Here is a 56,298-nt window from a genome sequence, read left to right as displayed (position 1 = left end):
ACCTGACGCTGGCGTCCGCGCGCGGACGCGACGGCACGATGCTGTTCCATGCGCGCCGGCGCAAGGCGCCGCTGCTGACGATGTTCGGCGGCGACGTCACCACCTCGCGCCTGCGCGCTGAATGGGCGGTGACGAAGCTGACGCCGTTCTATCCGATGTCGCCGCCCTGGACTGCCGGCGCCGCGCTGCCCGGCGGAGATTTTGCATGGGACCGTTTCGACACCGAGATCGACCTCGCGCGCGACCGCTGGCGCTTTCTGTCGGAGCCGGAGGCGCAGCGTCTGGTCGCGGCTTACGGGTCGCGGTTGTCGGCCGTGCTCGGCGAGGCGAAGACCCGCGACGAACTTGGTCCGGGCTTCGGCCCTGAGTTGACGGGTGCCGAGATCCGCTACCTGATGGCTTGTGAATGGGCGCGCTTTCCGGACGATATCCTCTGGCGCCGATCCAAGCTGGGCCTGACCATGCCTGCGGCGGACCGCGACGCAGTTGCCACGTTCATGGCGAATGTGATGTGAACGATCTTTCCCGACGCGGTTGAGCTAGGGAGGATCGGCGGCTAGCGTGCGGCGGAATCGGGGTTGGCAGGAACATGACGGACGAGTTGCCCAGAACAGACGGCGTGGCCAATACGGGCGGCGGAGATGCGCTTCCTGCGGCGGGCCAGCCGCTGCTGCGCATCGAGGGCGTAGTCAAAACCTTTGGCACCTTCCGCGCCGTGGACGGGGTCTCGCTCGATATCAGGGCCGGCGAATTCTTCGCGCTGCTCGGTCCCAGCGGTTGCGGCAAGACCACCCTGCTGCGCATGCTTGCCGGCTTCGAGGCGCCGGATGAAGGGCGGATCCTGCTCGGGAATAAGGATATCGCGCAGGCGCTGCCGCATGAGCGGCCGATCAACATGATGTTCCAGAACTACGCGCTGTTTCCGCATCTCTCCGTGCGCGACAACATTGCCTTCGGCCTCAAGCGCGCTGGCATGGCGCGCGCCGAGATCGCCATCCGTGTGACCGAGATGGTCGCGCTGGTGAAGCTCGAAGGGCTGGAGAAGCGCAAGCCGGATCAGCTCTCCGGCGGCCAGCGCCAGCGCGTCGCGCTCGCCCGTGCACTGGCGCGACGCCCGCAATTGCTGCTGCTCGACGAGCCGCTTGCCGCGCTCGACAAGAAGCTGCGTCAGAGCACGCAGGGCGAGTTGATGGAGCTGCAGCGCCGGCTCGGCATGACCTTCATCATCGTCACCCACGATCAGGAGGAGGCGATGACGATGGCTGATAGAATCGGCGTGATGAACGCCGGCAGGCTTGCTCAGGTCGCGAGCCCCCGCGAACTCTATGAAGCACCGCGCTCGCGGTGGATCGCGGAGTTCGTCGGCGACATCAACCTGTTCGACGGCGAGACCAAATTGCGCGACGGTCATCGTCTGGTCATTGGCACGCGTGATGCGGGTACGCTGGTGGTGGCCGAGCCGCGCGAACCGGTCGGTGCGGGAAAATTCTCCATCGCGATTCGCCCCGAGAAGATCAAGTTGTCCCGCCGCGCCCCGGTGAGCGAAGCCGGCCGTGAAACCACGATCAACAGCCTGGACGGCGTGATCGCGGACATCTGCTATCTCGGCGGCACCACCACCTACAAAGTGAAGCTCGATACCGGCGGGATCGTACGGGCCTCCGTCGCCAATAGCGCGCGCCTGGATGTCGACGCCTATAGCGTGGGCCAGCAAATCGTCGCCTGGTTCACGCCCGATGATTGCGTGGTGCTGCCGTCATGAGCGCCCGCCGCATCTTCGCGCGGCCGGCGCGCTTTGCCGCGATCGCGCCCTATGTCTGGATGGTGCTGTTCTTCCTGGTGCCCTTTGCCTTCGTGCTGAAGATCAGCCTGTCGCAGACGGCGATCGCGCAGCCGCCTTACGAGCCGGTATTCGACCTGACGGCGGGGTGGGACGCGCTGAAGGCGGCCTTTGCCGCACTCTCGATCGACAATTTCAGGCTGCTCGTCTCTGACGACCTCTATGTATTCGCCTATCTGCGCAGCCTTACGGTCGCCGTGACCTCAACGGTGCTGTTGCTGCTCGTCGGCTATCCCATCGCCTATGGCATGGCGCGGCTGCCGAGGCGTTGGCAGGCGGTGGCGATGGTGCTGGTGATCGTACCGTTCTGGACCTCGTTCCTGATCCGCATCTATGCCTGGATCAACATCCTCCAGCACGACGGGCTGCTGAACCAGATCCTGCTGGCGCTGCACCTGGTCAGCCAGCCGGTGGTCTGGCTCTCCACCGACAGCGCGATGTATATCGGCATCGTCTATTCCTATCTGCCGTTCATGATCCTGCCGCTCTACGCCACGCTCGCGAAGATGGAGCCGGTGCTGGAGGAGGCAGCCTCCGATCTCGGCGCGCCGCCGTGGCAGGTGTTCTGGCTCCTCACCTTTCCGCTGTCGCTGCCCGGTGTCGGCGCCGGCGTGCTGCTGTGCTTCATTCCCATCGTCGGCGAATTCGTCATCCCCGATCTTCTGGCCGGCTCCAATTCGCTGATGATCGGCCAGACCCTGTGGCTCGAATTCTTCACCAACAAGGACTGGCCGGTCGCCTCTGCCGCCGCCATTGTGCTGCTCGTGGTGCTGCTGTTGCCTCTGTTGCTGTACGAACGGCTGCAGAAACGGCAGCTGGAACAGGGGCGCTGACGCCATGCGCAAGGTCTCCCGCCTGTCCCGTTTCAACATCGCCTCGCTCGCGCTGGGGCTGGCCTTCCTCTATCTGCCGATCCTCATCCTCGTCATCTATTCCTTCAACGCCTCGCGGCTGGTGACGGTGTGGGGCGGCTGGTCGCTGCGCTGGTATCATGAATTCTTCAACGACCGCGCCATGATCGAGGCGGCCTGGATGAGCTTTCGCGTAGCGGTCTCCTCCGCGACCATCGCCACGCTGCTCGGCACGCTCGCCGCGGTCGCGTTGTCGCGCGGCGAGCGCTTCCGCGGCCGCACATTGTTCTCCGGCATGCTCTATGCGCCACTGGTGATGCCCGAGGTGATCACGGGGCTGTCGCTGCTGCTGTTGTTCGTCGCGCTGAACGCCGAGCGCGGCTTCTGGACGGTGACGATCGCCCATACCACGCTGACGATGTGTTTCGTCGCCGTGGTCGTGCAGTCCCGCCTCGGCTCGCTCGACCGTTCGCTGGAAGAGGCGGCGATGGATCTCGGCTGCGATCCGGTGCGCGCTTTTCTTTCGGTGACGCTGCCGCTGATCGCGCCCGCGATCGTCGCCGGCTGGATGCTGGCCTTCACGCTGTCGCTCGACGACCTCGTGATCGCGAGCTTCACCACCGGTCCCGGCTCGGCGACGTTGCCGATCCGGATCTATTCGGAGGTGCGGCTCGGCGTGAAGCCGGAGATCAACGCGATCTGCACGCTGGTGATCGCCCTGATCGCGGTGGTGATCGTCATCGCCTCGCTGGCCTCGAAGCTGTCGAGTTCGCAGGGCGAGAGCGCGGCGCCGCTTTAGATTCCGGGCTACGCTCTGACCAAAACGACTACGACTTCACCGCACCCGCCGTGAGCCCGCCCACCATGTAGCGGCGGAAGGCGTAGTAGACCGCGGCCGGCGGCAGTGCGTAGATGAAGCCGGTGGTCATCAGCAGCTCCCAGGGCGAGTCGTCGGCGGCGAGGAAGTTGCCGAGTGCGACGGGCAGCGTGAGCTCGCGGTCGTTCGACAGCAGCAGGAACGCGTAGAGATATTCGTTCCAGGCCAGCAGCACCGCATAAGTGCCGATCGCGACCAGCGACGGCATCATCAGCGGCAGATAGACCAGCCGGAAGATCTGCAGCGTCGTGGCGCCGTCCATCACCGCGGCCTCGTCCAGTTCGACCGGCAGCTTGTCGGAGGCCTGCTTGAGCACCCAGATCGCGTAAGGGCTGGCGATCGTCACCATGGCCAGGATCAGCGACCAGTGATTGTTGAGCAAGCCGTAATTGCCCATGGTGCGGTACATCGGCACGGCCAGGAACGCCGCGGGGATGAAATAGGTGAACAGCGCCAGGTTCATCACGATGCGTCCGCCCGGCACCCGCAGCCGGGAGATCGAGAACGCCGCCGCGGTGGCGATGACCAGGGTCAGCACGCCGACGGCTGTCGCGATAACGAGGGAATTCCAGAACTGGATGTAGAAGTCGCGCAGGAAGTAATGCTGTTGCTTGAACACGATTTCGAAGTTGTGCAGCGTCGGATGATCCGGCCACAGCTTGCCCGAGAACGCGTCCTCCTTCGGCGAGATCGCGAACAGGAACATGTGGTAGATCGGGATCATCGTCCAGATGAAAACGGGAATACCGATCAGCAGCAACCGCGCTTCGGTTGCAACGTCGCGCCAGGAAAATTCGCTTACGCCAGGAAGCTTCATCGGGATAGCCGTTTCATCATGAAGTACATCAGCGGCAGGACGAACGGTATCGCGCAGACGATGGAGGCCATCGCGAGCGAAAGCTGGTCGAGCCGGAGATAGCGGATGCCGAGCGTCGACAACACGTGCGTGAGGTCTGCAGGGCCGCCGCCGGTGAGCAGGTAGACGCTGTTGAAGTCGCCGAGCGTCCAGATCATCGAGAGCAGCGTGCAGGTGATGTAGAGCGTCTGCATCGACGGCCAGGTGATGAAGCGGAATTTCTGCCACCAGCTCGCGCCGTCGACCTCGGCCGCCTCGAACAGGTCTTGCGCGATCGCCAGCCGGCCGGTCATCAGGATCAGCGTCCAGAACGGTAGCGACTTCCAGATGTGCACGGCGATCGCCATGGTCAGCGCCACGGTCGGATCGTTCAGCCAGTTCGGGCCGTCATCGCCGGTCAAGGAGAAGATGTAGTGGTTGATCATGCCCCATTCGGGATTGAGCATGAAGCGCACTGACAGGATGGTCGGGATCGACGGCACCGCCCAGGGCAGGATGAAGATCACCGAGAGCCATCTGATCCAGGTGCGCTGCTGGGCGAAGAAGCCGGACAGGAACAGCGCGATCAGCATCTTGATGTTGATGCCGATGACCAGGAAGATCAGCGTGTTGACCGCGGCGCGCGCGAAGATCGGGTCGTTGTAGAGCGCCACATAGTTCGACGGAGCGCGCGCCAGCCACAGCCCGTAGCAGACGGGATAGACAACGAAGGCCAGGAAAACGAGCAGATAGGGCGCGAGCAGCGCGATGCCCCATATCTGTGCCGGGGTCAGTCGCGACGACAGGGGCGGGCCGGGGAGTGCCTGATCGCCAGAGAGCGTGATCGCCATTCTTTTCGGACTCTTCAAAGAGAAGCCGGCCGCGAAACGCGGCCGGTGGTTGTTCTAGCACCTCTCCCCGCGAGGCGGGGAGAGGGAGAGGATGATTTAACCCGCGACCTGCTTGATGCGGGCGATCAGTTCGTCGACGGCCTTGTCGACGGGAACCTTCTCGCTGACGACGCGGTTCATCGCCTTCGCCCACACGTTCTCGTTGTTGAGAATCGTGAACTTCCAGTTCTTGGTGAAGTCGAACGCCGCGGTGCCGCCCTTGAACTGCGCATAGACGGCCTTGCGGTGCTTGTCAGCCTGCCAGAACGGGCTTTCCTGACTTTCCTTCGTCACCGGGAACCAGCGGCCGAGCGCGCCCTCGATATAGGGACGGACGTTCTCTTCCTGGAGCAGGAAGCTGATGAACTGCTTGGCCTCGGCCTTGTTCTTGGCGGCGGTGAAAACCAGTCCGGTCTTGACGTCGGAGCGGTACTTGATGGTCGAACCATCGGGCGCCTTGGGGAAGGATGCCGTGATGATGTCCTGCTCATAGGCCTTCTTGCCGGCCTCGCGCTGCTCGGGTGTGAGAGCCTGATTCTGCGAGTCTTCGTACCACTTCGCCGCGATGGAGATCGTGAAGTTGTGGGTCATCACGATCGTCTTGTTGTGGAAGGCGACGTTGTTGTCGGGATCCTTCCAGGTCGTGGAGGAGGGCGGCGTGCAGCCCTTGATGTAGGTGTCGGTATAGTCCTTCAGCGCGTGGATCAGGTTCTCGCGAACCTTGGGATCGTCGACCGTGAGCTTGCCGTCATCGTCGACCAGCTTGACGTGGTAGGCGTCCATGAAGGTGTAGAACGACTGGAACGCGTCGGTGGATTCCACGCCCATCGGCTGGCCGACGGCGTAAACGCGCTGTCCGGTCGCCTTGCGGATCCCGGGCTGCACCTTGTCGCACCAGAACGTCCAGTAGCCGGCCCAGTCGTTCGGGATATCGGCCTGCTTGAAGCCGGCTTTCTCCAGCATGTCGTTCCAGATCTGGACGTGCATGCTCTGCTGCTTCAGCGGGAAGCCGTAATAGGCCTTCTTCTTGGTGACGTCGTTGTAGAGGATCGACGCATCCAGCGTGTTCTGCACGAAACGGCCCTTGATCGGCTCCATCACGTCGGAGAGATCCTCGAGCTTGCCCTCATAGGCCCACTTGCCCTGCGCCTGCACGTCATAAGAGTCGGAATAGGCGACATCGGGCACGGTGCCGGCATCGAGCGCGGCGACCGTCTTCGGAATCATGTCCTGGATCGCGTATTGCGACAATTCGACCTTGATGCCGGTCTTGGCTTCGAACTTCTTGATCGTCTCGAGAAGCGCGTCGTCTTCGGAACGATAGAAGCCCTTGCCCCACCAGACCGTGATCGTCTTCTGCTGCGCAAATGCGGGTGCAGCGGCTGCAAACAGCCCGGCCGCAGCGACCGCCAGTGATACTGCGCCAATAACCTTGGATTTCACGTTTTTCTCCCTCAAACGGCCGGTGTTTTTAACCGGTCGTATAAAACACTAGCGCAGGATGGTAGCGCAATCAACGCATCTTGTCAGACCTGGGTCGTGGGGGGCGGGCCAGAGCGGATGCTCAACGCGTGCATCGATCCAATCGTCGCATCAATTCGGCCGGATCAATTCGCGATGGTCGCGCCGGAGAGTCGCCGTCCTCAGCTGAAACTCACCTGGGTCACACGTCAGCTGAGTTGGACCTGTCAGTTGGACTTGGCGTTCTCTTTGGAATTTTCCGCCGTCGGCGCTTCCGCCGGCGCGGGACGCTTTCTGCTTCCCGTGATGCGTTCGATCGCGGAGCGCACGGCGTCGCCCCCCTTACGGTCCTTCAGCATGTCGAGCAGCGGCGCGGAGGCCGGCGAACGGCGGATCAGGCTTTCCGGATCGGGGAAGATCAGGGGATCGTCCCACGGGCCCTGCACCACGAATGGGAGTTCGAAGCCCGACGTGCTGTTGAGGCTCGCCACGCCCTTCATGTCGTATTCGCGCGTCGGCACCGAGGCGGTGCCGGTGAGCGTGATCTTCGCCGCCGGCCCTTCGACACGGATGTCCTCGGCGGTGGCGACCCCATCGGAGAATTTCACGGCGATGGTGAGATTGTTGTAAGGCGTCGAACCGTTACGGAAATTGCCGCCGCCCGACAGCGGCCGCCGCTCCAGGCGCTTCAGCAATTGCTCTGCATTGAAACCCGCGATCGCGCCGTCATGACCGGTGACGGTGGCGCTGCCGTCGAGCGATTGCACGAGACCGAACGGGCTCGATCCCGAAGCGAAGAGCGACACGTTGATATTGCCGCGGCCGGACAGCTTGTTGAGGCCGAAAAGTTCGGCGGCGCAGGCCTGGAGATCGACGTCGGTGAACTGGAATTGCGCCTTGATGTCGGCGATGGTGTCGGAGCGCGCGATGCCGAACGAGCCCTTGGCGATGCCGCCATAGACCTGTGCCTCGCCGACCGAGAGCGCCAGCGTGCCGTTGCGCAAATTGGCGCCGATCGCAGTGCGGCCGAGCTTGGTCGGTCCGACCGTCAGCTTTGCCGCCGACAGGCGCATGTCGAGGTCGGTCGTCGACAATCCGTTGAGATCGAACAGCTGCCTGTTCCAGTCCCGCGCGCCGCTCGCGAGCAGGCGGAAGGTCGAGATATAAGGTGTGAAGTCGAGTGCGTCGGCGGCAAGCGTCGCCTGCAGCGTCTGCCGGCCGTTATTGGCGTAAGTCATGACGCCCTCGGCGGCGTTGCCGTCGAGCTCGACATTGACGTTGGTGAGCGCGATCGAGGCGCCCACGACGTTGGCGCGCGCTTTCAGCACGAAGCGGCCGAAGCCGCCGCTGGCGGGCTGCGGCTGCCCGGTCCAGCGCAGCGCATTTCGCAAGGAGGGGCTGTCGACCGTCAGCATACCTTCCATCATCGGGCTGGTGCGGTTGGCCACGCTGCCGTCGAAGGCGAGCTTGAGCGGCGCGCTGGCGATCCGCGCCTTCAACCCCGAGCGCTCCCCGGAGAGGGCGGCGACGAAATCGGAAAAACTGATCGAGCCGTCGACACGCTCGCCGCGCCAGTCGAACTGTCCGGTCGCAGCGAAGGATCGCGAGATCGAGGGCCAGGCCAGCGACAGGTCGATGTCCTCGAACTTCTCGGTGCCGTGGGTGGCGTCCTCGTAATCGAGCACGCCGTCCTGGATCCGGATTTCGGAGAACGAGACCTGATTCTCGGCACCGGGCTTCATGGTGCGCGCGATGGTCTGGATGAACGGCGTCCAGTTGCTCTGGCCGTCCGGCTTCAGGCTGACATGGATGCGCGGCCGCAGCAATGTCAGGTCGGCGATCTCGAACCGTTGCAGCAGCAACGGCAGCAGCCGCAGATTGGCGGTGAGCACGTCGACCTGGAGCGCGGGATCGCTGGTGCCGCCGCCCTTGAGGCGGACGTCACGGAAGGAAATGTAGCTCGCCGGCAGCACCGAGATGTCGATCGCGCCTGCGACACTGAGTTCGAGCCCGGTGACGTCGCGGATCTGCGCTTCGACCGCCTTGCGCAGCGCGTCGCGGTTGATGAGCCATGAGGTCGCGATCAGGGCGATCAGCGCAACGCCGAGCAGCGCCGCGATCGGCGTCCCGAGGCGCTTCATTCCTTGGGCCATGGTCAATGGCATGTCCTGATCGGGTTGGTCGTGGGAGCCAGAAGGGCGGGTCGGGAAACCTGCGTGCCCACGCCCAACCCCCGCAACTTGATGGGTTTTCTTGTCGCTTTCAAGGCCGCGGACGGTTCTGCCCACGGTGTGGGCAGCTTCTATCACCCGGGCGCGGTGTGGAGAACCCCGTATCATTGACGGCTTTGGAGGATTTCGCCTAATAATCGCCGCCAATAGGGCGCGACGCCTCCAAGCCGAAGGTTCAGTCGAAGGTTATTTGCATGAACAAGGTCTATCCCGACGCCAAGTCGGCTCTGTCAGGCATTTTGAAAGACAACATGATGATCATGTCGGGAGGCTTTGGCCTCTGCGGCATCGCCGAGGAGCTGTCGGACGCGATCCGCGAGGCCGGCGTCAAGGGCCTGACGGTCGTCTCCAACAATGCCGGCGTCGACGGCATCGGCCTCAGCCGTCTCCTGGAGACCCGGCAGATCAAGAAGATGATCTCGTCCTATGTCGGCGAGAACAAGCTGTTCGCCCAGCAATTCCTCGCTGGCGAGCTGGAACTCGAATTCAATCCGCAGGGCACGCTGGCCGAGCGCATCCGCGCCGGCGGCGCCGGCATTCCGGCCTTCTACACCAAGACCGGCGTCGGCACGCTGATTGCCGAAGGCAAGGAAGTGAAGGAGTTCGACGGCGAGAAGTATCTGATGGAACGCGGCCTGTTCGCCGACCTCGCCATCGTGCACGCCTGGAAGGGCGACACCGCCGGCAATCTCATCTATCGCAAGACTGCGCGCAACTTCAACCCGATGATGGCGACCGCCGCCAAGGTCACGGTGGCCGAGGTCGAGCATCTGGTTCCGGCCGGCGAACTCAATCCCGACCATATCCACACGCCCGGCATCTTCGTGAAGCGCATCGTCGAGGTCGGCACGGCCAAAAAGCGCATCGAATTCCGCAACACCCGCCCGCGTCCGACCAAGGCGCCGGCCGCCGGCACTGGAGTTGAAATCTGATGGCCTGGACCCGTGAACAGATGGCCGCACGCGCCGCAAAGGAACTGCGCGACGGCTATTACGTCAATCTCGGCATCGGCATCCCGACGCTGGTCTCGAACTACATCCCCGACGGGGTCGATGTCAGCCTGCAGAGCGAGAACGGCATGCTCGGCATGGGTCCGTTCCCCTATGAGGGCGAGGAAGATGCCGACCTCATCAACGCCGGCAAGCAGACCGTGAGCGAGCTGCCCTCGACCTCGTATTTCTCCAGCGCGGATTCGTTTGGCATGATCCGCGGCGGCCACATGGACCTGTCGATCCTCGGTGCCATGCAGGTGGCTCAGAACGGCGACCTCGCCAACTGGATGATCCCCGGCAAGATGGTCAAGGGCATGGGCGGCGCGATGGATCTCGTCGCCGGCGTCAAGCGCGTCGTCGTGGTGATGGAGCATTCGGCCAAGGACGGCTCCAAGCTCCTGAAGCAGTGCAACCTGCCGCTGACCGGCGAGCGCGTGGTCGATATGGTCGTCACGGATCTGGCCGTCTTCACCATCGACAAGCACGGCGACGGCGGCATGGCCCTGATCGAGCTCGCCGACGGCGTCTCGCTCGACGAGGTCAAGGCCAAGACCGAAGCCGAATTTCGCGTCGCGCTGAAGAACACGTAAGGTCTTCGCAACGGGGACGCGCATGACGATACGGTCAGCGCGTCCCGAAGACGCTGCTTTCATCGCAAGAACCATCCTGTACTCGATGCGCGGCTACCGGCCGCGCGGCTGGTTCGACGTTGCGCTCGGCTGGCCCGAAGCGGAGTGCCTCGATTTCGTCGCGCGCGTCGCCGTCGCACGCGCGGTGTCGATGTGGCACGTTTCGCGGTTCCTGGTCGCCGAGATCAATGCCGAGCCTGCTGCTGCGCTTTGCGCCGTGCCTGCGGCCGGCACCGGACCCGCGGCCTGGCGCGCGCTCGAAGAGGTCGGTCTCTCAACTGGGCTCACGGCGCCAGACCTGGACGCCATCCGCCGGCGCGGCGCTTACACGCGGGCCTGCTGGGTTCAGGGCGGCGAGGGCGAGTGGATGATCGAGCATGTCGCGACCGATCCCGTTCATCGTGGCCGTGGCCTGGTGCAGGCGCTGATCGCGCATGCCCTCGATGCCGGGCGAGCCGCAGGCTTTCGACAGGCCTCGATCTCTTTCCTGATCGGCAACGATGTCGCCGAGCGCGCTTATGCCAAGGCGGGATTTGGTTTTGTGGAGGAGAAGCGCGATCCGGCGTTCGAGGCCATCATCGGCGCACCGGGCTTTCGCAGGTTCGTGCGAACGATGTGATCAGGATCCGCAGCGGGCCCGCCCTCTGCAACAGGTACGCCGCCATTGCCATGCCAATTCGCACGTCCGAGGGCATCTGAGCTCGAAGTGTTGCGCTAGATCAATCGCATTGGGCGTCGTCCGCATATTTCTGCTTGGCAGACTTCCTGGGCGAGCAAAAATCGATGCGCCGCGATCGTGTACCGGACTTCGACGAGTTCTCACTCGTCCTGGGCGGCCCTCTCTTCCAGCTTCTGCGTCGGGCGCATCTGTCTGACGACGCGATGACGCTGGTGCGTCAACGCATCGTTGTGTTCTCCTCGTTGACCTGGCTGCCGCTCCTGTTTCTCTCGGCGCTGGATGGCAAGGCGATCGGAAGCAGCGTAAAGGTGCCATTCCTGCTGGACGTCGAAGTCTATACTCGGTTCCTGGTGGCAATGCCTCTTCTGGTCGTCGCTGAGCTTGTCGTGCATCATCGCATGCGATTCCTGGTCGCCGAATTTCTGGAGCGAAATCTGATTCCCGAGCACGCGCTCGCGCAATTCAAGGCCATCATTGCTTCGGAGCTTCGATTGCGAAACTCCGTGCTCGCCGAGGTGCTGCTTCTCGGAGTTGTGTACATCGCCGGCATCATGATCATCTGGCGTCACTATTTCACGCTCGATGCACCTACCTGGTATGCGAGCCCAGTCGCCGATGGCTCTACACTCTCGTCTGCCGGGATCTGGTATGGCTACATCAGTTTGCCGATCTTCCAGTTCCTGCTTTGCCGTTGGTACTTTCGAATATTCATATGGATGCGCTTTCTCTGGCAGGTCTCGCGCATCGATTTGAGCTTGGTGCCCACGCATCCCGATCGCGTCGGCGGCTTGGGATTCCTGTCCGAGACGGTCTATGCTTTTGTTCCGCTCCTCGTTGCGCACGGCACACTGCTTGCGGGATTGCTGGGCAATCGTATTCTCCACCTGGGCGCCACACTGCCCTCTTTCATGCTTGAAATCGTTGTCCTACTTGTCTTTCTCATATGCCTGATCCTCGGTCCCTTCGTGGTGTTCTCGCCACAACTTGCTCGGGTGAAGCGCATGGGAAAACGCGAGTATGGTTCACTCGCGGAGCGTTACGTGCGAAAGTTCGATCAGAAGTGGCTGCGCGATGGTGCGCCTGCCGAGGAGCCCCTGATCGGCAGTGCCGACATCCAGTCGCTCGCCGATCTCGGCAACAGCTACGAGATCGTGCGGACGATGCGCGTGATACCGTTTTCCAAGGAGGCGATCCTCCAACTTGCCGCCGTAACGGTCGCACCGTTAGCGCCGCTGCTGCTCACGATGATGTCGCTCGAAGAGATTTTGAAGAAGCTGATCGGGATTTTATTCTAGCTGCTGGCTATTTCGGCGCATCCAGTTGGCCTCGCCCGCACTTCACGACCGCGCCGCCCGCATCTTGCTCCATCGTGCCGACACGCTTGCAACCCATGACGTTTCCTCGCGCACCAGGCGGAAGCCGAGATTGGCAGGCGGTACGCCCTGGGCGCAGCCGCCGGCGCGGGCGTCGCGAATGAAGTCGGTGACATAGGCGCGGTGGGCGCCCTCGGCGACACGCACGCCGCAGTTCACGGTAGGGCGGCCGGCATTGCCTGAAGCGTCGACGCGCGAGCGCACGAAGCAGGTCGAGGTCCACTCCCAGACGTTGCCGGCGAGGTCTTCGACGCCGTGCTCGTTCGGGCCGAACTTGCCGAACGGATAGGCCGTGCTGTCGGAGAGGTCACGTTCGGATTCGCGTTCATAGCGGCTGATCCAGCGTTTTGAAGGATCGTCGGCATCGACCGCGACACCATCATCCCTGAATTTGGAGCCGGCCGCAAAAGCCCATTCGGCATCGCTCGGCAAGCGGTAATGCTGGCCTGTCTTGCGCGACAACCAGCCTGCATAGGCTTCGGCATCGTGCCAGCTCACCTGTACCGCGGGGCGATCAGGAGCCACGGCGACGTCGCGATCGAGCGCGCGGCAGGCGCCATCCTGCACGCAAAGCTGATAGTCGGACGACGAGACCTGGTTTCGCATGATGTGCAGGGGACGGTCGACGCGCATCGCGCGCAGCGGCGCTTCCGCCTGCTGCCCGCCGCGCGTGAAATCGCCGGCCTCGCGATAGGACAGGCTTCCCGCTGCGACCCTGACGATCGCAGGCTCGGTCACCGCGCCGTGGACGGCCATGTCCGAGACCAGCGGCGCCATCGCGATCGGACCTGCGAGCCCGGCGGCGCAGGCGAGTGCGAGTTTGAGCTTGAACGCGATCAGCATGGTCATTCCCCGAAGGAAGAAGGGGCCGAGGGGCCGGTGATGACCGGCCCCTCGTCGCGTCTAGTTGGTGTTGGCGGCCGGGATTTCCGCGGGTGCCTTCACCTGGGTCATCAGATCGTCGTTCCACTTGCCCTCAACCTTGAAGTGCGCGGTGGCGCCGAGGTCTGCGGCCTCGATCAGATTATGCGTGACGTAGGCATAGATGCCGGGCTGCATGAACTTGTACAGCGCAGCGCCCGCCGAACCGCCGCGGATGAACCAGGTCTCGAGCCCGACCTCGGGTGCATTGCCGAACTTGCCGGTCTCCCAGACATAGTCGCCATGGCCGCCGATCAGATGCGGACGGCTGTCGCGATTGGCCTGCGAATGCACGATCAGCACATTCTCGCCGACCTTTGCGGTCAGTGCGTCCTTGCCGGTGAGCGCGCCGACCTTGCCGTTGAACACGACATGGGAGGGGATCAGCTTCTTCATCACCTCTTCGGTGTCGGTGAAGGCTTCGCCCGGCGAGTCGTAGGACTTGAAATTGCCCTTCTCGTCGCGCGGCACATACATGTCCTGCTCGCCGACATAGTACACCTTGTCGTATTTCAGCGCGTGACCCTTGCCGTCGTTGAGGCCATCGCGCGGCAGCACCATCACGGCGCCGTTCATGCCGGAGACGACGTGCCAGGGGATCATCGGGCCGCCCGGGGCGCAGTGATAGACGAACACGCCGGTCTTGGTCGCCTTCCAGCGCAGCACGACCTGCTCGCCGGGGTTGATCAGCGTGAGCGCGCCGCCGCCGAGCGCGCCGGTCGCGGAATGGAAGTCGATGTTGTGCGGCATGGTGTTGGTCGCGGGATTGACCAGCGTCGTTTCGACGTAGTCGCCCTCATGCACCACCATCAGCGGGCCTGGCATCGAGCCGTTGAAGGTCATCGCCTGGAAGGTAGTGCCCTTCTCGTCGATGACGACCTTCTTCTCCTCGATCGTGAGCGTGAACTCGATGATCTTGGGGCCTTGCTTGGTCGCCTGCTCGTGCGCATGCACGAAGGGGGGAGCGACCAGCTCGACCTTCTGGCGCGGCAGTTTGAGATCTTCGGCAGCCAAGGCGGGGGTCGCCAGCATCAAGGCTGTCGCGGCGGCGCTGATCAATGCGGCTCTGCGGGTGAACATCGGAAGCATCCTTCATCTGGAAAGGTTTTGATGACGGATGCAGTGTGCGCCGATCGCGGCAAGCGTGTTTGCGCTGCGACAAGGTATTGCCGGATTCAGCTCCGCAACAGCACCTAGGTGTTTCAACGGGAGCTGGATCGGTGACACCGAACGCGCGCTTGGATGAGATCATGATCGGGGCCGCGGAGAAGATGCGGCTAGAAGAGATGTGCAGCGAGCCGGACCGCAGCCCAGATCGCCAGCGACAGCACGACGAGGACGGTGATTGCGGCGGCCAGGGCGCGCGCGGCGCTGGCCGGGGCCGGTGCGACCGGGGCTGGGCGGAAATCGTCGAAACGCGGGATATGACCGCGGACGTCGAGCAGGGAGAAGATCAGTTCGAGTGCGAGAAGCCTCATGGGCAAAAGCTCCGGATGGCGTGCGAATTGCCGTAAACATGGCCCCGAACCGGCCGCTGCGCTTTGCGCGAGCGCAATCTTCGGCGGGCACGCCCGGTCGACTTTGCGCGAGCGCAAGGTCGCCTCCTCGGATCCAAGGTAATGGAGTGCATTCCGTGATTTGCCGTGAGCTCTGTACACGGCGGAAATTTACGAATGGGTAAGATATGAGAGCTGATCTTGCGGCGAGCTACGGCGAAGAGCGATTGCCACGCTACACGAGCTATCCCACCGCACCGCATTTCTCGTCGGCTATCGGTCCGGACACCTACGCCCGGTGGCTGGCAGAGCTGCCGGCGGGTGCAAGCGCCTCGCTCTATCTCCACGTTCCGTTCTGCCGCGAGATGTGCTGGTACTGCGGCTGCCATACCCAGATCGTCCGCCGCGACGAGCTCGTCGCCGGTTATCAGCGGACGCTGCGCGACGAGATCGCGCAGGTCGCCGAAACCATCGGCCGCCGCATCAAGGTGGAGCACATCCATTTCGGCGGCGGCACGCCGACGATCATGCAGCCGGAAGCTTTCGCCGAGTTGATGGCGACGATGCGCCAGAAGTTTTTCGTGCTGCCCTCGGCCGAGATCGCGGTCGAGATCGATCCTCGCACATTGACCGCGGAAATGGTCGATGCCATGCGGCTCTCCGGGGTCAACCGCGCCAGCCTCGGTGTGCAGAGCTTCGATCCCGTGGTGCAGCGGGCGATCAACCGCGTGCAGAGCTTCGAGCAGACGGCTTCCGTGGTCGACATGCTCCGGCGCGCCGGCATCGCGGGACTCAATTTCGACCTGATCTACGGCCTGCCGCACCAGACCGTCGCGTCGTGTCTGGATACCGTCCGGCGCAGCCTCACTCTCTCGCCCGACCGCTTCTCCGTGTTCGGTTATGCTCATGTGCCAAGCTTCAAGAGGCACCAGCAGATGATCAACGAGGCTGTGCTGCCGGACGGTCTCGCGCGCCACGACCAGGCCTGCGCGATCGCGAATGCATTGAAGGAGGCCGATTACGTGCAGATCGGGCTCGATCATTTCGCGCGACCCGGCGATTCCATGGCGGTGGCCTTCGAGGAACGGACGCTGCGGCGCAATTTTCAGGGCTACACCACCGACAAGAGTGAAGTCCTGCTCGGTTTCGGCGCCAGCGCGATCGGGCATTTGCCGCAGGGTTACGTCCAGAACGAGGCGCAGATCGGCGCCTATGCGCAGAGCATCGCCGCCGGCCGTCCCGCCACCGCCAAGGGCTATGGGCTCACCGACGACGACCGGCTGCGCGCGGACATCATCGAGCGCATCATGTGCGAGTTCAGCGCCGACCTCGGCGATATCTGCGCGCGCCATGGTGCAGAAGCAGGAGCGATGCTGGACTCGGCATCGCGCCTGAAGCCGCTGATCTCCGACGGCGTCGTGCGGCTGGACGGCAACCGCCTCGCAGTTGCAAAGGATTCTCGCTTCCTGGTCCGCAGCGTCGCGGCCGCGTTCGACGCGCATCTCAATCCGGCGAAGCAGCTGCACAGCCGGGCTGTGTAAAGTCTTCCGCTTGTCAGTCCAGGCTCGCGCCAAGAGGCGCGCCCCGAAATGACGGCGGGAGAGAAGCCGCACCAGCTTGCGCTGCCACAAAGAAACTCCGCTTCCCTCCGTTATCGTCGTGTCGGAACGGAGTTGTCCATGTCTTTCGGATCCGACGATCTGGTCGATGACATCATGCGCACGGCGCCCCACACGATCCGGGTGTTTCTGGCCTTCAGGATGGCTTGTGTCGGTTGCCCGATCGCAACCTTCCACACGGTGGATGACGCCTGCCGCGAGCATGGCATCGACCGCGAAAAATTCCTCGCCGCATTGTGCGATTGCGTGCCGGCGTGAAGCAGTCTGGAATTCGCGCGGGCGCGCGGATTCCCGGGTGAGGGGCGGCTTTCGCTGTAAGCGGAAGCGCCCTCACCCCTATCTCGACCTATCCTGTGCGGAGATGTCCCGGTGCGGCTGTCATGCCGCGCCGCTGTCGGCGCTCCGCTCCGCCAGCACGACGATCCTGTGCGGTTCGCGCAGGATGATGCGCTGACGGCCGCTCTCGACGAGGCCCTGGCTCTCCCATCCGCTCAGGATGCGGCTGACCGTGTGCAGCGTGGTGCCGGTCATCTGGGCGATGTCCTGGCGGCTGATCGGGAAGTCGATCTCGATGCCGTGGTCGAGCTTCTTGCCGGATTGCTTGGCGAGGCGCAGCAGCGCATGCGCGATGCGCTGCTCGACCTGCTGCGTCGACATTTCCAGGATGCGGGTGTGGCTCTCCTGCAGGCGCGTGCCGACGGTCTGGAGCGTGTTGGCGGCCAGCGAGGGAAATCGCTCGACCAGCCGCGGCCAGGCCGAGGTAGGCCAGATCAGCACCACGCTGTCGTCGACCGCGATCGCGGTCGCCGGATACTGCACGGCACCGATCGCCATGGCGAGCCCGAACGTTTCGCCGGGCGCGACGTAGCGGACCACGATCTGCTCGCCGGTCGGCGTGGTCTTGGCCGCGCGGACATGGCCGTGCAGCAGCAGGAAGAAGGACTGCGCATCCGCACCCTGCTCGAAAATGGCACTGTTCTTGGGATAGCGCGCCGAACGGGCCTCACGCAGGATCTCGTCGAGCGCTTCCGGCGTGACGCCGGCAAACAGCGGTAAATGCGCAACCAGCGATGTGTCGACCTTGGCCAATTCAGCCTCCTTGGCGCTCGGGAGTGTGATGGCACCTGCAATCGTCCTGATGTTTGCGATAGCGCAAAACGGAACGGCCGACTGGCAGTATTTTTCCAGACAACGATCTGAATTTATTGGAGTTGACCCCATGGCTGGCACCCGATCCCGCAAGTATGAGGGCTGGCCGCTGTTTGCGAATAGTTTTCGGCCCTTTTTCCTGCTCGCCGCGATCCAGGCGGGGCTGTCGATCCTGGCTTGGCTGCCGATGTTCTATGGCGAATTGTCGGTGAGTTCCGCGTTCGCGCCGCGCGACTGGCACGTCCACGAGATGCTCTATGGCTTCCTGCCGGCGGTGATCACCGGGTTCCTGTTCACGGCCATCCCGAACTGGACCGGGCGGCTGCCGATCCAGGGCACCTCGCTGGCGGCATTGGTGTTGGTCTGGCTTGCCGGGCGTGTCGCGGTGACGTTGTCGGCCGACACTGGCTGGGCATTCGCGCTTCTCGTCGATGCCGCCTTCCTGGCACTGGTCGTCGCCGCCGCGGCGCGCGAGATCATCGCAGGCGGCAACTGGCGCAACCTGCCCGTGGTGGTGCTGGTGTTTGTTCTGCTCGCCGGCAATGTCGCTTTTCATCTCGAGGCGCATGATCAGGGTGCCGCCGATGTCAGTATCCGTGTCGGCATCGGTGTGGTCACGCTTCTGATCTCGCTGATCGGCGGCCGCATCATTCCGAGCTTCACTCGCAACTGGCTGGTCAAGTTCAATCCCGGCCGCCTGCCGGTGCCGTTCGGACGCTTCGATGGCGCAGTGATCGGATGCAGCGCGCTCGCGCTCATCTCCTGGATCGTGGCGCCGCTGAATGCCGTCACCGGTGTCCTGATGGCGCTCGTCGGCGGGCTGCATCTGGTACGGCTTGCGCGCTGGGCCGGCGATCGCACTTTTCGCGAGCGACTGCTGGTGATCCTGCATATTGGCTACGTCTTCGTGCCGCTCGGCTTCATCCTGAACGCGCTGGCGGTTTTCGGCGCGCTGCCGCCGAGCGCAGGCATCCACGCCTGGATGACGGGTGCGGCGGGAACCATGACGCTGGCGGTGATGACCCGCGCGAGCCTCGGCCATACCGGACAGGCGTTGACCGCTTCGCCGGCGGTCCAGGGAATCTATGCCGCCATCATCATTGCGGCCCTGGCGCGGGTCGCCGCCGTGGTGTTGCCCGCCCACAGCGATGCGTTGTTGCACGTCGCTGCCTGTGGCTGGCTCGTCGCGTTCCTCGGATTTGCCGTCGCGTTCGGCCCGCTGCTCGCGGGCAGCCGGCGGCGTGCCCTCGCCACGATGGGCGTGCCGGCGCCGGCGCGCTGAGCTCAGGCTGCGGTCGCCGAGGGCGTATCGGCAGGGGGCCCCTGTGGCCGCACGCCCTTGCGCCAGTCGGTGATGGTGCAGCCGAAGCGCCCGCGAAACCAGCGCGCCATGGCGCTCTGCGCGGAGAAGCCGAGCTGGGTCGCGATGTCGGCCAGCGGCCGGTCGGGATCCTCGATCAGCTGGATCACGAGATCGGCGCGCTGCGCATCCAGGATGGCCGAGAAGCTGGTGCCGGCTTCGGCCAGATGCCGGTGGATGGTACGGCGGGTGCAGGCAAGATGCTCGGCGACGCGCTCGACGGTGCAGTCGCCGCTGGCGAGCAGGGTCCGCACGACCTCGTCGACCTTCTCTTCCCAACTTGCCGGTCGGGTCTCGATCGCCTCGATCCGCTTGCGCAGATAAGTCGCGATCAGGGGATGCGCGCTCGGGATCCGGCGCTCCATGTCGTTCGCCGACAGCAGGATCGCATCGGCTTCGGCGTTGAACGTCACGCGGCAGCCGTAAAATTCGCGGTAGCGCTTGCGATCGCGCGGCGGCGGATAATGCAGGCGGACCTCCTGCGGCCGCCAGTCTTGGCCGTACAGCGACTGGATGATGCGGTGGATGCTGCCGAGCGCCATGTCGATCGACTGGCGCGGCGGGATCGGCTGCCGGCCTCGCAGGTGCAGCGTGACCGTCACGATCTGCCCGTCGCGGGCAACATCCAGCCGCATGCCGTCATGATGGACGTGGATGAAGCGCGAGAATGCTTCGATTGCTTCGCCCACGGTCGCCTGCTCGCGCACGATCAGGCCGACCGCGCCGAAATTGGTCAGGCCGCCGCGCTCGGCGAGGCGCAAGCCGAAATCTTCGGCGCCGGACGTCTCTGCCGACAATTCAAGCAGCCGGCGCAGGCCGGCAACGGCGATGGGTGTGTCGGGCTTGTCGAGGCAGGCGAGCGGCAGTCTGGCCTTGCGCATCATCTGTTTGGGATCGAGCCCGACCGACCGGGCGATCTCCGGGTAATAGCTCAAGCCCGCGCTGCGAACGAGGTCGGTCATGCAAACCGTTCCTGCCAGCCATTCTCGCAGATGTCCCGAAATGTAAAGTTTCTGTCCCGGTTCGTCAAATCCAGGAACCGGCCGGAACATACATAGGGGAAACCGAAGCATTGGCGTGAATGCCATGCTCATGACGGCGCGGCAGGGCGATGGGGCCCGCCTTCCGTCTCGGACCATTGACCAAGACATTGCTGGATCGGGATTATGCCGGGGAACATGCTTTCCAAGGGCGAGGTATTCGTCATCGACACCGACGCTGCCTCCCGCGAACAACTTTCGACCGCGCTCCAACAGAGCGCCTATGACGTAATCTGCTTCGCTGACGGTGCCTCACTCCTGTCCGAAGCAAAGGCGCGGATGCCGGCCTGCGTGTTGATGGAGCTGCCGCCCGATCGCTCCGGCCTCGATATGCTGAGGCGGCTGCGCGAGGAAAACTGCATGGCGCCGGTGCTGGTGACCTCGGCGAATGGCAGCATCGCCATGGCGGTCGACGCCATCAAGAGCGGCGCGGCCGACTTCATCGAAAAGCCGTTCCGCACCCACGACATCATCGGCCGGATCGATGCCGCCATCGACGAATTCGCGCAACCCGGCACGAGCCGGCAGCGCTGGCTGCCCGGCTGCGAGCCCTTGACCGAGCGTGAAGGCGACGTGCTCGAGCACCTCGCTGCCGGCCTCACCAACAAGGAGATCGCCCGGCGCATGCATCTGAGCGCGCGGACCGTCGAGGGTTATCGCGCCGGCATCCTCAAGAAAGCCGGAGCCAGGAACGTGACCGATCTGCTTCGCCGCATTTTCGGACAGGGGGCGTCGGTCCAGGCCTGAGACCTGCCGGCACTGCGAGACGTTCCGCGGCCTTGGTGCCGCCGCCACGGCGCCCCACGGAAACCCCAATCGAACCAGTTCCTTCCGTGCCGCGTCCAACCATGTTGGCGAGGCATTTGATCGCGCGCGTCCGGCTGGCGGCGCGGCGATACCGCAGGAGGGACTTCATGCGCATCACCGCAAGATATCTGGCAACGACGAGCCTGGTTCTGGTCACCATGGCGGCGGGGGCGCCGTCATGGGCCGCCGACCTGGACGCCACATCGGCGATCGACACCGTCACGGTTTACCCCGACGGCGCCACCGTCACCCGTGTCATCGCGGTCGACCTGCCGTCCGGAGATTCGACGCTGGTTGCCAAGGATTTCCCGCTTGGTCTCGATACCTCCTCCATCCGGGTCGAGGGTGAGGGCGGCGCAAAGCTCACCATCGGCACGATCGATGCGCGGTCGCCGCGCGCCGCGCCGGTCAACCTGCCTGAACTGGACAAGCGTATCGAGGCATTGAACGATCAGCGCGCCGATTTGCAAGGCGCGATCGACTCGGCGAATGCGCGGCGCAAGTTTGCGGAGCACTTTGCGGAAGCCTCCCCCGCGGGTATCGGCGACAAGGGCGAGGCGCGGCCGATCGCGGAATGGCGCGCGGCCTTTGCTGCGGTCGGCGAAGAAATTGCGAGCGCCGATACCGCCGTCCGTGACGCCACGCGGAAGATGCGGGAGATCGACCGGCAGATCGCCCAGTTCGAGGTGGAGCGCAAGGCCAAGCCGCCGAGCAAGCTTGAGGTTCGCATGGATGTTGCCGCGGCGGCTGCGACGAAGGCGACGTTGCGCGTGACTTATGCCGTACGCAATGCGCGTTGGGTACCGCTGTACGATGCCCGGCTCGACACCGGCGCCAAGGACCGCAAGCCACTGCTCGAGCTCGTTCGTCGCGCCGAGATCACGCAATCGACCGGCGAGGATTGGTCGAACGTTGCGCTTGGCGTCTCCACGGTGCGGATCGGCCGCGGCGGCAGTGCGCCGGAATTGAACTCGCTGGTGGCACAATATCCTCAGCTGCCAAAGCCGATGGCGGCGGGTTCAGTCTCCGATCTGGCGCGGCCCGCACCAGTTCTGCGCCAGGTGCAATCGCCATCGATGGCCAAGATCGCGGAGTCGGCCGAGCCGCGCGAACGTGCCGATGAGCAGCAGGCCGTTGCCGACATCGGAAGCTTCCAGGCCACGTTCAAGATCCCCGGCCGCGTCAGCCTCGGCGCCCAGGAGGGTGCCAAGAGCATGCGCATCGCGGCCATGACCGTGCCCGCCGATCTCGCCGTGCGCGCGGCCCCGGTGATCGACCCCACCGCCTTCCTCGAAGCCAGCTTCAAGCAGACCGACGACACGGCGCTGCTGCCGGGCAAGGTCGCGATCTACCGCGACGGCGTCTTCGTCGGTCGCGGCAAGCTCTCCGCTTCCGCCAAGGACGACATCGTGCGGCTCGGCTTCGGCGCCGACGACAAGATCAGGATCGAGCGCGCGGTGCTCAAGCGCAACGAGGGGTCGGCAGGCCTGCTGGTCACGACGTCCAAGACCGACGAGCGCACGTTCAAGACCACGATCCGAAACGGCCACGACTTCCCGATCAAGGTCGCGATCGAGGATCAGCTGCCGGTCAGCGAGAGCGAGGACATCGTCGTCGAGATGCTACCCGCGACCACGCCGCCGACCGCCAGCAACATCCGCGACAAGCGCGGCGTGCTGGAATGGTCGTTCGACGCCAAGCCGGGCGAGGTCAAGGATATCAACTTCGCCTGGCGCATCCGCTGGCCGAAGGACAAGAGCATGGTGATCGTCCCGGCGGGGTAGATTTAGCCACGAACGAAAGTGCACTCCCTCTCCCGCTTGCGGGAGAGGGCTGGGGTGAGGGCTCTGTCCTCTTGGGGGTTCTCAATTGTGGAGACACCCTCTCCCCAACCCTCCCCCGCAAGCGGGGGAGGGAGCGGACCGCCTTCGCAGAAGCAGTGCGACTCGTTTGGCTGCGGGCTAAATTCCGGTCTCAACCGCCCGCATCGATTGCGGCAATACGTAAGGCACGCCGTCATCGCCCTGATGGACGACGGCGTCGATCTCGAAAATGTCGCGGATGGTCTCACGGGTGACGACATCGGCGCGCGAGCCATCTGCGGCGAGCTTGCCGCCGGCCAGCACGACGAGCCGGCCGGCGAAGCGGATCGCGAGATTGAGGTCGTGCAGGATCGCGATCACGGCCGTGCCGCCGGCGGCACGGCGGCGCGCGGCCTCGACCAGGTCGATCTGGTGACGCAGATCCAGGCTCGAGGTCGGCTCGTCCAGCAGGAGAAGTCCCGGACCATGCTCGGCTTCGCCGCAGGCGAGCTGCACCAGCACGCGGGCGAAATGGGCGCGCTGCTGCTCGCCGCCTGACAGCGTCGGCAATTGCCGTTCGCGGAAATGCGTAAGCCCAACCTCGTCGAGGGCAGCGTCGACGAGCGAGCCTGCTTCACGCGCGCTGCGCTCGCCCGCGCCCATCAGCACGATCTCCTCGACGGTGAAGGGGAAGGTGACATTGATGTGCTGGGACAGCATGGCGCGGCGCGCGGCGAGCTCGCGGGGTGCATAGCTGCTGATATCGCGCTGTTTGAGGCGGACCTCTCCGGCATTCGGCCGGAGATCGCCGGAGAGCAGCCGCAGCAGGGTCGACTTGCCGGCACCGTTCGGGCCGATGATCGCGACCATCTCGCCGGCCGCAACCGTCAGGCCGACGCCATCGAGCAGCGTCGCGCGGCCGGCGCGCTTGCTTAAAGCCCGCGCCTCGATCACGGCACTCATAGCGAGGCGAGCCCGCGCTGTCGCAGCAGGATGAAGAGGAACACCGGCGCGCCGACCGCTGCGGTCAGAATGCCGATCGGCATCTCCGCCGGCGCAACGATGGTGCGCGCCAGCGTGTCGGCGCCGACCATCAGGATCGCGCCTGATAGCACCGAGGCCGGCAACAGCAACCGATGCGCTGGGCCAATGACGAGACGGAGCAGATGCGGCACGACGATGCCGACAAAGCCGATGACGCCGCTGATCGACACCGCGACGCCGGTCATGGCGGAGACCATGACGATCGAGATCCGCTTGAGACGCTCGACGTCGATGCCGCCGTGAAAGGCGTCGGCCTCGCCGAGCACCAGGAGATCGAGGCCGCGCGCGATGAAGGCGCAGGCGATTAGCCCGATGACGAGGATCGGCGCGAGCACGGCGGCCTTTGTCCAGGTCACGCCGCTCATTGAGCCCAGCATCCAGAACGTGATGTCGCGAAGCTGCCGGTCATCGGCGACGAATACCAGAAGTCCGATGCCAGCATTGGCGATCGCGGTGATGGCGACGCCGGCGAGCAGGAAGACCGCGATCGAGGTGCGACCCGAGCGGCTCGAGATGCCGTAGAGGATCGCGGTCGTGGCCAGCGATCCCGCGAACGCGGCGAGCGGCAGCAGCTCGGTCTGGAGGAAGCGCAGCATCTCGCCGAAGCGGGAATCGGTGAACACGATCGCGCTTGCGGCTGCGAGCGCACCGCCGCTGGAGACGCCGACCAGCGCGGGATCGGCGAGCGGGTTGCGAAACAGTCCTTGCATGATCGCGCCGGCCGCGGCGAGCAGGCCGCCGACCATTGCCGTCGCCGCGATCCGGGGGACGCGGATCGACCACAGCACGAGCTGGTCGCGGGCCGTCATGGCCGTGCCTTCGCCCGATAGCCCGAGTGCGGCAGGCAGGCGGGAGAGGGGAATGCCGGCGGCGCCAAAGCCAAGCGCTACGACCGCGGCGACCGCGAGCACCGCGATCAGGAGAGGGATGGCGAGCGATGCGGCCCGCCGTCGCGCGCTGGCGCGTCGTCCCAAGCCATGCGCTTCAGTGCCGATTGCCACGCTCATTGCCGGCAATTCGCCGCCGACAGCGCCGAGGTGAATGCAGCGTCCGGTCCGGCCAATGTCGGAAAGAGCTTGACCGAGAGATCGCGCGCCGCCGCCGCCGTGCGCGGTCCGAAGCCGAGCAGATAGAGCCCGTCCATCGTGATGAAGCTCTTGTTGGCCGCGACCGGCGTCAGGGCGAAGCCGGGATGGGCAAAGATCGCGTCGGCTGAAAGCGAATCCTTGCCGCGTTCGATCGACAGCGCGACGTCGGGTCTTGCCGCCGCGATGGCCTCGTCGCCGATGATCTTGTAGCCGTCGAATTCGTCGATGGCGTTGGCGGCGCCGGCGAGCCGGATGATCTCGTCGGCCGCGGTCTTGTGGCCGGCGACCAAGGCGCGTCCGTTCTGGAGCGACATCACGAACATCACGCGTACCGGCTTGGTCACCCTGGCACGCAGGGCGCGAAGCTGCGCAAGATCGGTACCGACGGCGGCGCTCAGGCACGCGGCGCGCGCGTCGACGCCCATGGCGTGGCCGACCAGCCTTATCTTCTCGATCAGGCCGTCCTCGGAGAAGGTGTCAGGCACCAGCACCAGCGGCACCTTCGCCGTCTCCAGGATGTCCATGGTCTCGCGCGGTCCCGAGCCCTGGATCGCCAGGATCAGGGTGGGGTTGAGGCCCAGCACGCCTTCGGCGGAGATCTGGCGCATGTAGCCGACATTGGGTTTGTCGTGCAGCGCCGCTGCTGGATAGAGGCTCGTGGTGTCGATGCCGACGAGCCGGTTCTCGAGCCCAAGCGCATAGATGATCTCGGTGATGGCGCCGCCGATCGAAACCGTGCGCGCGACGTCGGTCACGGCGATGTCGCGATTGCGCGCGTCATGCACGGTGATGCCGGCGGCGTGCGCGACTGGGGCGAGCGCGATCGTACTGGAGAGCAGGAAGCATTTGAGGCTGCGGCAAAATGTCATTGCAGGTTACTTCGTCAGGATCAGCTTGTTCTGCGAGGTCAGGCGAAGCCGATAGCTGTCCTCGCCATGCGCGATGATGATCTCGCGCTCGGCCGCAAACAGCTCGCGACTGTCGATCCGGCTCCCGCGCATGGTGAGCGTTCTCGTTGCCGCAGAAGGGCTTCCAGCCGACCCCGCCGCGCTGCCGCCGTCTCCTGATGTTGCTGACATGTTGGGTGTGATGCGCTTTCGAAACTCTGGAGTGCTGCTTGTTTGTACAGGCGGCACGAAGCGCATTCCAACGGCCGCGATTTACAATCGATATAAACTGCAACCTTGTGACATTGACCGTCAGAGTGTTGCCACGTAACCAATTATGGCGGCGCGGCGACTTGCCCGCGTCTCGAGAAAATCAGCCAGCCAGTCGTTCGCGTTGCGAACGCACGCCAGCCAGAAGACCCTAAAAAACAGAGTGAAGTGCAGGCTGGGGCTGATATGGCTGACGGGGCTAGGTATTCGCGCGCCTTGATTTTGGGCGCGTCGGTGGTTTCATTTGCGGCATTGACGACGGAGAGCGGTCTTGCGCAGACCGCGTCGCCGCAAGCTGAACGCGCGTCGACGGAACGGCCGAAGCAGGCCAGGCGCAAGCAGGCCAAGCCGCCAGTCGCGCAGCAGGCAACGCCGGAGCTCCTCGACGCCCGGGCCCAGGCCGGCGGAACGGCGCCGGTTCAGGCGCTCGACACCATCACCGCAGCCGCAACGAAGACCAAGGAGCGCGCCATCGACTCGCTCGCGCCCGTCAGCTCCATTTCTCTCGATCAGATCCAGGGAATTCAGCCCAACCGGCTGTCGGGCATCTTCTATGCGGTGCCCGGCGTCTCGTTCCAGGAGCGCGGCGATGATCCCGCGACCGTCATCAACATCCGCGGTCTGCAGGAGTTTGGGCGCGTTGCGGTGGTCGTCGATGGTGCGCGCCAGAATTACCAGCGCACCGGCCACAATGCGAGCGGCTCGTTCTTCCTCGATCCTGAACTGGTCGGCGGCGTCGACGTCGTGCGCGGTCCGACCGCGAACATCTACGGGTCCGGCGCGATCGGCGGCCTGGTCTCGTTCCGCACCAAGGACATCGACGACGTGCTGCGTCCCGGTGAGCGCTGGGGTGTCGATCTCTCGGGCTCCTACGGATCCAACAACAATCGCGGCCTCGGCTCGGTCTTCGGAGGCGTGCGCGCCACGCCCGACGTCGATATCTTCGGTGGCGCGGTCTATCGTACCCAGGGCAATTACAAGGACGGCAACGGCACCGAGATCGGCAACACCGGCAATCAGGTCGAGAGCGGCCTGATGAAGCTCACGGTGCGTCCCGCCCTCGGCCATGAGGTCAAGTTCGGCGCCATTTTCCAGGATTATCAATACGATGTCGGCCAGTTCAACAGGGGGCCCGTCGCGACCGCAGCCCAGCGGGCGCTCTATCAGGGCTCATCGGTCTACGCTTCCGATGCCAAGAACTACACCGGCACGATCACCTGGAATTATGCGCTGCCGAGCGACAATTTGTTCGACTGGCACATGTCGGTCTACGGCAACCGCGTCGACAACGACCAGACCAAGACCTACCACTATTCGACCTCGGGTACGGCCCTGTGCGGCACCGGAAATTTCGGCAACAACATCTCCGGCTGCGTCGGCGACAAGCGCGGCTATGTCCTCAATACCTACGGCATCGACGCCAACAATACCACGCGGTTCAACGTCGGCGACTGGCGCAACGCCCTCACCGTCGGCTTCGACGCGTTCCAGGACGACGTGATCACGACCGACAGCCGCGGCAATTCCAACATCACCACGCCGAGCGGCATCCGCACCGTGTCCGGCGGATTCCTGCAATTGAAGCAGAACTACAGCACCTGGTTCGAGGCGGTGAGCGCGATCCGTTACGATCGCTACGATCTGGAGTCGGGCATGACCAACGGCAGCGGGGACCGTTTCTCGCCGAAGATCACCCTCGGCGTCACGCCCGTTCCCGGCTTCCAGCCCTATGTGAGCTATGCCGAAGGCTATCGCGCTCCATCGATCACCGAAACCGTGATCTCCGGCGCGCATGCGACCGGCGGCGGACCGGCCTTCTTCCCCTGTCCCGACGGCACTGTCGGCCTGTTCTGCTTCCTGCCGAACCCGAACCTGCGTCCGGAGGTCGGCAAGAACAAGGAAGTCGGCTTCAATCTGAAGTACGACAACATCTTCTCGGCCTCGGACTCCTTCCGCGGCAAGATCAATCTTTTCCGCAACGACGTCAGCGACTATATCGACCTCGTCGCCTCGGCGCCGGTCGCGGTGCCGCCGTTCGGCTCTTTCAGCCAGTACTACCAGTATCAGAACATTGCGCAGGCCCGCATCCAGGGCTTCGAGGCGGAGACGATGTATGATGCCGGCAGCTGGTTCATCGGTGTCGCCGGTCATTACATCCAGGGCAAGAACGCCGTCACCAATGTCGGACTCGCCACCATCACCCCGCGCAAGGTCGTCACGACCGGCGGTGTCCGCCTGCTCGATCGCAGCCTGATCCTGACGGCGCAGTGGGCCTCATACGGTGCCAACAATGACGTACCCGCCGGCTATCTGCCCGCGACGGGCTACGAGCTGGTCAATCTGTACATGACCTACAATGCGACCCGGGACATCGTGTTCTCGGCCTCGATCGACAATCTCTTGAACCAGTACTACCGGCCTTACGCCATTCCCGGCAGTTCGACCGACGGCACCACGCAGAACGACGTGCTGTGGTCGAGCGCGGGGCCGGGCAGGGTCTACAAGGCCGGCATGAAGATCCATTTTGGAGGCGCGTAGGCGAGGGCCCGCAACACTGCCAATCCCGCCGGGCCGCGCTGATGCTCCAGCGCGGCTTCGGCACGTTTCGTTTTGATCAGAAGGAGAGACTTTGATGTTCATCGCCATGAATCGTTTCCAGGTGAAGAAGGGCGCGGAGACCGCGTTCGAAACAGTCTGGGCCACCCGTGAATCCTATCTCGGCAGCATGCCGGGCTTCATCGAGTTTCACCTGCTGAAGGGCCCGGAGGCAGAGGACCACACGCTCTATTCGTCGCACACGACCTGGGTCGACAAAGCGGCGTTCGAGGGCTGGACGCGCTCGGACCAATTTCGTCGCGCCCATGCCCGCGCCGACAATCAGACCGGCGAGAGCCTTTATCTCGGCCACCCCAAATTCGAAGGCTTTGAGGTGATCCAGAGCGAGCGCAAGGCCGCGGCCGCCTGAGCAGAGACAGGGGAGCCGGACATGCTGAGCACCGATCTCGCCGACCTCAAGGCGTACATGGCCGACAATCCCGGTGCGGTGATTGAGGACGTCGCGCGCGAGCGCAAGGTCTCGCCGCGCGTCGTGATCGAGGCGCTGCCGCCCGAGATGGTGCGCATTGGCAGTGGTGAGCACTTCGCCGCCGCCATGCAGGACATCGCGGCGTGGGGAGAAGTTACCCTGATCGTCCACACCGATGACGCGATCTTCGAGTTCACCGGCGCAATTCCCGCCGGCGAGATCGGTCGCGGCTATTTCAACCTGATGCAGCCGCAGGGTCTGCACGGCCATCTCCGCCACGAGCGCTGTGCAGGCGTTGCCTTCGTCGAGCGTCCCTTCATGGGCAAGAGTTCGGCCTTCGTCGCGTTCGTTAATGCGGACGGCGGCATCATGTTCAAGGTCTTTGTCGGCCGCGACGAGACGCGGGCGCTGCGCGGTGACCAGTTCGCGCGGTTCCGGCAGCTTGCGGACCGGATCGCGGCGTAGCGTCTATCTGTCTGTCGGGAGATCAGTATGCAGGGCATATTCGGGCTTCGGCGAATGATCGTGGCAATTGCGCTGGCGCTTGCGCCGGCGCCCGCCCTCGCGATCGACGAAGCGCTGCTGCCGCGCAATCTGTCGCCTTGGGGCATGTTCATGGGAGCCGACATCGTCGTGAAGGCGGTGATGGTCGGCCTAGCCATAGCGTCGCTGGTGACCTGGACGGTATGGCTTGCCAAGTCCATCGAGCTGCGCCGCAAGGGCGCGCGAGCCTTGCAGCGAACGCGCGCCCTCGAAGGCAACATCAGATTGACCGAGGCGGCCGAGCGGGTCGGCGACGCACACGACGCGGTCGCCCAGCTCATTCAGTCCTGCGCAAAGGAAGCGGAGCTGTCCGGCGGTGTCCTCGACGACGGTCTTCAGGAGCGGATTGCGCTCCGGCTCGAGCGGGTCGAGGCGGCGATGTCCAGGCAGATCGCGCGCGGCACCGGCGTGCTCGCGACCATCGGCGCCACTGCGCCCTTCGTCGGCCTGTTCGGGACCGTCTGGGGCATCATGAACGCCTTCATCGGCATCTCCGAGAGCCACACCACCAGCCTTGCGGTGGTCGCGCCGGGCATCGCGGAGGCGCTGCTTGCCACCGCGCTCGGCCTCGTCGCGGCGATCCCGGCGGTCGTGATCTACAATCACCTCGTTCGCGGCATCGCCAATTATCGGGCGCTGCTCGGCGACGCTTCGGCGCAGCTCCTGTTGCTGGTCAGCCGCCAGCGCGACATCAGGGAATTCCGCCTGGCACGGGCGGCGGAGTAGGCCATGGGCGCAAAGCTCGGCGCATCGAAGCTCGGCTCGCGCGGCGACCCGGATGATCTCGACGTCACCCATGAGATCAATGTCACGCCGTTCATCGACGTGATGCTGGTGCTGCTGATCATCTTCATGGTGGCGGCCCCACTCGCCACCGTCGACATCGGCGTCGAGCTGCCGGCCACCGCGGCCGAGCCGGCGCCGCGCCCCGATAAGCCGGTCTTCGTCACCGTCAAGCCGGACCTGTCCATCGCGGTCGGCGAAGACATCATCGCTCGCGAGATGCTCGGCACCTCGCTCGATGCCGCCACCAAGGGCCGCAAGGACGAGCGGATCTACCTGCGCGCCGACAAGGCCGTCTCCTATGGCGACCTGATGGAGGTGATGAACACCTTGCGCAATGCCGGCTACCTCAAGGTCGCCCTCGTCGGCCTCGACGGACGCACTTGATGAGTGCCAACGCCTTCGCCCTGCACGAACCGCTTCGAGAGCGCGAAAACGCGCGCTGGGGCCTCTCGGCGGCGGTGATCGTGATGTTGCATCTGGCTGCCGCGCTGCTTGCGATGAATTGGATCAGGTCGCAACCGGAGCAGGGCGTCAGCCTGCCGGCAATCATGGTCGACATGGCACAGGTGACCTCGGCGCCGCGGTCGACGCAGGACGACGTTGCGCCGGGACCGGTGATGCAGGAGGCGGACGCCTCGCCGCCGGAGCCCGTGCTGCAGCCGGTGGTCGAGGAGACCATTGCTCCGACGCCGCTGCAGGAAAAGCCTGATGTCGTGGCGCCGCCGGAGCAGAAGCTTGAGCCGACCCCGGCCAAGCCGGAGCCCGCGAAGATCGTGCCGGTCGAAAAGCCGGCCCCAGCGAAGCCGAAGGTGGTTCGCCGCGAGGCCAAGAAACCGTCCGATGCGACGCCCGCGCCGCGCACCAGCGCAGCCCCGCGCGCCGAGCGCGAGGCTCCGCTGGCATCGGCCCAGAGCGCTGGCGCGGTGGCGTCGGCGGTCGCGTCCTACAATCAACGCGTCCGCGCGCATCTGATGCGCTTTCACTCTTATCCAAGCGGCGGCGGCGGTCAGCGCGGCATCGCCAGGCTGAGCTTCACCCTCACCAGGAGTGGGCAGGTCACATCCAGCCGCATCGGCGGTTCGTCCGGTGTTGCCGCTTTCGATGCCCAGGCCATGTCGATGATCCGCCAGGCCTCGCCGTTTCCGCCGTTTCCGGACGAGATCAGGAACGGCGCGATGAGCTTTTCGATCCCGGTGGAGTTTACCGTGCGGTAGGCCCTCCGCTGTCATGCCCCGGCTTGACCGGAGCATCCAGTACGCCGAGACCGCGCTGTTTGATGACAGGCGTCTCGGAGTACTGGATCGCCGGTCAAGCCGGGCGATGACCGTGTTGAGAGAACCTCTCCCTACTTTGCCTTCAGGAAGTCCGCGACCTCGAGCAGCATGAACTCGTCGTCGTCGGCCTTGTTGGGATCGCGGCTGGAGGAGAACGGCAGATTGTTGTCGTTGCCGACGATGATGTGGGTGTCGTCGACGCGATCGACGTTCTCGATGGTGAAGAACGGGAAGGTGTAGACGCCGTCATTGAGCGGCTTCCTCGCCTTCTTGTCGGGATCCCTGATCTTCATGAGATCGATATAGCCGATCTTGCGCACGGACTTGCCGACATTGGCCTCGTTGAGCTCGATCTTGTAGACGCGCTTGAACTTGGCAAGATCCGGGAAGCAATTCTCGCCGCGGGTGCCTTGCGGGCAGGCCTTGTCGGCCGTGCCTTCGCCATTGTCGCGCTCGATGATGAGGCCGGAGGCCTGGTCGATCATGTTGAAATCGCCGATGGCGTTGCCGTTCTGCTCGAACACATATTGCCAATAGCGGCCGGTGAACTTCCCGGCGGCGACGTCGAATTCGAGGATGCGGGAGGCTTCCTTGCCGTCGACCTTCTCCCAATCTTTCTTCTCGGCATCCCACAGCGGTCCTTCGAGCAGGCCGTACAGGAACTTGCCGTCCTTGGAGGAGGCAAAGCCCTCATAGCCCTTAGAGCGGCGGAGGTTGACGTTGGTGTAGGTCGCACCCGGTGCGGCCGGCGTTCCCACGGCCCAATGATCCGGCGAGCGCACCGGCTTACCGTCGGCAACCGTATCGAACACACCGAGGATCTTGCCTGATTTGTCGGCCTTGAGGATGTAAGGGCCGAACTCGTCGCCGATCCAGAAGCTGTCGCCGATGATCTGGAAGCCTTCGGTGTCGAAGTCGGCGCCGGTGAGGTAGCGCTTCGGCGTGTCCTCGTGGACGATGCGGAACGGGACCTTTCTGTCGGGATCGTGCAGGAAAATGGTTTCCAGCCGCTCGATCTTGCCGCCGGCCCAGTCCATCTTGTAGCGGTTCAGGTACAGCATCGAATCCGGCGAATTGGCGCGTGCGCCCATGCCGTTGTCTGTGATGACCCAGAAGCTGCCGTCGGGCATGGTCTTGATGCCGGAATGGCCCTGCAGCGGCTGGCCCTTGAACGGCAGCGACACGCCGGTCGCCCGCTCATAGGACTTGCCCATCACGGTGCCGAGCGCGTCGACCCGCTTGCCGGTGGTGTATTTGCCGGAGGTCTTGAGATCGGCAGGAGCATCGGCGGGGGCGTCGATGAAGGTCGCGGCCGGCATCACCACGTGGCCGGCGAGCTTGGCGGGGAATTCACCCTCGCTCTGCGCGAGCGCGGAGCTCGCGGCGAGAACGATCGTTGCGACGGTGCTGAGAAAAATCGCGCGCATGTGCGTCTCCTGTTGGCGGACGCACGCGTTATGCGGATCGCGTGTTGCAGTATTGTGAAGCCGGGCCAAACGCCGCAGCTGACGGCGGCGCCCTACACGCCCTGGTAGACCAGCCTGGTGAAGAAGCCGGGATCGATGACGAACTGACCCCATATCGCGTCAAAGGCCGCTGTCGGCTTGGCCGCAACGGTTTCGTCCCGCGTTCGTCCCTGCCTCTTGAGCCGGGCGACGTTGTCGCGGATTCCGACGAGCATGTCGCGAAAGGCCTGAAACTCGGCTTTGTTGCTGACCGGCTTGCCATGTCCGGCGATGACGATCGTGTCCTTGTCCATTGCCGCAAGATTGGCGTCGCATGCAGCGATCATCCCGTCGATGCTTCCGCCGGTCGAATAGTCGATGAACGGATAGATGCCGTTCCAGAACAAATCGGCGACGTGAACGACGTTGGCGTCTGCGAAGGTGACGGAGATGTCGCTGTCGGTGTGCGCGGGCCCGTGGTATTTCAGGCTGATCGAGGTTCCGTTGAGCTTGAGCGCGTGGCTGCCTGCAAAGACTTCACTGGGAATTCCACCCGCGCCGAGCGGAAGGAAATTGTAGTCCCAGTCGTCGACGCGCTCGACCTGGAGGAGATGCTTCCGGGTGTTTTCGTGTGCAATGATCCTGGCGCCGGCTGAATGCAGCCATTCGTTGCCGTCGGCGTGGTCGAAGTGCCAGTGGGTGTTGACGAGGTGCGTGACGGGATCCACGCCCAGATCGGCCAGCGCCTTGGTGAGCTGGGGACGCGAGACACGGATGCCCGCATCGATCAGCAGCTTGCCGTCCGGGCCGGTCAGCACGGCGATGTTGCCCCCGGATCCTTCGAGCACGCTGATGTTGTTGCGCAGCTTGTAGGTCGTGATCGGCGATGTCGCGGCGCTGTCCTTGATCAAGCTGACGATACCGCGGGCCTCGGCATAGGCCCGCCTCGGCGTAAGCCAACCTGTCGTGGCGGCGAAAGCGCCTCCGACGCAGCACAGGCAAAAGCCTCGCCGGGACAGTGAGGGGAGTTTGGGCGATCCCATGGAATCCTCGCTTTCTCGAGCGAGTGTCGGTAGCGCCAACGCTCCCCCACCGCCGATGCAGCAGGTAGCATCGGAGCAGGGATGCGATCTATCACGATAGCACGATCGTTCGTGCGAAGCGGGTAGCTACTCCTTCACCGCGCCGGTCAGCGAGGACACGTAGTAGTCCACGAACAGCGAGTAGAAGACCGCGACCGGCAGCGAACCGAGCAGCGATCCGGCCATCAGCGCACCCCATTGGTAGACGTCGCCGGTGACGAGCTCGGTCAGGATCGCGACCGGCACGGTCTTGTTGGCGCCGCTCTGGATGAAGGCGAGCGCGTAGATGAATTCGTTCCAGGACAGCGTGAAGGAGAAGATGCCGGCCGAGATCAGCCCGGGCACCGCCAGCGGCAGCGTGACGCGGCGCAGGATCTGCAGCCGCGTGGCGCCGTCGACCAGCGCGCATTCCTCGAGCTCATAGGGAATCGACTTGAAATAGCCGATCAGGAGCCAGGTGCAGAACGGCACCAGGAAGGTCGGATAGACCAGGATCAGGGCCAGAGGTGAGTCGAACAGGCCGAACTGCACGATGACGGTGGCGAGCGGAATGAACAGGATCGACGGTGGCACGAGATAGGCGAGATAAATGCCGAGGCCGACATAAGGGCTGCCGCGGAAACGCAGGCGCTCGATGGCGTAGGCGGCGAGCGTGCTCGCGATCAGGGACAGCGTGGTCGAGCCGATCGCCACCGTCATCGTCGTCCACAGCCAGCGCGGATAGGAAGTGTCGAACAGCAGGTGCTTGATGTGGGCGAGCGTCGGCGAGGAGATCCAGAACGGGTTGTGCTCCTTGTAATTGAGCAGCTCGGCGTTCGGCTTGAACGAGGTGATCGCCATCCAGTAGAACGGAAACAGCAGGATCAGCACGAAGCAGCCGAGCGGCAGGTAGATCATCATCAGCCGCCGGAGCCCGGAATCCCAGGCCATGGTGTCGGGTGCCGCTTTCGCGTTGGCCACGGCGGCGGTTTGCGCGACGGTGTCAGTCATTGGCCTCTCCCTGCTGCCATTTGCGGCGGGCCAGGCCGAAATAAGAGAATAGCGTCGCGAAGATCAGGAACGGGATCATCGACACCGCGATCGCCGCCCCTTCGCCGAGCTCGCCGCCGGCGATGCCGCGCTGGAACGCCAGGGTCGCCAGCAGATGGGTGGAGTTGACGGGCCCGCCGCGGGTGATGGCATAGACCAGCTGGAAGTCGGTGAAGGTGAAGATGATCGAGAAGGTCATGACGATGGCCAGGATCGGCATCATCATCGGGAAGGTGATATAGCGGAAGCGCTGCCAGGCGCTGGCCCCGTCAAGCATCGCGGCCTCGTAGAGCGAGGGCGAGATGGTCTGAAGCCCAGCCAGCAACGAGATCGCGACGAAGGGAATGCCGCGCCAGATGTTGGCGGCGATCAGCGAGAAGCGCGCCGGCCAGGCCGAGCCGAGGAAGTCGACATTGCTCGACCGCCAGTGCAGCACGTCGACCAACAGATAGGAGATGATCGAGAACTGCGGATCGTAGATCCACCAGAACGCCAGCGCCGAGAGCACCGTCGGCACGATCCAGGGCAACAGGATGATCGCACGCAGGATGCTCTTGAACGGAAAATGGTTGTTGAGCAGCAGCGCGAGCCAGAAGCCGAGCGCGAACTTCCCGAAGGTCGCGATGCCCGTATAGACCACGCTGTAGAAGACGGCGTTCCACCACAGGGGATCGGTGAGCAGGTACTGGAAATTCTCGAAGCCGACGAAGACGCCGCGGCGGCCGATCGTGGTGTCGGTGAAGGCGAGCCAGATGCCGAGGCCGAGCGGATAGGTCAGGAACACCGACAGCAGCCCGATCGCGGGCGCCAGGCACATCGCGATCAGGAACGGCTTGTAGTCGAACAGCCGCACGATCCAGTTCGGTTGCCGTTGCGCCAAGGCTGGGGAGGAAAACGTCGTAACGGACATCAGGTGTTGTCCCGTCTGTGAAAGTCACCACACCCGTCAGTTGGAGCGAAGCGAAGCAATCCAGTCTGTCGCCGCGGCTGCAGTCTGGATTGCTTCGTCGCTTCGCTCCTCGCTATGACGGTCGTTCGGCTGCTATCGCTGCCGCCGGAAGTACCGCTTGCAGCGTTGCTCGGCTTCCGCGGCTGCGGCCTCCGGCGTGGCCGCACCGGTCGCAACGGACGCGCACATCTGGATCAGCACGTAGTCGGCACTGACGGCTCCGGTCGCCGTCGAGATCGGGCCTTTGTAGCCGTCATAGTAAGTGCTGTTCATCGTGTCCTTGAAGATCGAGACCTTGGGGTCGCCTTTCCAGACGGCTGCCTCGGCATAGGCAGCCAGCGGCTGCGACCAGTACCCGGAATTGGCGTTGAGCCACGGCTCGTACTGGTCCTTCTCCAGCATGTATTGCAGGAAGGCCTTTGCGGCGTTGGGATACGGGCTGTGCTTGAACAGCATGGCATTGAGGGTCAGCCCCGCCATCGGAGAGACCTTGGCCAGGCCCTTGGGCAGCAGCTGATGCTCGCTGTCGTCGGCGATCGCCTTGGTCGCCGGGTCGTTCTTGAGCGAGAAGTACAACGAGACGCCGTTGGCCGTCAGCGAGATTTCCTGCGAGGAATAGGCGCGGTTGTTGCTGACGTCGTTCCATGACGGCGTGCCGGCGATGAAGGTCGGGTAGATCTGCTTGACCCAGTTCAGTGCCGCGATGGTCTCCTTGCTGTTGATGATGACGTTGCCCTCCTCGTCGAGCAGGGAGGCGTTGTGCGACCACAGCGCCCAGTTGGCGAAGCCGTTGCCGTCGCCCTTGGCGTTGCCGAGCGCGAAGCCGGCCGGTTTACCGGCCTTGTGCAGCTTCTGGCACAGGTCGAGGATCCCGGCATGGTCTTCCGGCACCTTGTCGAAGCCGACCGATTGCAGGATCGACTTGCGGTAGATCAGCGGTCCCGCGGTCGCACCGAACGGCAGGCCGATCCAGGCGTCGCTCTTGTTCCTCTTGCCGTAGCGCTGCGCCAGCGGCAGCCAGCCGCCATAGCGCTTGCCGACATAGTCGGCGACGTCGGTCAGCTCGATCAGCTTGTCGATGTAAATGTGCGGCGCGTCGGAGAAGCCGATGATGATGTCGGGGCCGGCGCCGGAATTGGCGGTCACTGCGGTCTGCTGGTTGATGTCTTCCCAGCCGACGAAGTCGACCTTGACCTCGACCCCGGTCTCCTTGGTGAACCTTGCCGCATTGGCGCGGAAGACGTCCTCGTCGGCCTGGACGAAGCGCACCGGGCGCAGCATGCGCAGGGATGCACCCTTCTCGATCTCGCGCTTGGGGGCCGGAACATCGGCCGCCTTGATAGTGGATGTTTGCGCCGCAGCACCGGTGGCAGCAAGCGTTGCAGCGGACAGGCCCAGCGCCAAGGCATCACGGCGTGTGATGTCGTTCCTCATCAGTACCTCCCTATGATGTTCCCTTCCCGGCGTTGATCGCCGGTGAAGGGTCGTCCGGTTCCGGCGCCTTTGCGCCGGCCGCCTAGCTGTTCGGCCCGCGATCCATGCTGACGGGTTGCCAGCGGCGGAGCGTGGTGTCTTGCAGCACCGACGGATTGACGCAGCTTACCGGCCACATGCCCTGAAGTACCAGTGACAATTCGTAGCCCACCCGGCGCTTGCGCGCTTCGTCAAACCGTGCCGAGGCCGAGGCGACGTGGGCGGTCAGGGTCACGTTCTCCATGCCGAGCAGGGGATTGTTGTGGGAGGGCGGCTCCTTCTCCAGCACGTCGAGCGCGGCGTGCGCGATCCAGCCTTCCTGCAGCGCCTTGATCAGGCTCTCCTCGTCCACGGTGGCGCCGCGCCCGGTGTTGATGAAGATCGAGCCTTTCTTCATCTGCCGAAAGTGCTTCTCGGTCAGCATGTGATGCACCTCGGGCCTTGCCGGGGCATGCATCGAGATGAAGTCGGACTGCGACAGCACCTCGTTCAGCGTCGCCGGAATCACGCCGTGGTCCCACATCAGCGTTTCCTGGATGAAAGGATCGTAGGCCATCATGCGCAGGCCGAACGGCGCCGCGCGCTTCGCAACCGCACGCGCGACGCGGCCGAACGAGACGAAGCCGAGCGTCTGGCCCATCAGCCTGGGGACTTTGAGCAGCGCCGGCCGGCCCTCGGCCCAGCGGCCGCTGCGCACCATACGGTCCTGCTCGACCAGTCGGCGGAAGCCGGCGAGCAGCAGCATCATGGCGTGATCGGCGACCTCCTCGATGAAGGTGTCGGGGATGTTGGTGACGGGAATGCCGCGCGCGGTGGCGGCCTTGACGTCGACGCTGTCGACGCCGACCGAGCCGAGCGTGATGACCTTGCAGCTCTGCAAGCTGTCGATGATGGTCTTGGTGATCGGGATGCCCTTGGCATAGATGGCGTCCGCGCTCTTTGCGGCGGCGATGAACCCGGCTTCGTCGGCGGGGGCCTCGATGATCTCGGCGTCGATCGGATCGAGCGCCTCGCGCTCATAGGAATAGTCGCTGCCAGCGACCGTGAAGCTCGCGCCCTTTGGCGTCACCACCCTGTATTTCGGCATGTCCTGCTCCCGATTTGGTTTGTCGGTTCTTGTTGTGACACGTCCCTTGGGGGGCGGGCCTTTGCGTCTTTTACGCGAAATCGAGGTCGATGCGTACAATCTAAGGTTGCTGTTGCTGCGATTTTATTCAGCCGTTCGGGCGTTTTGTCCGGGCTTCTACGGAGCCGCCCGTAACTGCTTGATAAGGGGTCACACACTAAAACTTGAATGGATTTCGATCGATCACTCGCGTGCCCGTATCCCCTTTTACTGCCGGAGCTATCCCCCGTGAAATTGAGCAATCTGAAGATCGCCTCCAAGCTCGGCATCCTTGTCGGCGTCACGCTGTTGGGCCTCTGCATCTCCGGTGTACTTGCCGGCTATCTGATGAAGCGCGAGATGGTGAATGCGCGCATCGACCAGGCCAAGTCGATCGTCGATATGGGCCGCAACTACGCCCTCGCCCTCAAAAAGCGGGTCGATGCCGGCGAGATGACAAAGGACGCGGCGCTGGCCGACCTTCGCCGCTACGGCAATTCGATGACCTATGACAACGGCTCGGGCTATCTCTTCGGCACGTCCTATGACGGCATCACCCAGCTCGCGCCTGATCCGAAGCAGATCGGCGCCAACCGCATGGACGTCGTGACCAACGGCCGCAAGCTGTCCGCCGAGCTGATGGACGGCGTCAAGGCCAACGGCTCGATTCTTCTGTATTATGAATATGCGAAGCCGGGCCAGGCAGCACTGATCCGCAAGATCGGCTACGCCGTCGCCGTCCCCGGTTTCGACATGTATCTCGGAACCGGCGCCTATCTCGACGACATCGACGCCAAGATGGGTCCGGTCTACTGGCTGCTTGGCCTCGCCATGCTCGGCATCGTCATCGTCGCCGGCAGCGTCGCCTGGCTGATCGGCCGCGGCATCAGTCGTCCGCTCGCGCTGCTCGGCACCCGCATGAAGGAACTCGCCGACGGCAAGCTCGAGGGCGAGATCCCCGGCGTCGGCCGCGGCGACGAGGTCGGCGCGATGGCCTCCACCGTCCAGATCTTCAAGGACAACGCGGTCCGCATCCGCGACCTCGAAAAGACCGAAGCCGATGCCCAGGAGCGCGTCGCGGCGGAACGTCGCAGCGCGATGGAGGGCATTGCCAACGACTTCGAACGCAGCGTCAACGGCATCGTCCGCTCGGTCTCCTCGGCCGCGGCCGGCATGCAGACGACGGCGCAGTCGATGACCGCGACCGCCAGCGATGCCTCCTCGCGCGCGGCGACCGTCGGTGCCGCCTCGCAAAAGGCCTCCGGTAATGTCGGCACGGTCGCGGCGGCCGCCGAAGAGCTGTCGAGCTCGGTTGCGGAAATCTCCCGCCAGGTCACCCGCTCGACCGAAGTGGCGAGCCGCGCCGTCAGCGATGCCGAGCGTACCAACGCCACGGTGCAGGTGCTCTCGACCGGCGCCGAGAAGATCGGCGAAGTCGTCAAGCTGATCCATTCGATCGCCGCGCAGACCAATTTGCTCGCGCTCAATGCCACCATCGAGGCGGCACGCGCCGGTGAATCCGGCCGCGGTTTCGCGGTCGTCGCCTCCGAGGTCAAGGCGCTCGCCAACCAGACCGCCAAGGCGACCGAGGAGATCTCCGCGCAGGTCGCGGCGATGCAGACCTCGACCAGCGACGCGGTCACGGCCATCTCCGGCATCACCCAGACCATCGCGGAGATGAGCGAGATCACCGCGGGCATTTCCGCGTCGATCGAGCAGCAGGGCGAGGCGACCCGCGAAATCGCCCGCAACATCCAGTCGGTTGCGGCCGGCTCGAGCGAGATCAATACCCATATCGGCGGCGTCACCTCGGCCGCGGAAGCGACCGGCTCTGCCGCCACCGACGTGCTCACCAACGCCCGCGAGCTGGACAACCAGTCCGGCGCGCTGCGCAGCGCGGTGGACGGCTTCCTCGCCAAGGTGCGTGCGGCGTAAGCTTTCACGCAAGCCGATCTCTATCCACGACGTCGTCATGCCCGGGCTTGTCCCGGGCATCCACGTTCTTGGGCACGCATGTGCGGATAGACGTGGATGGCCGGGACAAGCCCGGCCATGACGGAGAATGCGGCCTACGCTTTCGCGCGCCCCTACTGCTTCTCGATCTTCGCGTTGGTGATCAGCTTCTCCCACAGCACGAGCTGTTCGTTCACGAACGTGCCGAGTTGTTCCGGCGTGCCCGAGAACGCGTCCATGCCGAGAGTGGCGAGCTGGGCCTTGATCTCCGGCTTCTCGATGATCTTCCGGATCTCGGCGTTGAGCCGGGTCACGATCTCCTTCGGCAGGCCGGCGGGGCCGAAATAGCCCTGCCAGGACGTGATGTCGAAATCAGGTACGCCCGCCTCCTGCATCGAGGGCAGGTTCGGCACCAGCGGCGAGCGGTCCTTGGTGGTGACGGCGAGCGCGCGCAGCGCGTTGCCATTGACGTGGGGAAGGCCGGTGAGGATGTCGACGAACATCATCGAGACGCGGCCGCCCATGACGTCGTTGAGCGCCGGCGGCGAGCTCTTGTAGGGCACGTGCAGCAGGTCGAGCCCGGCATTGTGGGCAAAGGTCGCACCCGAGACGATCGCGGAGGACGATCCCGAGGCGTAGCTCAGCTTGCCCGGATTGGCCTTGCCGTAGGCGATCAGCTCGCCGACGGTCTTGGCCGGCACTTCCGGATTGACGACCAGCATGAAGGGCAAATCGCCGGTGCGCGCGATCGGGGTGAAGTCCTTGACCGGATCGTAGGTGAGGCTCTTGAGCAGATAGGGATTGGCCGAATGCGTGGTGTTGGTGGTCACCAGCAGCGTGTAGCCGTCGGGGGCGGCCTTGGCGACATAACTTGCGGCGAGCATGCCGTTGGCACCCGCCTTGTTCTCGATGATGATGCCGACGCCGAGCGCCTGCGACAGATGCTGCGAGATCAGCCGTGTCGTCGTGTCGGTGCCGCTGCCGGCCGCAAACGGCAGCACCAGCGTGATGTTGCGGCTCGGCCAGGTATCGGCCTGGGCGGTGGATGCGGCGGCAAGACAAAGTGCGGCCGTGCCGACGGCACGCAAGTTTCGAATCAACGCTGAAAGCATGTCTGGTCGTTCCCTCTTTTTTGTTGGCGGGGAACCTAGCGTCTCCTCGTCGAAATCGGAAGCGGTGAGTTAACTTGCTCCTGTGCCCCGGGCGCAGTGCAGCGCGCCGCCCTTTGCGGCGTGGTGCGCTGCTGAACCGGAGCCCATGCCTGCGGCAATCGGGATCCCGGCTCTGCGACGCAGCGCTTGCGCGCTGCATCTAGTCCGGACACAGATATCACTCCGTTCATCCGCCCTGCGGAATTATTTCACGGCCGAGCCCTGGCGTGAGGCGATCACGACGCCGGCGAGCACCAGCGCGTAGCCGATCAGGTGGAACGCCTGCAGCTTTTCGCCGAGCAGCAGGATCGCCATCGCCGAGCCGAACACCGGCACCAGGTGGAAGAACGGCGCGGCGCGGTTCGGGCCGATCAGCGCGACGCCGCGGTTGAAGAACAGATAAGCCAGCGTCGAGGGAAAGATCAGGATGTAGCCCAGCGTCGCCAGCGTGATCCCGTCGAATTGCAGCACGCGGCCGCTTGCCGCCTCCCAGATCGCGGCGGGGATCAGCATCGTCGCGCCGCAGCAGGTGGTGAAGGACAGGAAGGAGAGCTGGTGGATCTTGGGCCGGCGCGGGATGAAGGCCGAGTAGATCCCGAATGCCACCAGCGAGGAGGCGAACATGATGTCGCCCCTGTTGAAGCTGATGCTCGCGAGCGCGGAGAGATCGCCGCGCAGGATGATGATCAGCACGCCGACAAGCGAGATCGCGATGCCGGCGAACTGGGCCCCCGTCAGCCGTACTCCGAACAGCACCAGCGACCACAGCGCCACGAACAGGGGACCGGCCGACTGGATCAGCAGCGCGTTCAGCGCCTCCGTATACTGCATCGCCCAGTACGAGATCGCATTGTTGAAGGCGAAGCCCACCAGCGACAGGAACAGCATCAGCGGCAGGCTGTTGCGCAGGGCAGGCCAGTCGCGCTTGAGATGCGGCCAGGCGAACGGCAGCAGGATCAGGAAAACGCCGAACCAGCGGATCGTGGTCACCGTCAGCGGCGGCACATGCGCACCGACATGGCGCGCGAGCACGATGTTGCCGGCCCAGAACAGCGAGCTCAGGCTGAGCAGCAGATAAGGCTGGTTGTTGAGCCAGCTGGCCGGACTGGAGGCGGGTGGCGCGGGTGAAGCGGTCGTCATTGGCGTTGGATACGACCTTGCGTCGGATTGGCATCGTGGCACAAGTCACGCGGCCGCAATGCTACAATGCAGGCAAACCCCGAGGAGGCGCCTTTGCCGGTTAATATGTTGAACATCGCGGGCCTGGAACGGCTCGATCCGCAGGCACCGGTGGTGATGCTGAACCTGATGCGTTTCCACGCCCGCTCCCGCGACGGCGACGGATCCGGCTGGGACGCCTATTTGCGCTACAGCGCCGTCACCGTGCCGATGATCAAGGCGCGCGGCGGCACCTTGCTCTGGACCGGCGAGGCCAAGGCCGTCGCGCTGGGACCGCAGGCCGGCAACGACTGGGATTTCGTCGCGCTGGTCCATTACCCCACCGTCGCGGCTTTTTTGGACATGATGACGTCGGAGGCCTACGAGCGTGAAGCCGACCCGCATCGGGTCAACGGCTGCGCAGAAACACGTGATCATCGCGACGAATGAGGCATACAGCAAGTTGAAGGTAAGCTCACAACGAGATTCGTAGATTTGTAGGGTGGGCAAAGGCGCGCTCTTCGCGCGCCGTGCCCTTCCCTGTTCCGCCTGGCATGGTGGGCACGCTTCGCTTTGCCCACCCTACGAAGGCTCAGCTCAAGCCGCCGCCTGCTTCCGTGACGCCACGAACACGCCCGACAGCACCAGCGCAAACCCGATGAAGTGGAACGCCTGCGGGTGCTCGCCCAGAAACGCCATCGCCATGATCGAGCCGAACACCGGCACGACGTGGAAGAACGGCGCGGCGCGGTTGGCGCCGATCAGGCGGACGCCCCGATTGAAGCAGAGATAGGCCAGCGTCGAGGGAAACACGGCGACGTAGAACAGCGTCAAGAGGTTCGGCCAGTCGAGCTTCATGACCGGGCGCGCGGACAATTCCCAGATCTCGAGCGGAATGAGGCAGGCCGCGCCAACCCCGAAGGTGAAGGCGAGGAACGACAGGCCGTGCATCGGCGGCCGTTTCAGCGTCAGCACCGAATACAGCGCGAAGATGATAAGCGCGACGATGAAGATCAGATCACCCTTGTTGAAGTCGATACTCGACAGCGTGGTGAAATCGCCGTGCAGCAGAATGGTCAGCACGCCGCACATCGAGAGAGCCACGCCGAACGCCTGCGCCGCGGTGAGCCTGACGCCGAGGATGGCCAGCGACCACAGCGCCACGACCAGCGGCGCCGCCGACTGCAGCAGCAACGTGTTGAGTGCCTGGGTATGCTCCAGCGCCCAATATTGCAGCGTGTTGAATGCGCCGATGCCGGTGATCGAGAGCGTGACCATCAGGCCGAGCCTGCCGCGGATCGCTGGCCAGTCCTGGGCAAGATGTTTCCAGGCGAACGGCAGCACCAGGAGGAAGGCGAAGAACCAGCGCAGGAACGACAGCGTGACCGGCGGGATGTGGCCCGCGGCGAGCCGCCCGACGATGGCGTTGCCGGCCCAGCACAGCGCGGTGATGCAGAGCAACAGATAAGGCTGGTTGGCAATCCAGCTGTGGCCGGATGTTTCGGTGCTGGCGGTCTGGCCGGTGGCGGACATTGTGATTGTTATGGTCCCGCGTCGATAGCGCCGAGACCCCGGCCCGGGTCGATCCGGGCCGGCTGATCGCCCGGCCTCGCTCAAAGACACGGAAATGCGCCCGATATCAATGGTGCGAGGCGCATCGCGACCATGCGCAGTGCGATGCGGCCGGAACCGCGCTCAGTCCTTTCGTCCGGTGCGGATCGCAAACGGCTTCAGCAACTCGGCGCAGGCGAGGTAGACGACGACCAGAAGCGCGATGCCGGCCATCATGATCGGCGGCGGCGTGACGAAACCGAACCAGGCACCGACCGGCGTGAACGGCAGCACCATCGCGACCAGCAGGGCAACCAGCGAGGAGGCGGACAGCAACGGATCCGGCCAGTTGCGCCATGGCCGCCCATTGGTTCGGATGATGAAGATGACAAGGATCTGGGTCGCCATGGATTCGATGAACCAGGCGGTGCGGAATTCCTCCGGGGAGGCCTTGAATAGATAGAGCAGGGCGCCAAAGGTCAGGAAGTCGAACACCGACGACAGCGGCCCCATGATCGCGGCGAAGCGCGCCAGCCGCCTCATGCTCCACACCTGCGGCTGCGCGGTTGCGGACGGTGAGACCTGGTCGAAGGGAATGCCGAGCTCGGAGAGGTCGTAGAGCAGATTGTTGAGCAGGATCTGCGTCGGCAGCATCGGCAGGAACGGCAGCGCGATCGAGGCGATCGCCATCGACAGCATGTTGCCGAAATTCGAGCTCGCGCCCATGCGGACATATTTCAGGATGTTCGCGAAAGTGCGCCGTCCCTCCTCGACGCCGTCGGCGACGACTTCGAGGTCGGACGCGAGCAGGATGATGTCGGCGGCGGCCTGCGCCACGCCGCTCGCGCCGTCGACCGACAGGCCGATATCGGCGGCCTTCAGCGCCGGCGCGTCGTTGATGCCGTCGCCGAGAAAGCCGACCACCGCGCCGCTCGCCTGCAGCGCTTTCACGATGCGGGACTTCTGGTCGGGTGCGAGCCGGCCATAAGCATCGGTCGATTGCACCTGTACGGCCAGCGCGTCATCGCTGAGCTCGGCGATGTCGGCGCCCGACAGCACGCGGTCTGCGTTCAGTCCGACCAGGCCGGCAAGCCGCTTCACCACCACGGGATCGTCGCCCGACAGGATCTTCAGCCCGACGCCGCTCGCTGCAAGCCGGGCGATGGCGGCCGCCGCCGTCGGCTTCGGCGGATCGGCGAAGGCGCAAAGACCCTCGAAGACGAGATCGGTCTCGTCCTCGGTCTCGACCTCGCGCGTTGCGCCGGTCCAGGGGCGCGAAGCAATGGCGATGCAGCGCAGCCCCTCTGCCGCGAGCTGATGCACGCGCGCGATCGCGGCCGTTCGCGCATCGTCGTCCATCGCGCTGCTGTGCTGCGTCGTGCACAACGCCAGAACCGCCTCCGGCGCGCCCTTGACGATAAGCAGCGCACCTTCGGGACCGGTTGCGAGTACTGATCCCAGCCGGCGCGAGAAATCGAACGCCTGCCGGCCGGCAAGCGACCAGCCTTTTACGGCATTGGACTGGCCGGCAACCAGCGCCGCATCGAGCGAGCCGCGATCCCCGCCCAGTTCTGCGGCGATGGCGCCGAGCCGCGCGGGGCGGACGTTATCCTTGCCTTCGGCATCGAGGCTGCCTGCGAGCGTGATCTCGGCCGAGGTCAGCGTGCCGGTCTTGTCGGTGCATAGGACGTTCATGGCGCCGAGATCGTGGATCGCGGCGAGGCGTTTGACGATCACCTTGCGGCCGGCCATGCGCAATGCGCCGCGCGACAGCGTCACTGTGGTGATCATCGGCAGCAATTCCGGGGTCAGCCCGACCGCCAGCGCGACCGAGAACAGCAGCGAGTCCATCACCGGGCGGCCGAACACGACGCGGACGGTGAGCACGACCAGCACCAGCGCCAGCGTGGCGCGCGCGATCACGAGGCCGAATTCGCGCAGGTCGCGTTCGAACGGCGAGGGCACCTGCGCTTCGGCAAGTGCGGATGCGGCCGTTCCGAACACGGTGTCGCGGCCGGTCCTGACCACGAGCGCGATCGCCTCTCCGGTCTGCGCCACCGCGCCGCGGAACAGCGCATTCGATGTATCGTCGGGGTCGGTGACCGCGCCGGCGCGCTTCTGCACCGGATAGGGCTCGCCGGTCAGCGCCGCCTCACCGGCGGTGAACGCGGTGCTTTGAAGGATCAGCGCATCCGCCGGGATGATGTCGCCGGCGCGCACACGCAGGATGTCGCCGGGCACGACGTGATCGACGTCGATCTCGCGGAAGGTTCCGTCGCGCTTGACCTCGGCCTTCAGCGCCACCGAGCGGCGGAGGACTTCCGCGGCGCGGATCGCATGACCTTCCTGGACGGTGTCCAGCCCGATCGAGAGCGTCAGGATCAGGACGATGATGAGCCCGCCGACCTCGTCGCCGGTGAGCATCGAGACGATGCCGGCGACCAGCAGGATCAGCGACAGCGGCTCCAGCAACCGGCGCAGGACTGCCCGCATCGCACCTTCGGTGCGCGCCGCCGCATCGCTGTTCGGCCCGAAACGGTCGAGGCGCCCGGAGGCGTCCGCCGCAGCCAGGCCGGCGAGCGTGCAGTCCAGGCGCTTACAAAGCTCATCGGGTGACAGACGCCAGAAATGGTTGTCGGCGCGCGCTGGATTGTCCGGCAAGCGGGTCTCCCATTTGAAGGCATCTTGCTGGTCCACGTGCCGCTAAATTCGGCGTAACGTGTTGACCTGCCGCAATCCGGTCTGCTGTGAGCGCGCTAGCTTCGCCAGTATGGTCGAGCAAGCAATGATCCTGCCGCAGCCCAAGCGCCGGTTCTCGGTCGCGTCGCTATGGTCGGGATGTCTCAGCCATAAATGGTTCATCCTCGTGGTCGTCGTTCTTCTCGGCCTCGGGGGCTGGCAAAGCGCGCGGACGATCCTGGGACCGGCGATCGTCGTCGATCAGGTCAAGCGTGGACACCTGATCGAGACGGTGGTGGCGAGCGGCCATGTCGAGACGCCGTTCCGGGTGGAGATCGGCAGCCAGCTCACCGGCACGGTGCAGGAGGTGCTGGTGCGGCAAGGCGAGAAGGTCACCAAGGGGCAGCCCCTGATCTCGCTGGAATCGCGCGAGCTGAAAGCGAGCGTGGTGCAGGCGCAAGGCGCGGTGGCCCAGGCCGAAGCACGCATCAGGCAGATCGAGGAATTGACGCGGCCCTCGGCTGAAGAGGCGTTGGCGCAGGCCAAGGCGACGCTGCTCAACGCCCAGAAGACCTATGACCGCGCCGCGCAGCTGGAACATAATGGCTATGCGACGCGCGCGGCCCTCGACGATGCGCAGAAGACGCTCGACGTCGCCCGCGCCCAGATGCGCTCGGCGCAATTTCAGGTCTACACGGCAAGCCCGGGCGGCAGCGACTATGTGATGGCCCAGACCCTGCTCAACCAGGCCCGCGCCAATCTCGACACTGCCGAATCCCGGCTCAATTACGCGACGATCGCCGCGCCTCGCGACGGCGTCCTGATCACGCGCAGCGTCGAACGCGGCACCGTGGTGCAGCCGGGCAAGGCGCTGCTGGTGCTCGCGCCGGCCGGCGATTCGCAACTCGTGCTGCAGATCGACGAGCGCAATCTCGGCAAGATCGCGCTCGGGCAGAAGGCGATTGCCTCCGCCGATGCCTATCCCGACCGGCGCTTTCCCGCCGTGATCACCTATATCAATCCGGGCGTCGACATCTCCCGCGCCTCGGTCGAGGTGAAGCTGACGGTCGCCGATCCCCCGGACTATCTGCGCCAGGACATGACGGTCTCGGTGGATATCGAGGTCGCCGCAAAGGACGATGCGCTGGTCCTGCCGTTGCGCTCGGTGCACGACGTCCTGTCGGGCGCCCCCTGGGTGCTCGGCATCAAGGACGGCCGCGCCAGCCAGCGACCGGTGAAGATCGGCCTGCGCGGCAACAGCCATGTCGAAATCACCGACGGCCTCGCCGCCGGCGACGTCGCGATCCCGCAGAATTCAGGCGTCCTGACCGGGCAGCGCCTGCGGCCCGTGCTGCCATGAACCGCTGGCTGCCCTTCGAATGGACCATGGCGGTGCGCTTCCTGCGCGAGGGCCGGCTGCAGACCATCTTCATCATCGGCGGCATCTCGATCGGCGTCGCCGTCATCGTCTTCATGTCGGCGATGCTCGCCGGGCTCCAGGCGAACTTCATCAAGCGCGTGCTGACTTCGCAGCCGCAGATCCAGCTGCTCGCGCCGGACCAGGTCGCCCGCCCCTTGCGCAAGGGCGCAGGCGTGCTCGAAGACGCGGTGGTGCAGCGCCCGAGCCAGCGGGTGATCTCGATCGATCAATGGCCGAAGATCGCGAACCAGATGCGCGCGATGTCCGAGGTCACGGCGGTATCGCCGACCATCCTCGGCTCGGTGCTCGTGGTGCGCGGCGACGCCAGCCGTTCCGTCACGCTATCCGGCGTCGAACCGGACTCCTACTTCAAGATCGTCAAGGTGCCGGACTACATCGTCGCCGGCGAGCCGCGCCTGACCAGCGAGGACATCATCATCGGCATCGAACTCGCCAAGGATCTCGGCGCCACGGTCGGCGACAAGCTCAACGTCCGCGCCGCGTCCGGCGCAACTCGCGTGCTGACGATCTCCGGCCTCGTCGATCTCGGCAACAAAGGCGTCAACCAGCGCATCTGCTATGCCGCGCTGCGCACGGCGCAATCGCTGCTCGGCATGATCGGCGGCGTCACCACCATCGATATCACGGTCACGGACATCTATGCGGCCGAGGAGATCGCGCAGCGCATCCAGGCTGCCAATGCGGTCGAGGCCGACAGCTGGATCAAGACCAATGCGCAATTCTTCACTGCGGTGCAGGCCCAGCAGAACACCAACACCCTGATCCGCCTGTTCGTCGGCCTGTCCGTCGCCTTCGGCATTGCGGCCGTGCTGGTCGTCTCGGTGATCCAGCGCTCCAAGGATATCGGCATCCTGCGCGCGATGGGCACCTCGCGGGGACAGGTGCTGCGTGTGTTCCTTGTGCAGGGCGGGCTGCTCGGTTTCGTCGGCTCGCTGTTCGGCGCGGCGATGGGCGTGTTCGCGCTGGTCTACTGGCACTCGTTGGCGCGCCAGGCCGACGGCACGGAACTGTTTCCCCTGATGCTGGAGCGATCCCTGTTCATCTACACGGCCTTGCTGGCCACCGTCACCGGCCTGCTGGCCGCGATGGCGCCGGCTGTGCGGGCCGCGAAGCTCGATCCGGTGGTGGCGATTCGTGGCTAGCGAGATCCTCCGCCTCGAGAACGTATGCAAGGCCTACAATGTCGGCCTGCCGACCGAGACCGAGGTCCTGCACGACATCGACCTCAAGCTCGACCACGGCGAGTTCCTGGCGCTGATGGGTCCATCCGGCTCCGGCAAGAGCACGCTGCTCAACATCGTCGGCCTGCTCGACCGGCCGACGTCCGGTCGTCTCCTGATCAAGGGACAGGACACGGCCGCGCTCGGCGACGCCGAAATCACCCGGCTGCGCGGCCACACCATCGGGTTCATCTTCCAGTATCACCTCCTGATCTCGGCCTTCACCGCGCGCGAGAACGTCATGATGCCGATGCTGGCCGATCGCGGCTTTCCCAGTGCGGAGATCGAGGCGCGGGCGGACCGCCTGCTGGGGCAGGTCGGGCTGGAGAAATTCGCCGGGAACCTCGCCAACAACATGTCGGGCGGTCAGCAGCAGCGGGTGGCGGTGGCGCGCGCGCTCGCGATGAGCCCCGACCTCGTGCTGGCGGACGAGCCGACCGGCAATCTCGACACCAGATCGGCCGATGCCGTGTTCGAGCTGATGCGGCAGGTCAACCGCGACAGCGGCACGAGCTTTCTGCTGGTGACTCATAACATGGACCTGGCGCGGCGCTGCGACCGTATCATCGAAGTGGTCGACGGCCGTATCCGGGCCTAAGGTCGTAAGGGCCGCCCCACGAGGCGGATTTTTAGGGGATATCAAAGGCTTGGAGAGCGCTTTGGGCCCGAAAAAAGCCCGGTTCTTGCTTGCCTAGAGGGGCTGCTTCCTTTATCCGGTTGGACCGCCTCGCGTGCGAACGGCCTTGGGCCGGGAATTGGGCTGGGCGCAGGCATGATTCCGGAAAAGTGGGTACCAATTTTCCGTTCGGATCATGGCACCTACAGAGAAATCTTCGAAGGATTACCCACGAATGGCCAATGTTGTCGTCGTCGGCGCCCAGTGGGGCGACGAAGGAAAGGGCAAGATCGTCGACTGGTTGTCGGAGCAGGCGGACATCGTCGTCCGCTTCCAGGGCGGTCATAACGCCGGCCACACCCTGGTGATCAACGGCAAGACCTACAAGCTCGCGCTGCTGCCCTCGGGCGTGCTGCGCGACCAGAAGCTGTCGGTGATCGGCAATGGCGTGGTGTTCGATCCCGCCGCCTTCCTCGACGAGGTCACCAAGCTGCGCTCGCAGGGCGTCGCCGTCTCGCCGGAGAATCTGCGTGTCGCCGAGAACGTCACGCTGATCCTGCCGCTTCACCGCGAGCTCGATGCGCACCGTGAATCCGCCAATGCGGCGACTGCGATCGGCACCACCCGCCGCGGCATCGGGCCTGCCTATGAAGACAAGGTCGGCCGCCGCGCCATCCGCCTGATGGACCTCGCCGACCTCGACACGCTCCCGCACAAGATCGACCGGCTGCTTGCCCACCACAACGCGTTGCGGCGCGGTCTCGGCCTGCCCGAATTCGACGGCAAGGTGATCTTGAAGGAGTTGAGCGCGCTGGCGCCGGAGTTGCTGCCCTATGCCGAGACGGTATGGCGGCTGCTCGACATCAAGCGCCGCGAAGGCAAGCGGATGCTGTTCGAGGGGGCGCAGGGCGCGCTGCTCGACGTCGATCATGGCACGTATCCCTACGTCACCTCGTCCAACACGGTGGCGGCGCAGGCGGCGACCGGCTCGGGCCTTGGCCCCGGCGCGGTCGGCTATGTGCTCGGCCTGTGCAAGGCTTACACCACCCGCGTCGGCCAGGGCCCGTTCCCGACCGAGCAGGACAACGAGACCGGCCGCAGGATCGGCGAGCGTGGCCGCGAGTTCGGCACCAATACCGGGCGGCCCCGTCGCTGCGGCTGGTTCGACGCCGTGCTGGTCCGCCAGGCGGTCCGCACTTGCGGCATCAATGGCCTCGCGCTGACCAAGCTCGACATCCTCGACGGCTTCGACACCATCGAGGTCTGCACCGGCTACAAGCTCGACGGCAAGGAGATCGACCATTTCCCCGCCGGCGAGGGCGCCCAGGCCCGGGTCGAGCCGATCTACGAGACCATCGAGGGCTGGAAGGAGCCGACCGCCGGGGCGCGGTCCTGGGCCCAGCTGCCGGCCCAGGCCATCAAATATGTCCGTCGGATCGAGGAATTGGTGGGGTGCCCTGTCGCACTGCTTTCCACCAGCCCCGAACGCGAGGATACTATCCTCGTGCAAAACCCGTTTGAGGCTTAACGATCTCTTACCAGGACGCGCGTATAATTGAGTTGAAATGGCTGATTACTATCCGCTGATCGCCCGCGCTATTGCCGCCCTGGACCCCAACGCTCCCGGCGAAAGCCGTCGCGCGCTCTATGAGCGGGCGCGTACGGCGTTGATCGCCCAGCTGCGCAGCGTGCAGCCGCCGCTCTCCGAATCCGAGATCACCCGCGAGAGGTTGTCGCTGGAGGAGGCCGTCCGCAAGGTCGAATCGGAGGCCGCCCAGCGCGCCCGCGAGGCCTCGCGCCCTGGTGGCGGCGCCCGCAGCGGCAGTAGCGGCGACGCCTTTCGCCGCGCCAGCACCCGGGCCGCCGAAGGCGCCCCGGCTGCGGCTGCGCCGGCCCCTCCGCGCACGCGTCCGGCCCCGCCGCCGCCGCGCGCCGACCGTCCGTCCTTCAACGTCGATGACCAGAGCGAGGCTCCGCGTCCGCCGCGCGCTCCCCGTTTCGACGCCCCGCGCCAGCCGGGACCGTCCGCCCCGCCCCCGCCCCCGATGCCGGAGCCGGCGGCCGGACGCGATCGCGCCGGTGCGCGTCGTCCGCCCGATGTCGGAGCTCCGCCGGCGCTGCCGCCGGCACCGGGTGTGCGCGGCTTCCGCGACATCACGGCCGACGCCAACGATCTCGGCGGCGCGGCCGCGCAGGCCAGCCGCGCCGCCCGCCGCACCTATGCCAACGTGCCCTCGCCCTCGCCGGAATTCGACCGGCTCGAGCCGAGCCTGGAAAACCGCGCCGGCGAGCAGGATGCGCCCTATTCCTACGACGAGTCGATCGAGGAGGCCGAGCGCTACGCGCCGCAGCCGCAGCCGCAGCCGCCGTCGCCGCGTCCGCGCATCGCGCCCGAGCGCGATGCCAAGAAGCGCGCCCGCACCCGTTCCGCCTTTCCGTTCAAGAGCGCGATTGCCGTCGGCATCGTGCTGATCCTCGTCGGCGCCGGCATCCTCTGGGGCAAGCAGCTGGTCCAGACCGCGACCAATTTGTTCAAGTCCTCGCCGACCCAATTGGTCGAGGCGCCGAAGGATCCGTCCCAGCCGCAGAGCAAGCCGAAGATTCCCGATCGAGTCGGCCAGCCCTCGGCCAGCGACCAGCCGGTCGCGCCGGTGGCGCAGAAGGTCGTGCTCTACGACGAGGATCCGTCCGATCCGAAGGGCAAGCAATATATCGGCTCGGTGGTGTGGCGGCTGGAGCCGATCAAGGCCTCGGGTGCCCAGAAGGCCGACGTCGCCGTGCGCGCCGACATCGAGATCCCCGAGCGCAAGTTCAAGATGACGATGTCGTTCCGCCGCAACACCGATTCCTCGCTGCCGGCGAGCCACACCGCGGAGCTGACCTTCATCCTGCCGCCGGATTTCCCGGGCGGCAGCATCTCCAACGTGCCGGGCATCCTGATGAAGTCGAACGAGCAGGCGCGCGGCACGCCGCTCGCGGGCCTCGCGGTCAAGGTCACCGACGGCTTCTTCCTGGTCGGCCTGTCAAATGTCGACGCCGACCGCTCCCGCAACGTCCAGCTCCTGAAGGAGCGCTCGTGGTTCGACGTGCCGCTGGTCTATGCCAACCAGCGCCGCGCCATCATCGCCATCGAGAAGGGCGCCCCGGGCGAACGCGCCTTCAACGAAGCCTTCGCGCAGTGGGGCGATTAGGTCTACGCCGTGAGTCCTCGGCCTGCATGGTTCGAGACGCCCGCCTTGGCGGGCTCCTCACCATGAGGGTTTGATGTCTCGCCGCGACACGAGACCTCATCCTGAGGGCCCGCCCATCGGGCGGGCGTCTCGAAGGATGGCTGCAGGCTCTCTCTTTCCTACTGCGCCGCCGCTTCCCGCTTGCGCGATGTCGTGGCTGCGTGCTCGCGGTCCATCACGGCGCGGCAGCCGGGGCTGACCTCCGCTCTCTTCTGCACCATGCAGGCCCTGACCCTCGGAATGTCGGGGATCTCATTGGAGCACAGCCGCATCGCATCGCCGGTGCACATCTGCTGCGCTTCGGACGAGAAGGCGAGGCCGGGTGATGTCTGGAGTGCGAACGCCGTGGTGGCGAAGGCGAACAGCGAAACGATGGTCCTGTAGCGTGTCATGAAGAATGCATCCCCGAGTTCCGTGGGTTGAACCACTTTGTTTTGGGGCGCCGCACGCTGCTTGATCTGCCGCATGTCACAGCCTTCACGTCGGGACCTCTGGTCCCGCATGTGGTCGCTCGATTTCTTGATTGCTCGAATCGAAAAGTGCTGCGCCGCCCGAGCGAAGTATGCGCCATTGTCGCGTGGCTGCAATGGCAGGCGCAAAGGAATTTGCAATTGTTGCGTGAACGTCACGCAACAGGCGCGTGCACGCGATCAGATCAGTCGTTCGGAGGATGCGCTCGCCTGTTCGTCGTCGCTCGCGCCGAGCGCGGCGGCGTGTTCCTCGACAGCGGTGGCGCCCTTGGCGGTGAGTTCGAACAGATCGCCGTCCTTCATCACGTAGCCCTCGGCGATGAGCTCGCCGATCTTGCCGTGGCGGTCGTCGGCAAAGGCAACGGATTGGCTGATGTCCCGGAGGATGGAGAGTTGTTCGTCGCGTAGCATGGCTTCACGCTCCATTCGCCGGGACGGTGCCGGTTCTCACATGCCGTGGCTTCGAAACACCTTGTTGCATGACTTCGACAGCTTGGCCCGGTTGGCTTGCAGGCAGCCCTGCACAGCTAGGTCGTTGCCGAGGTCCTTGCGGCAGAAGCGCGATGCGTCGCGCGAGCAGGCCTTCTGCTCCTGCGGCGTGCCCATGTGGCCTTGCGCGAAAGCACGTGGCTCCAGGAAGACGGTCAGGGCTGCCAGCGTGATCGTCGCCAGGAGAATTTTGCGGGCCATCGGCACTCCAATCTTCCAAAGTTAAATTCGGGTCCTGTCTGAACTCGTCGTCCTGCCTCTTGTTCCCACAAAGGCCGAACCGCACGCTATTCAAGGTTCCCGCGGCGCTGCTATAATCAGCGAAGACGTGTGAGGTGTTTGATGAAACGCTATCTGGTGTTTGCGCTGGTCGGCCCGTTCGTCGGCGGGTTCCTGCTGCTGCTGACGACGACCTATCAGTCCGGCTATTGGGCCCAGACCAATCTCGGCGAGGTCGGCAAGCTGTTCGCGGTGTTCTTCAAGACGCTGCAATACAGCTATCTGTTTGGCTTCCTGCCTTCGCTGATGATCGGCGCGATCGACGACATCCTGGTCCACATCAGGCGGATCGGCCCGGTCTTGCGGATGCTCCTGGTCGGCCTGTTCGCCTTCGTGCTGGCCTCGCTCACCTACAGCTCGCGCGGGCCGGATTCGGGTGCGGTGCAGTTCATCCTGTATGGCCTGGTCGGGTTCGTGCCGGCGGTGATTTCGTCCTGGCTCGTGCATAAATACATCAAGGAGCCGCAGCCTATGCCGGCGCCGACCTGAGCGCGACGTTCGGGCGCGGCGCAGCAACTTCCGCCGCGTCCGCGCGTTCCCTGAAGGCCATGACCATGTCCGACGACGACATCCTTGCTCCGCGCAGATCCCGTTCGGGGAGTTCGCGCACGACCTCTTCCGGCCCGGAGGCGCGCGGGCCGATCATCGACCAGGACGGCCGGGAAATCCGCCCCGAAACGCTGGAGCAGGGCTTTCGCGAGTTCCGTTTCGAGCTTGGCAAGGACAATCCGTTCGCCGGGAGCCCGTTCGGCAATCTGACGCGCGAGCAGCGGATCGCGCGGCTCGAGGCGATCGCCAAGCTGCTCGACGTCGCCTTCATCCTGCCCGGCACCAACATCCGCTACGGCATCGACGGGTTGATCGGCCTGATCCCCATCGTCGGCGACATCATCACCACGGCGATCGCGCTGTGGCTGGTGCGCGAGGCCCGCGCGCTGGGCGCGCCCTGGTATGTCACCGCTCGTATGCTCGGCAACGTCGCGCTCGACGGCGTCGTCGGCATGGTCCCGTTCGCGGGCGACGCTTTCGACGTCATGTTCCGCGCCAACATGCGCAACGTGCGTCTGCTCCGCCGCTGGCTCGACAAGCAGCCGCGGATGTGAAGATTCTGGAATTTTGAGAAGTTGATCGAGCGTCGGTCTCGGTGCACCTCTCCCGCTTGCGGGAGAGGTCGGCGCGGAGCGCCGGGTGAGGGCTTTCACCTCTTGG

General features: G+C 64.9%; 53 protein-coding genes and 1 pseudogene (1 of these 54 running past the window's edge). 28 read left to right on the top strand and 26 right to left on the bottom strand.

All coding sequences use genetic code 11. The features are described 5' to 3' along the window. The 4 genes from CIT39_RS28660 to CIT39_RS28645 all read left to right on the top strand — a co-directional run. Positions 1-515, top strand: the end of a protein-coding gene (locus CIT39_RS28660; RefSeq protein WP_094977089.1) for a glycerol-3-phosphate dehydrogenase. 946 nt of this gene lie to the left of the window's left edge; 515 of the gene's 1,461 nt are visible here — the last part of the coding sequence; its start codon lies beyond the left edge, outside the window; the stop codon is at positions 513-515. Between the two features lie 74 nt (positions 516-589). Next, positions 590-1,762, top strand: a complete 1,173-nt coding sequence (locus CIT39_RS28655; protein ID WP_094976906.1) for an ABC transporter ATP-binding protein — start codon at positions 590-592, stop codon at positions 1,760-1,762. Then, positions 1,759-2,673, top strand: a complete 915-nt coding sequence (locus CIT39_RS28650) for an ABC transporter permease (protein ID WP_094976907.1) — start codon at positions 1,759-1,761, stop codon at positions 2,671-2,673. The genes CIT39_RS28655 and CIT39_RS28650 overlap by 4 nt, the downstream gene beginning before the upstream one ends. Positions 2,674-2,677: 4 nt before the next feature. After that, positions 2,678-3,490 (top strand): ABC transporter permease, encoded by an 813-nt coding sequence (locus tag CIT39_RS28645; RefSeq protein WP_028140278.1) that lies wholly within the window; start codon positions 2,678-2,680, stop codon positions 3,488-3,490. 28 nt (positions 3,491-3,518) lie between these two features. On the opposite strand, the gene CIT39_RS28640 is transcribed toward CIT39_RS28645, so the two are convergent. The 4 genes from CIT39_RS28640 to CIT39_RS28625 form a co-directional block, all read right to left on the bottom strand. Then, positions 3,519-4,385, bottom strand: a complete 867-nt coding sequence (locus CIT39_RS28640) for a carbohydrate ABC transporter permease (RefSeq protein ID WP_094976908.1) — start codon at positions 4,383-4,385, stop codon at positions 3,519-3,521. Then, positions 4,382-5,254 (bottom strand): carbohydrate ABC transporter permease, encoded by an 873-nt coding sequence (locus CIT39_RS28635; RefSeq protein WP_094976909.1) that lies wholly within the window; start codon positions 5,252-5,254, stop codon positions 4,382-4,384. Before CIT39_RS28635 ends, CIT39_RS28640 begins: the two co-directional genes overlap by 4 nt. Positions 5,255-5,350: 96 nt before the next feature. Then, positions 5,351-6,736 carry an ABC transporter substrate-binding protein gene (locus CIT39_RS28630; protein ID WP_094976910.1) on the bottom strand — a complete coding sequence of 462 codons (1,386 nt, stop codon included), beginning with the start codon at positions 6,734-6,736 and terminating at the stop codon, positions 5,351-5,353. A gap of 245 nt (positions 6,737-6,981) precedes the next feature. After that, positions 6,982-8,907: an AsmA family protein gene (locus tag CIT39_RS28625; protein WP_162308735.1), complete on the bottom strand. Its 1,926-nt coding sequence runs from the start codon at positions 8,905-8,907 to the stop codon at positions 6,982-6,984. Between the two features lie 272 nt (positions 8,908-9,179). Here CIT39_RS28625 and CIT39_RS28620 point away from each other — a divergent pair, with 272 nt between their 5' ends. The 4 genes from CIT39_RS28620 to CIT39_RS28605 all read left to right on the top strand — a co-directional run bounded on the left by CIT39_RS28620 (position 9,180) and on the right by CIT39_RS28605 (position 12,580). Then, a complete protein-coding gene (locus CIT39_RS28620) occupies positions 9,180-9,917 on the top strand; it encodes a CoA transferase subunit A (RefSeq protein WP_094976912.1) in 738 nt (245 codons plus the stop codon). Then, entirely contained in the window at positions 9,917-10,567 is a 651-nt protein-coding gene (locus CIT39_RS28615; RefSeq protein ID WP_094976913.1) for a CoA transferase subunit B, read from the top strand. Before CIT39_RS28620 ends, CIT39_RS28615 begins: the two co-directional genes overlap by 1 nt. A 22-nt stretch (positions 10,568-10,589) precedes the next feature. Further along, on the top strand, positions 10,590-11,225 hold the full coding sequence (locus tag CIT39_RS28610; protein ID WP_094976914.1) for a GNAT family N-acetyltransferase: 636 nt from the start codon (positions 10,590-10,592) through the stop codon (positions 11,223-11,225). Positions 11,226-11,359: 134 nt separating this feature from the next. Then, entirely contained in the window at positions 11,360-12,580 is a 1,221-nt protein-coding gene (locus CIT39_RS28605) for a hypothetical protein (RefSeq protein WP_202975544.1), read from the top strand. 42 nt (positions 12,581-12,622) lie between these two features. Here CIT39_RS28605 and CIT39_RS28600 read toward each other — a convergent pair whose 3' ends face one another. From CIT39_RS28600 to CIT39_RS28590, 3 genes are all read right to left on the bottom strand, one after another. Then, complete coding sequence (locus CIT39_RS28600; RefSeq protein ID WP_094977090.1) at positions 12,623-13,501, bottom strand: SUMF1/EgtB/PvdO family nonheme iron enzyme; 879 nt, start codon at positions 13,499-13,501, stop codon at positions 12,623-12,625. Positions 13,502-13,561: 60 nt separating this feature from the next. Continuing rightward, on the bottom strand, positions 13,562-14,659 hold the full coding sequence (gene nirK / locus CIT39_RS28595) for a copper-containing nitrite reductase (protein ID WP_162308734.1): 1,098 nt from the start codon (positions 14,657-14,659) through the stop codon (positions 13,562-13,564). A gap of 197 nt (positions 14,660-14,856) precedes the next feature. Further along, positions 14,857-15,057, bottom strand: a complete 201-nt coding sequence (locus CIT39_RS28590; protein ID WP_094976917.1) for a hypothetical protein — start codon at positions 15,055-15,057, stop codon at positions 14,857-14,859. A gap of 206 nt (positions 15,058-15,263) precedes the next feature. Here CIT39_RS28590 and hemN point away from each other — a divergent pair, with 206 nt between their 5' ends. Further along, complete coding sequence (hemN, locus tag CIT39_RS28585; RefSeq protein ID WP_094976918.1) at positions 15,264-16,616, top strand: oxygen-independent coproporphyrinogen III oxidase; 1,353 nt, start codon at positions 15,264-15,266, stop codon at positions 16,614-16,616. A gap of 138 nt (positions 16,617-16,754) precedes the next feature. Next, entirely contained in the window at positions 16,755-16,952 is a 198-nt protein-coding gene (locus CIT39_RS28580) for a DUF1858 domain-containing protein (protein ID WP_028140266.1), read from the top strand. 120 nt (positions 16,953-17,072) lie between these two features. Here CIT39_RS28580 and CIT39_RS28575 read toward each other — a convergent pair whose 3' ends face one another. Then, positions 17,073-17,783 carry a Crp/Fnr family transcriptional regulator gene (locus CIT39_RS28575; RefSeq protein WP_094976919.1) on the bottom strand — a complete coding sequence of 237 codons (711 nt, stop codon included), beginning with the start codon at positions 17,781-17,783 and terminating at the stop codon, positions 17,073-17,075. Between the two features lie 130 nt (positions 17,784-17,913). Here CIT39_RS28575 and CIT39_RS28570 point away from each other — a divergent pair, with 130 nt between their 5' ends. Then, on the top strand, positions 17,914-19,125 hold the full coding sequence (locus CIT39_RS28570; protein ID WP_094976920.1) for an NnrS family protein: 1,212 nt from the start codon (positions 17,914-17,916) through the stop codon (positions 19,123-19,125). A gap of 2 nt (positions 19,126-19,127) precedes the next feature. Here CIT39_RS28570 and CIT39_RS28565 read toward each other — a convergent pair whose 3' ends face one another. Then, positions 19,128-20,165, bottom strand: a complete 1,038-nt coding sequence (locus CIT39_RS28565) for an AraC family transcriptional regulator (RefSeq protein ID WP_094976921.1) — start codon at positions 20,163-20,165, stop codon at positions 19,128-19,130. Between the two features lie 204 nt (positions 20,166-20,369). On the opposite strand from CIT39_RS28565, the gene CIT39_RS28560 reads away from it, so the two are divergent. Together CIT39_RS28560 and CIT39_RS28555 are read left to right on the top strand one after the other, a co-directional pair. Beyond that, positions 20,370-20,990 carry a response regulator transcription factor gene (locus CIT39_RS28560; protein ID WP_094976922.1) on the top strand — a complete coding sequence of 207 codons (621 nt, stop codon included), beginning with the start codon at positions 20,370-20,372 and terminating at the stop codon, positions 20,988-20,990. A gap of 167 nt (positions 20,991-21,157) precedes the next feature. Beyond that, the gene (locus CIT39_RS28555) at positions 21,158-22,834 is read left to right on the top strand and encodes a mucoidy inhibitor MuiA family protein (protein ID WP_094977091.1); all 1,677 of its coding nucleotides are present in this window, start codon (positions 21,158-21,160) and stop codon (positions 22,832-22,834) included. Between the two features lie 177 nt (positions 22,835-23,011). Here the strand turns inward: CIT39_RS28555 and CIT39_RS28550 are convergent, their stop codons facing one another. Genes CIT39_RS28550 through CIT39_RS28535 form a run of 4 tightly spaced genes read right to left on the bottom strand, consistent with a single transcriptional unit; the run spans position 23,012 to position 26,063 of the window. After that, positions 23,012-23,815, bottom strand: coding sequence for a heme ABC transporter ATP-binding protein (locus CIT39_RS28550; RefSeq protein ID WP_094976923.1), 804 nt, complete (start codon positions 23,813-23,815; stop codon positions 23,012-23,014). After that, positions 23,812-24,903 (bottom strand): FecCD family ABC transporter permease, encoded by a 1,092-nt coding sequence (locus tag CIT39_RS28545; protein ID WP_094976924.1) that lies wholly within the window; start codon positions 24,901-24,903, stop codon positions 23,812-23,814. Before CIT39_RS28545 ends, CIT39_RS28550 begins: the two co-directional genes overlap by 4 nt. After that, the gene (locus CIT39_RS28540; protein ID WP_094976925.1) at positions 24,900-25,853 is read right to left on the bottom strand and encodes a heme/hemin ABC transporter substrate-binding protein; all 954 of its coding nucleotides are present in this window, start codon (positions 25,851-25,853) and stop codon (positions 24,900-24,902) included. Before CIT39_RS28540 ends, CIT39_RS28545 begins: the two co-directional genes overlap by 4 nt. 6 nt (positions 25,854-25,859) lie before the next feature. Continuing rightward, complete coding sequence (locus CIT39_RS28535) at positions 25,860-26,063, bottom strand: hemin uptake protein HemP (protein ID WP_094976926.1); 204 nt, start codon at positions 26,061-26,063, stop codon at positions 25,860-25,862. Positions 26,064-26,327: 264 nt separating this feature from the next. Between CIT39_RS28535 and CIT39_RS28530 the strand changes: the two genes are divergently transcribed. The 6 genes from CIT39_RS28530 (at position 26,328) to CIT39_RS28505 (ending at position 31,709) form a co-directional block, all read left to right on the top strand. Next, positions 26,328-28,679 carry a TonB-dependent hemoglobin/transferrin/lactoferrin family receptor gene (locus CIT39_RS28530; protein ID WP_162308733.1) on the top strand — a complete coding sequence of 784 codons (2,352 nt, stop codon included), beginning with the start codon at positions 26,328-26,330 and terminating at the stop codon, positions 28,677-28,679. Positions 28,680-28,773: 94 nt separating this feature from the next. Then, the gene (gene hmuQ, locus CIT39_RS28525; protein WP_094976928.1) at positions 28,774-29,106 is read left to right on the top strand and encodes a heme-degrading protein HmuQ; all 333 of its coding nucleotides are present in this window, start codon (positions 28,774-28,776) and stop codon (positions 29,104-29,106) included. A gap of 21 nt (positions 29,107-29,127) precedes the next feature. Then, on the top strand, positions 29,128-29,631 hold the full coding sequence (hutX, locus tag CIT39_RS28520; protein WP_094976929.1) for a heme utilization cystosolic carrier protein HutX: 504 nt from the start codon (positions 29,128-29,130) through the stop codon (positions 29,629-29,631). A 27-nt stretch (positions 29,632-29,658) separates the two neighbouring features. Next, complete coding sequence (gene exbB, locus CIT39_RS28515; protein ID WP_094976930.1) at positions 29,659-30,435, top strand: tonB-system energizer ExbB; 777 nt, start codon at positions 29,659-29,661, stop codon at positions 30,433-30,435. Positions 30,436-30,438: 3 nt separating this feature from the next. Beyond that, a complete protein-coding gene (gene exbD / locus CIT39_RS28510) occupies positions 30,439-30,879 on the top strand; it encodes a TonB system transport protein ExbD (RefSeq protein WP_094976931.1) in 441 nt (146 codons plus the stop codon). After that, positions 30,879-31,709: a TonB family protein gene (locus tag CIT39_RS28505; protein WP_094976932.1), complete on the top strand. Its 831-nt coding sequence runs from the start codon at positions 30,879-30,881 to the stop codon at positions 31,707-31,709. Before exbD ends, CIT39_RS28505 begins: the two co-directional genes overlap by 1 nt. Positions 31,710-31,840: 131 nt before the next feature. On the opposite strand, the gene CIT39_RS28500 is transcribed toward CIT39_RS28505, so the two are convergent. The 6 genes from CIT39_RS28500 to CIT39_RS28475 all read right to left on the bottom strand — a co-directional run bounded on the left by CIT39_RS28500 (position 31,841) and on the right by CIT39_RS28475 (position 38,834). Beyond that, positions 31,841-33,196 carry an esterase-like activity of phytase family protein gene (locus tag CIT39_RS28500; RefSeq protein ID WP_094976933.1) on the bottom strand — a complete coding sequence of 452 codons (1,356 nt, stop codon included), beginning with the start codon at positions 33,194-33,196 and terminating at the stop codon, positions 31,841-31,843. Positions 33,197-33,288: 92 nt separating this feature from the next. Further along, positions 33,289-34,257 (bottom strand): MBL fold metallo-hydrolase, encoded by a 969-nt coding sequence (locus CIT39_RS28495; protein WP_094976934.1) that lies wholly within the window; start codon positions 34,255-34,257, stop codon positions 33,289-33,291. 126 nt (positions 34,258-34,383) lie between these two features. Next, positions 34,384-35,286 (bottom strand): carbohydrate ABC transporter permease, encoded by a 903-nt coding sequence (locus tag CIT39_RS28490; protein WP_094976935.1) that lies wholly within the window; start codon positions 35,284-35,286, stop codon positions 34,384-34,386. After that, complete coding sequence (locus tag CIT39_RS28485) at positions 35,279-36,235, bottom strand: carbohydrate ABC transporter permease (protein ID WP_094976936.1); 957 nt, start codon at positions 36,233-36,235, stop codon at positions 35,279-35,281. The genes CIT39_RS28490 and CIT39_RS28485 overlap by 8 nt, the downstream gene beginning before the upstream one ends. Before the next feature lie 132 nt (positions 36,236-36,367). Then, a complete protein-coding gene (locus CIT39_RS28480; RefSeq protein ID WP_094976937.1) occupies positions 36,368-37,708 on the bottom strand; it encodes an ABC transporter substrate-binding protein in 1,341 nt (446 codons plus the stop codon). Positions 37,709-37,790: 82 nt separating this feature from the next. Further along, on the bottom strand, positions 37,791-38,834 hold the full coding sequence (locus CIT39_RS28475) for a C-terminal binding protein (protein WP_094976938.1): 1,044 nt from the start codon (positions 38,832-38,834) through the stop codon (positions 37,791-37,793). A 267-nt stretch (positions 38,835-39,101) separates the two neighbouring features. On the opposite strand from CIT39_RS28475, the gene CIT39_RS28470 reads away from it, so the two are divergent. Next, positions 39,102-40,787 carry a methyl-accepting chemotaxis protein gene (locus tag CIT39_RS28470; RefSeq protein ID WP_094976939.1) on the top strand — a complete coding sequence of 562 codons (1,686 nt, stop codon included), beginning with the start codon at positions 39,102-39,104 and terminating at the stop codon, positions 40,785-40,787. Between the two features lie 152 nt (positions 40,788-40,939). On the opposite strand, the gene CIT39_RS28465 is transcribed toward CIT39_RS28470, so the two are convergent. Continuing rightward, complete coding sequence (locus CIT39_RS28465; RefSeq protein ID WP_094976940.1) at positions 40,940-41,917, bottom strand: Bug family tripartite tricarboxylate transporter substrate binding protein; 978 nt, start codon at positions 41,915-41,917, stop codon at positions 40,940-40,942. A gap of 243 nt (positions 41,918-42,160) precedes the next feature. Then, the gene (locus CIT39_RS28460; RefSeq protein ID WP_162308732.1) at positions 42,161-43,096 is read right to left on the bottom strand and encodes a DMT family transporter; all 936 of its coding nucleotides are present in this window, start codon (positions 43,094-43,096) and stop codon (positions 42,161-42,163) included. Positions 43,097-43,201: 105 nt separating this feature from the next. Between CIT39_RS28460 and CIT39_RS28455 the strand changes: the two are divergent. Next, positions 43,202-43,607, top strand: a pseudogene (locus CIT39_RS28455) (DUF1330 domain-containing protein). A gap of 104 nt (positions 43,608-43,711) precedes the next feature. On the opposite strand, the gene CIT39_RS28450 reads toward CIT39_RS28455, so the two are convergent. Then, entirely contained in the window at positions 43,712-44,647 is a 936-nt protein-coding gene (locus tag CIT39_RS28450; RefSeq protein WP_094976943.1) for a DMT family transporter, read from the bottom strand. Positions 44,648-44,809: 162 nt separating this feature from the next. After that, positions 44,810-47,326 carry a magnesium-translocating P-type ATPase gene (mgtA, locus tag CIT39_RS28445; protein ID WP_162308731.1) on the bottom strand — a complete coding sequence of 839 codons (2,517 nt, stop codon included), beginning with the start codon at positions 47,324-47,326 and terminating at the stop codon, positions 44,810-44,812. Positions 47,327-47,450: 124 nt separating this feature from the next. Here mgtA and CIT39_RS28440 point away from each other — a divergent pair, with 124 nt between their 5' ends. From CIT39_RS28440 to CIT39_RS28420, 5 genes are all read left to right on the top strand, one after another. Next, entirely contained in the window at positions 47,451-48,704 is a 1,254-nt protein-coding gene (locus CIT39_RS28440; protein ID WP_244607470.1) for an efflux RND transporter periplasmic adaptor subunit, read from the top strand. Continuing rightward, the gene (locus CIT39_RS28435) at positions 48,701-49,927 is read left to right on the top strand and encodes an ABC transporter permease (RefSeq protein ID WP_094976946.1); all 1,227 of its coding nucleotides are present in this window, start codon (positions 48,701-48,703) and stop codon (positions 49,925-49,927) included. The genes CIT39_RS28440 and CIT39_RS28435 overlap by 4 nt, the downstream gene beginning before the upstream one ends. Continuing rightward, positions 49,920-50,603, top strand: a complete 684-nt coding sequence (locus CIT39_RS28430; protein WP_094976947.1) for an ABC transporter ATP-binding protein — start codon at positions 49,920-49,922, stop codon at positions 50,601-50,603. Before CIT39_RS28435 ends, CIT39_RS28430 begins: the two co-directional genes overlap by 8 nt. Positions 50,604-50,856: 253 nt before the next feature. Next, positions 50,857-52,149, top strand: a complete 1,293-nt coding sequence (locus tag CIT39_RS28425; protein WP_094893469.1) for an adenylosuccinate synthase — start codon at positions 50,857-50,859, stop codon at positions 52,147-52,149. A 37-nt stretch (positions 52,150-52,186) separates the two neighbouring features. Beyond that, entirely contained in the window at positions 52,187-53,812 is a 1,626-nt protein-coding gene (locus tag CIT39_RS28420) for a hypothetical protein (protein WP_094976948.1), read from the top strand. 158 nt (positions 53,813-53,970) lie between these two features. On the opposite strand, the gene CIT39_RS28415 is transcribed toward CIT39_RS28420, so the two are convergent. The 3 genes from CIT39_RS28415 to CIT39_RS28405 form a co-directional block, all read right to left on the bottom strand. Beyond that, the gene (locus CIT39_RS28415) at positions 53,971-54,243 is read right to left on the bottom strand and encodes a hypothetical protein (protein ID WP_334249343.1); all 273 of its coding nucleotides are present in this window, start codon (positions 54,241-54,243) and stop codon (positions 53,971-53,973) included. 258 nt (positions 54,244-54,501) lie between these two features. Further along, positions 54,502-54,747: a hypothetical protein gene (locus tag CIT39_RS28410; RefSeq protein WP_244607469.1), complete on the bottom strand. Its 246-nt coding sequence runs from the start codon at positions 54,745-54,747 to the stop codon at positions 54,502-54,504. Positions 54,748-54,768: 21 nt separating this feature from the next. Further along, positions 54,769-55,011, bottom strand: a complete 243-nt coding sequence (locus tag CIT39_RS28405; protein WP_094976949.1) for a hypothetical protein — start codon at positions 55,009-55,011, stop codon at positions 54,769-54,771. Between the two features lie 141 nt (positions 55,012-55,152). Here CIT39_RS28405 and CIT39_RS28400 point away from each other — a divergent pair, with 141 nt between their 5' ends. Both CIT39_RS28400 and CIT39_RS28395 read left to right on the top strand, forming a co-directional pair. Next, positions 55,153-55,578: a DUF5413 family protein gene (locus CIT39_RS28400; protein WP_094976950.1), complete on the top strand. Its 426-nt coding sequence runs from the start codon at positions 55,153-55,155 to the stop codon at positions 55,576-55,578. A 59-nt stretch (positions 55,579-55,637) separates the two neighbouring features. Next, positions 55,638-56,192 (top strand): DUF4112 domain-containing protein, encoded by a 555-nt coding sequence (locus CIT39_RS28395; protein ID WP_094976951.1) that lies wholly within the window; start codon positions 55,638-55,640, stop codon positions 56,190-56,192. Positions 56,193-56,298: the final 106 nt, after the last annotated feature.

The organism is Bradyrhizobium symbiodeficiens (assembly GCF_002266465.3).
In the GTDB taxonomy this organism is placed as follows: domain Bacteria; phylum Pseudomonadota; class Alphaproteobacteria; order Rhizobiales; family Xanthobacteraceae; genus Bradyrhizobium; species Bradyrhizobium symbiodeficiens.
Note: the sequence above shows the minus strand (reverse complement) of the source record. Positions and strands in the feature narration are given on the sequence as shown.

Coding starts and splice junctions, on each gene's coding strand:
- CIT39_RS28655 (WP_094976906.1), top strand. CDS start 590: ATGACGGACGAGTTGCCCAGAACAGACGGCGTGGCCAATACGGGCGGC.
- CIT39_RS28650 (WP_094976907.1), top strand. CDS start 1,759: ATGAGCGCCCGCCGCATCTTCGCGCGGCCGGCGCGCTTTGCCGCGATC.
- CIT39_RS28645 (WP_028140278.1), top strand. CDS start 2,678: ATGCGCAAGGTCTCCCGCCTGTCCCGTTTCAACATCGCCTCGCTCGCG.
- CIT39_RS28640 (WP_094976908.1), bottom strand. CDS start 4,385: ATGAAGCTTCCTGGCGTAAGCGAATTTTCCTGGCGCGACGTTGCAACC.
- CIT39_RS28635 (WP_094976909.1), bottom strand. CDS start 5,254: ATGGCGATCACGCTCTCTGGCGATCAGGCACTCCCCGGCCCGCCCCTG.
- CIT39_RS28625 (WP_162308735.1), bottom strand. CDS start 8,907: ATGGCCCAAGGAATGAAGCGCCTCGGGACGCCGATCGCGGCGCTGCTC.
- CIT39_RS28620 (WP_094976912.1), top strand. CDS start 9,180: ATGAACAAGGTCTATCCCGACGCCAAGTCGGCTCTGTCAGGCATTTTG.
- CIT39_RS28615 (WP_094976913.1), top strand. CDS start 9,917: ATGGCCTGGACCCGTGAACAGATGGCCGCACGCGCCGCAAAGGAACTG.
- CIT39_RS28610 (WP_094976914.1), top strand. CDS start 10,590: ATGACGATACGGTCAGCGCGTCCCGAAGACGCTGCTTTCATCGCAAGA.
- CIT39_RS28600 (WP_094977090.1), bottom strand. CDS start 13,501: ATGCTGATCGCGTTCAAGCTCAAACTCGCACTCGCCTGCGCCGCCGGG.
- nirK (WP_162308734.1), bottom strand. CDS start 14,659: ATGTTCACCCGCAGAGCCGCATTGATCAGCGCCGCCGCGACAGCCTTG.
- CIT39_RS28590 (WP_094976917.1), bottom strand. CDS start 15,057: ATGAGGCTTCTCGCACTCGAACTGATCTTCTCCCTGCTCGACGTCCGC.
- hemN (WP_094976918.1), top strand. CDS start 15,264: ATGAGAGCTGATCTTGCGGCGAGCTACGGCGAAGAGCGATTGCCACGC.
- CIT39_RS28580 (WP_028140266.1), top strand. CDS start 16,755: ATGTCTTTCGGATCCGACGATCTGGTCGATGACATCATGCGCACGGCG.
- CIT39_RS28570 (WP_094976920.1), top strand. CDS start 17,914: ATGGCTGGCACCCGATCCCGCAAGTATGAGGGCTGGCCGCTGTTTGCG.
- CIT39_RS28565 (WP_094976921.1), bottom strand. CDS start 20,165: ATGACCGACCTCGTTCGCAGCGCGGGCTTGAGCTATTACCCGGAGATC.
- CIT39_RS28560 (WP_094976922.1), top strand. CDS start 20,370: ATGCCGGGGAACATGCTTTCCAAGGGCGAGGTATTCGTCATCGACACC.
- CIT39_RS28555 (WP_094977091.1), top strand. CDS start 21,158: ATGCGCATCACCGCAAGATATCTGGCAACGACGAGCCTGGTTCTGGTC.
- CIT39_RS28550 (WP_094976923.1), bottom strand. CDS start 23,815: ATGAGTGCCGTGATCGAGGCGCGGGCTTTAAGCAAGCGCGCCGGCCGC.
- CIT39_RS28545 (WP_094976924.1), bottom strand. CDS start 24,903: ATGAGCGTGGCAATCGGCACTGAAGCGCATGGCTTGGGACGACGCGCC.
- CIT39_RS28540 (WP_094976925.1), bottom strand. CDS start 25,853: ATGACATTTTGCCGCAGCCTCAAATGCTTCCTGCTCTCCAGTACGATC.
- CIT39_RS28535 (WP_094976926.1), bottom strand. CDS start 26,063: ATGTCAGCAACATCAGGAGACGGCGGCAGCGCGGCGGGGTCGGCTGGA.
- CIT39_RS28530 (WP_162308733.1), top strand. CDS start 26,328: ATGGCTGACGGGGCTAGGTATTCGCGCGCCTTGATTTTGGGCGCGTCG.
- hmuQ (WP_094976928.1), top strand. CDS start 28,774: ATGTTCATCGCCATGAATCGTTTCCAGGTGAAGAAGGGCGCGGAGACC.
- hutX (WP_094976929.1), top strand. CDS start 29,128: ATGCTGAGCACCGATCTCGCCGACCTCAAGGCGTACATGGCCGACAAT.
- exbB (WP_094976930.1), top strand. CDS start 29,659: ATGCAGGGCATATTCGGGCTTCGGCGAATGATCGTGGCAATTGCGCTG.
- exbD (WP_094976931.1), top strand. CDS start 30,439: ATGGGCGCAAAGCTCGGCGCATCGAAGCTCGGCTCGCGCGGCGACCCG.
- CIT39_RS28505 (WP_094976932.1), top strand. CDS start 30,879: ATGAGTGCCAACGCCTTCGCCCTGCACGAACCGCTTCGAGAGCGCGAA.
- CIT39_RS28500 (WP_094976933.1), bottom strand. CDS start 33,196: ATGCGCGCGATTTTTCTCAGCACCGTCGCAACGATCGTTCTCGCCGCG.
- CIT39_RS28495 (WP_094976934.1), bottom strand. CDS start 34,257: ATGGGATCGCCCAAACTCCCCTCACTGTCCCGGCGAGGCTTTTGCCTG.
- CIT39_RS28490 (WP_094976935.1), bottom strand. CDS start 35,286: ATGACTGACACCGTCGCGCAAACCGCCGCCGTGGCCAACGCGAAAGCG.
- CIT39_RS28485 (WP_094976936.1), bottom strand. CDS start 36,235: ATGTCCGTTACGACGTTTTCCTCCCCAGCCTTGGCGCAACGGCAACCG.
- CIT39_RS28480 (WP_094976937.1), bottom strand. CDS start 37,708: ATGAGGAACGACATCACACGCCGTGATGCCTTGGCGCTGGGCCTGTCC.
- CIT39_RS28475 (WP_094976938.1), bottom strand. CDS start 38,834: ATGCCGAAATACAGGGTGGTGACGCCAAAGGGCGCGAGCTTCACGGTC.
- CIT39_RS28465 (WP_094976940.1), bottom strand. CDS start 41,917: ATGCTTTCAGCGTTGATTCGAAACTTGCGTGCCGTCGGCACGGCCGCA.
- CIT39_RS28460 (WP_162308732.1), bottom strand. CDS start 43,096: ATGACGACCGCTTCACCCGCGCCACCCGCCTCCAGTCCGGCCAGCTGG.
- CIT39_RS28450 (WP_094976943.1), bottom strand. CDS start 44,647: ATGTCCGCCACCGGCCAGACCGCCAGCACCGAAACATCCGGCCACAGC.
- CIT39_RS28440 (WP_244607470.1), top strand. CDS start 47,451: ATGATCCTGCCGCAGCCCAAGCGCCGGTTCTCGGTCGCGTCGCTATGG.
- CIT39_RS28435 (WP_094976946.1), top strand. CDS start 48,701: ATGAACCGCTGGCTGCCCTTCGAATGGACCATGGCGGTGCGCTTCCTG.
- CIT39_RS28425 (WP_094893469.1), top strand. CDS start 50,857: ATGGCCAATGTTGTCGTCGTCGGCGCCCAGTGGGGCGACGAAGGAAAG.
- CIT39_RS28420 (WP_094976948.1), top strand. CDS start 52,187: ATGGCTGATTACTATCCGCTGATCGCCCGCGCTATTGCCGCCCTGGAC.
- CIT39_RS28415 (WP_334249343.1), bottom strand. CDS start 54,243: ATGACACGCTACAGGACCATCGTTTCGCTGTTCGCCTTCGCCACCACG.
- CIT39_RS28410 (WP_244607469.1), bottom strand. CDS start 54,747: ATGGAGCGTGAAGCCATGCTACGCGACGAACAACTCTCCATCCTCCGG.
- CIT39_RS28405 (WP_094976949.1), bottom strand. CDS start 55,011: ATGGCCCGCAAAATTCTCCTGGCGACGATCACGCTGGCAGCCCTGACC.
- CIT39_RS28400 (WP_094976950.1), top strand. CDS start 55,153: ATGAAACGCTATCTGGTGTTTGCGCTGGTCGGCCCGTTCGTCGGCGGG.
- CIT39_RS28395 (WP_094976951.1), top strand. CDS start 55,638: ATGACCATGTCCGACGACGACATCCTTGCTCCGCGCAGATCCCGTTCG.